The organism is Streptomyces sp. YS-3, assembly GCF_045257485.1.
GTDB lineage: Bacteria > Actinomycetota > Actinomycetes > Streptomycetales > Streptomycetaceae > Streptomyces.
In genome coordinates this window covers 1-46,250 of sequence record NZ_JBJHPC010000006.1, presented here as the reverse complement: position 1 = coordinate 46,250, position 46,250 = coordinate 1, and the positions used below count along the sequence as shown (strand labels likewise).

The 46,250-nt window shown below is 69.0% G+C and carries 46 protein-coding genes and 6 pseudogenes; 30 read left to right on the top strand and 22 right to left on the bottom strand.

Translation table 11 applies throughout. The features are described 5' to 3' along the window. Window positions 1-553 precede the first annotated feature (553 nt). Window positions 554-1,777: an acyl-CoA dehydrogenase family protein gene (locus ACJA3G_RS01470; RefSeq protein ID WP_406550990.1), complete on the top strand. Its 1,224-nt coding sequence runs from the start codon at window positions 554-556 to the stop codon at window positions 1,775-1,777. Between the two features lie 48 nt (window positions 1,778-1,825). Further along, the gene (locus tag ACJA3G_RS01465; RefSeq protein WP_406550993.1) at window positions 1,826-2,284 is read left to right on the top strand and encodes an RrF2 family transcriptional regulator; all 459 of its coding nucleotides are present in this window, start codon (window positions 1,826-1,828) and stop codon (window positions 2,282-2,284) included. 104 nt (window positions 2,285-2,388) lie between these two features. Here ACJA3G_RS01465 and ACJA3G_RS01460 read toward each other — a convergent pair. Both ACJA3G_RS01460 and ACJA3G_RS01455 read right to left on the bottom strand, forming a co-directional pair. After that, window positions 2,389-3,184 (bottom strand): annotated as a pseudogene (locus tag ACJA3G_RS01460) (aminoglycoside phosphotransferase family protein). A 67-nt stretch (window positions 3,185-3,251) separates the two neighbouring features. Beyond that, window positions 3,252-4,157: an MBL fold metallo-hydrolase gene (locus ACJA3G_RS01455; RefSeq protein ID WP_406550989.1), complete on the bottom strand. Its 906-nt coding sequence runs from the start codon at window positions 4,155-4,157 to the stop codon at window positions 3,252-3,254. 248 nt (window positions 4,158-4,405) lie between these two features. Between ACJA3G_RS01455 and ACJA3G_RS01450 the strand changes: the two genes are divergently transcribed. The 3 genes from ACJA3G_RS01450 (at window position 4,406) to ACJA3G_RS01440 (ending at window position 6,855) form a co-directional block, all read left to right on the top strand. Next, a complete protein-coding gene (locus ACJA3G_RS01450) occupies window positions 4,406-4,597 on the top strand; it encodes a hypothetical protein (protein WP_406550988.1) in 192 nt (63 codons plus the stop codon). 4 nt (window positions 4,598-4,601) lie between these two features. Continuing rightward, window positions 4,602-5,993, top strand: a complete 1,392-nt coding sequence (locus ACJA3G_RS01445; protein WP_406550987.1) for an amidase — start codon at window positions 4,602-4,604, stop codon at window positions 5,991-5,993. Between the two features lie 280 nt (window positions 5,994-6,273). Further along, complete coding sequence (locus ACJA3G_RS01440) at window positions 6,274-6,855, top strand: TetR/AcrR family transcriptional regulator (protein WP_406550986.1); 582 nt, start codon at window positions 6,274-6,276, stop codon at window positions 6,853-6,855. A gap of 376 nt (window positions 6,856-7,231) precedes the next feature. Here ACJA3G_RS01440 and ACJA3G_RS01435 read toward each other — a convergent pair. Further along, window positions 7,232-8,515 (bottom strand): annotated as a pseudogene (locus ACJA3G_RS01435) (IS701 family transposase). A gap of 31 nt (window positions 8,516-8,546) precedes the next feature. Here ACJA3G_RS01435 and ACJA3G_RS01430 point away from each other — a divergent pair. Both ACJA3G_RS01430 and ACJA3G_RS01425 read left to right on the top strand, forming a co-directional pair. Further along, on the top strand, window positions 8,547-8,870 hold the full coding sequence (locus tag ACJA3G_RS01430; protein WP_406550985.1) for a hypothetical protein: 324 nt from the start codon (window positions 8,547-8,549) through the stop codon (window positions 8,868-8,870). Between the two features lie 175 nt (window positions 8,871-9,045). Then, window positions 9,046-9,600, top strand: a complete 555-nt coding sequence (locus ACJA3G_RS01425) for a hypothetical protein (protein WP_406550984.1) — start codon at window positions 9,046-9,048, stop codon at window positions 9,598-9,600. Window positions 9,601-9,993: 393 nt separating this feature from the next. Here ACJA3G_RS01425 and ACJA3G_RS01420 read toward each other — a convergent pair whose 3' ends face one another. Then, window positions 9,994-10,215: a DUF3592 domain-containing protein gene (locus tag ACJA3G_RS01420; RefSeq protein ID WP_406550983.1), complete on the bottom strand. Its 222-nt coding sequence runs from the start codon at window positions 10,213-10,215 to the stop codon at window positions 9,994-9,996. Window positions 10,216-10,487: 272 nt separating this feature from the next. On the opposite strand from ACJA3G_RS01420, the pseudogene ACJA3G_RS01415 reads away from it, so the two are divergent. Both ACJA3G_RS01415 and ACJA3G_RS01410 read left to right on the top strand, forming a co-directional pair. After that, a pseudogene (locus ACJA3G_RS01415) lies at window positions 10,488-11,059 on the top strand (hypothetical protein); the annotation flags it as partial. A gap of 453 nt (window positions 11,060-11,512) precedes the next feature. After that, on the top strand, window positions 11,513-12,082 hold the full coding sequence (locus tag ACJA3G_RS01410) for a LuxR C-terminal-related transcriptional regulator (protein ID WP_406550982.1): 570 nt from the start codon (window positions 11,513-11,515) through the stop codon (window positions 12,080-12,082). 7 nt (window positions 12,083-12,089) lie between these two features. Here ACJA3G_RS01410 and ACJA3G_RS01405 read toward each other — a convergent pair whose 3' ends face one another. The 9 genes from ACJA3G_RS01405 to ACJA3G_RS01365 all read right to left on the bottom strand — a co-directional run bounded on the left by ACJA3G_RS01405 (window position 12,090) and on the right by ACJA3G_RS01365 (window position 23,091). After that, complete coding sequence (locus ACJA3G_RS01405; RefSeq protein WP_406550981.1) at window positions 12,090-13,007, bottom strand: UbiA family prenyltransferase; 918 nt, start codon at window positions 13,005-13,007, stop codon at window positions 12,090-12,092. Between the two features lie 100 nt (window positions 13,008-13,107). Next, window positions 13,108-14,076 carry a hypothetical protein gene (locus ACJA3G_RS01400; protein WP_406550980.1) on the bottom strand — a complete coding sequence of 323 codons (969 nt, stop codon included), beginning with the start codon at window positions 14,074-14,076 and terminating at the stop codon, window positions 13,108-13,110. Beyond that, a complete protein-coding gene (locus ACJA3G_RS01395) occupies window positions 14,055-15,416 on the bottom strand; it encodes an ATP-grasp domain-containing protein (protein WP_406550979.1) in 1,362 nt (453 codons plus the stop codon). The genes ACJA3G_RS01400 and ACJA3G_RS01395 overlap by 22 nt, the downstream gene beginning before the upstream one ends. 11 nt (window positions 15,417-15,427) lie before the next feature. Beyond that, on the bottom strand, window positions 15,428-16,912 hold the full coding sequence (locus ACJA3G_RS01390; RefSeq protein ID WP_406550978.1) for an FAD/NAD(P)-binding protein: 1,485 nt from the start codon (window positions 16,910-16,912) through the stop codon (window positions 15,428-15,430). Between the two features lie 56 nt (window positions 16,913-16,968). After that, entirely contained in the window at window positions 16,969-17,655 is a 687-nt protein-coding gene (locus ACJA3G_RS01385) for a thioesterase II family protein (protein WP_406550977.1), read from the bottom strand. A 20-nt stretch (window positions 17,656-17,675) separates the two neighbouring features. Further along, on the bottom strand, window positions 17,676-19,442 hold the full coding sequence (gene asnB, locus ACJA3G_RS01380) for an asparagine synthase (glutamine-hydrolyzing) (RefSeq protein ID WP_406550976.1): 1,767 nt from the start codon (window positions 19,440-19,442) through the stop codon (window positions 17,676-17,678). A gap of 5 nt (window positions 19,443-19,447) precedes the next feature. Further along, the gene (locus ACJA3G_RS01375; RefSeq protein WP_406550975.1) at window positions 19,448-21,181 is read right to left on the bottom strand and encodes a non-ribosomal peptide synthetase; all 1,734 of its coding nucleotides are present in this window, start codon (window positions 21,179-21,181) and stop codon (window positions 19,448-19,450) included. A 4-nt stretch (window positions 21,182-21,185) separates the two neighbouring features. Further along, window positions 21,186-22,034 carry a fumarylacetoacetate hydrolase family protein gene (locus tag ACJA3G_RS01370; RefSeq protein ID WP_406550974.1) on the bottom strand — a complete coding sequence of 283 codons (849 nt, stop codon included), beginning with the start codon at window positions 22,032-22,034 and terminating at the stop codon, window positions 21,186-21,188. Window positions 22,035-22,065: 31 nt separating this feature from the next. Continuing rightward, window positions 22,066-23,091, bottom strand: a complete 1,026-nt coding sequence (locus tag ACJA3G_RS01365) for a hypothetical protein (RefSeq protein ID WP_406550973.1) — start codon at window positions 23,089-23,091, stop codon at window positions 22,066-22,068. Window positions 23,092-23,338: 247 nt separating this feature from the next. Between ACJA3G_RS01365 and ACJA3G_RS01360 the strand changes: the two genes are divergently transcribed. The 8 genes and pseudogenes from ACJA3G_RS01360 to ACJA3G_RS01325 form a co-directional block, all read left to right on the top strand. Then, window positions 23,339-24,811, top strand: coding sequence for a PqqD family protein (locus ACJA3G_RS01360; protein ID WP_406550972.1), 1,473 nt, complete (start codon window positions 23,339-23,341; stop codon window positions 24,809-24,811). A 15-nt stretch (window positions 24,812-24,826) separates the two neighbouring features. Further along, on the top strand, window positions 24,827-25,801 hold the full coding sequence (locus ACJA3G_RS01355; RefSeq protein WP_406550971.1) for a DMT family transporter: 975 nt from the start codon (window positions 24,827-24,829) through the stop codon (window positions 25,799-25,801). Next, window positions 25,801-26,574, top strand: a complete 774-nt coding sequence (locus tag ACJA3G_RS01350) for an SDR family oxidoreductase (protein ID WP_406550970.1) — start codon at window positions 25,801-25,803, stop codon at window positions 26,572-26,574. Before ACJA3G_RS01355 ends, ACJA3G_RS01350 begins: the two co-directional genes overlap by 1 nt. A 42-nt stretch (window positions 26,575-26,616) precedes the next feature. Next, on the top strand, window positions 26,617-26,868 hold the full coding sequence (locus ACJA3G_RS01345) for an acyl carrier protein (RefSeq protein WP_406550969.1): 252 nt from the start codon (window positions 26,617-26,619) through the stop codon (window positions 26,866-26,868). An 18-nt stretch (window positions 26,869-26,886) separates the two neighbouring features. After that, complete coding sequence (locus tag ACJA3G_RS01340) at window positions 26,887-28,395, top strand: hypothetical protein (RefSeq protein ID WP_406550968.1); 1,509 nt, start codon at window positions 26,887-26,889, stop codon at window positions 28,393-28,395. Window positions 28,396-28,771: 376 nt separating this feature from the next. Beyond that, window positions 28,772-29,284 (top strand): hypothetical protein, encoded by a 513-nt coding sequence (locus ACJA3G_RS01335; protein ID WP_406550967.1) that lies wholly within the window; start codon window positions 28,772-28,774, stop codon window positions 29,282-29,284. A gap of 76 nt (window positions 29,285-29,360) precedes the next feature. Then, window positions 29,361-29,578 (top strand): annotated as a pseudogene (locus ACJA3G_RS01330) (transposase); the annotation flags it as partial. Beyond that, window positions 29,572-30,004 (top strand): annotated as a pseudogene (locus ACJA3G_RS01325) (transporter); the annotation flags it as partial. The pseudogenes ACJA3G_RS01330 and ACJA3G_RS01325, both read left to right, overlap by 7 nt. Window positions 30,005-30,470: 466 nt before the next feature. Here ACJA3G_RS01325 and ACJA3G_RS01320 read toward each other — a convergent pair. Further along, window positions 30,471-30,731, bottom strand: coding sequence for a hypothetical protein (locus ACJA3G_RS01320; RefSeq protein WP_406550966.1), 261 nt, complete (start codon window positions 30,729-30,731; stop codon window positions 30,471-30,473). Window positions 30,732-30,976: 245 nt separating this feature from the next. On the opposite strand from ACJA3G_RS01320, the gene ACJA3G_RS01315 reads away from it, so the two are divergent. The 3 genes and pseudogenes from ACJA3G_RS01315 (at window position 30,977) to ACJA3G_RS01305 (ending at window position 33,654) form a co-directional block, all read left to right on the top strand. Then, complete coding sequence (locus ACJA3G_RS01315; protein WP_406550965.1) at window positions 30,977-32,191, top strand: hypothetical protein; 1,215 nt, start codon at window positions 30,977-30,979, stop codon at window positions 32,189-32,191. A 672-nt stretch (window positions 32,192-32,863) separates the two neighbouring features. Next, window positions 32,864-33,022: pseudogene (locus ACJA3G_RS01310) on the top strand (IS256 family transposase); the annotation flags it as partial. 71 nt (window positions 33,023-33,093) lie between these two features. Beyond that, entirely contained in the window at window positions 33,094-33,654 is a 561-nt protein-coding gene (locus ACJA3G_RS01305) for a GNAT family N-acetyltransferase (RefSeq protein ID WP_406550964.1), read from the top strand. 69 nt (window positions 33,655-33,723) lie between these two features. On the opposite strand, the gene ACJA3G_RS01300 is transcribed toward ACJA3G_RS01305, so the two are convergent. From ACJA3G_RS01300 to ACJA3G_RS01290, 3 genes are all read right to left on the bottom strand, one after another. Then, window positions 33,724-34,002: a hypothetical protein gene (locus tag ACJA3G_RS01300; RefSeq protein WP_406550963.1), complete on the bottom strand. Its 279-nt coding sequence runs from the start codon at window positions 34,000-34,002 to the stop codon at window positions 33,724-33,726. A 23-nt stretch (window positions 34,003-34,025) separates the two neighbouring features. Then, window positions 34,026-34,433 carry a hypothetical protein gene (locus tag ACJA3G_RS01295; protein ID WP_406550962.1) on the bottom strand — a complete coding sequence of 136 codons (408 nt, stop codon included), beginning with the start codon at window positions 34,431-34,433 and terminating at the stop codon, window positions 34,026-34,028. Window positions 34,434-35,189: 756 nt separating this feature from the next. Continuing rightward, on the bottom strand, window positions 35,190-35,798 hold the full coding sequence (locus ACJA3G_RS01290; protein WP_406550961.1) for a TetR/AcrR family transcriptional regulator: 609 nt from the start codon (window positions 35,796-35,798) through the stop codon (window positions 35,190-35,192). A 93-nt stretch (window positions 35,799-35,891) separates the two neighbouring features. On the opposite strand from ACJA3G_RS01290, the gene ACJA3G_RS01285 reads away from it, so the two are divergent. The 6 genes from ACJA3G_RS01285 to ACJA3G_RS01260 all read left to right on the top strand — a co-directional run bounded on the left by ACJA3G_RS01285 (window position 35,892) and on the right by ACJA3G_RS01260 (window position 39,916). Further along, complete coding sequence (locus ACJA3G_RS01285; protein ID WP_406550960.1) at window positions 35,892-36,632, top strand: SDR family NAD(P)-dependent oxidoreductase; 741 nt, start codon at window positions 35,892-35,894, stop codon at window positions 36,630-36,632. Between the two features lie 154 nt (window positions 36,633-36,786). Further along, a complete protein-coding gene (locus tag ACJA3G_RS01280; protein ID WP_406550959.1) occupies window positions 36,787-37,179 on the top strand; it encodes an ester cyclase in 393 nt (130 codons plus the stop codon). A gap of 87 nt (window positions 37,180-37,266) precedes the next feature. Further along, window positions 37,267-37,953, top strand: a complete 687-nt coding sequence (locus ACJA3G_RS01275) for an SDR family NAD(P)-dependent oxidoreductase (protein ID WP_406550958.1) — start codon at window positions 37,267-37,269, stop codon at window positions 37,951-37,953. A 989-nt stretch (window positions 37,954-38,942) separates the two neighbouring features. Continuing rightward, window positions 38,943-39,401, top strand: a complete 459-nt coding sequence (locus tag ACJA3G_RS01270) for a hypothetical protein (RefSeq protein ID WP_406550957.1) — start codon at window positions 38,943-38,945, stop codon at window positions 39,399-39,401. A gap of 11 nt (window positions 39,402-39,412) precedes the next feature. Next, window positions 39,413-39,715 carry a hypothetical protein gene (locus ACJA3G_RS01265; RefSeq protein WP_406550956.1) on the top strand — a complete coding sequence of 101 codons (303 nt, stop codon included), beginning with the start codon at window positions 39,413-39,415 and terminating at the stop codon, window positions 39,713-39,715. A gap of 69 nt (window positions 39,716-39,784) precedes the next feature. Continuing rightward, the gene (locus ACJA3G_RS01260) at window positions 39,785-39,916 is read left to right on the top strand and encodes a hypothetical protein (protein ID WP_406550955.1); all 132 of its coding nucleotides are present in this window, start codon (window positions 39,785-39,787) and stop codon (window positions 39,914-39,916) included. A gap of 262 nt (window positions 39,917-40,178) precedes the next feature. Here the strand turns inward: ACJA3G_RS01260 and ACJA3G_RS01255 are convergent, their stop codons facing one another. After that, window positions 40,179-40,670 carry a GNAT family N-acetyltransferase gene (locus ACJA3G_RS01255; RefSeq protein ID WP_406550954.1) on the bottom strand — a complete coding sequence of 164 codons (492 nt, stop codon included), beginning with the start codon at window positions 40,668-40,670 and terminating at the stop codon, window positions 40,179-40,181. Window positions 40,671-41,782: 1,112 nt separating this feature from the next. On the opposite strand from ACJA3G_RS01255, the gene ACJA3G_RS01250 reads away from it, so the two are divergent. Beyond that, window positions 41,783-41,992, top strand: a complete 210-nt coding sequence (locus ACJA3G_RS01250) for a winged helix-turn-helix domain-containing protein (protein WP_406550953.1) — start codon at window positions 41,783-41,785, stop codon at window positions 41,990-41,992. Between the two features lie 137 nt (window positions 41,993-42,129). Here the strand turns inward: ACJA3G_RS01250 and ACJA3G_RS01245 are convergent, their stop codons facing one another. Beyond that, on the bottom strand, window positions 42,130-42,711 hold the full coding sequence (locus ACJA3G_RS01245; protein WP_406550952.1) for a TIGR03086 family metal-binding protein: 582 nt from the start codon (window positions 42,709-42,711) through the stop codon (window positions 42,130-42,132). Window positions 42,712-42,797: 86 nt separating this feature from the next. Here ACJA3G_RS01245 and ACJA3G_RS01240 point away from each other — a divergent pair, with 86 nt between their 5' ends. Then, window positions 42,798-43,409, top strand: a complete 612-nt coding sequence (locus tag ACJA3G_RS01240; RefSeq protein ID WP_406550951.1) for a TetR/AcrR family transcriptional regulator — start codon at window positions 42,798-42,800, stop codon at window positions 43,407-43,409. A 376-nt stretch (window positions 43,410-43,785) separates the two neighbouring features. Here the strand turns inward: ACJA3G_RS01240 and ACJA3G_RS01235 are convergent, their stop codons facing one another. Beyond that, entirely contained in the window at window positions 43,786-43,980 is a 195-nt protein-coding gene (locus ACJA3G_RS01235; RefSeq protein WP_406550992.1) for a CGNR zinc finger domain-containing protein, read from the bottom strand. 392 nt (window positions 43,981-44,372) lie between these two features. Between ACJA3G_RS01235 and ACJA3G_RS01230 the strand changes: the two genes are divergently transcribed. Next, complete coding sequence (locus ACJA3G_RS01230) at window positions 44,373-45,296, top strand: alpha/beta fold hydrolase (RefSeq protein ID WP_406550950.1); 924 nt, start codon at window positions 44,373-44,375, stop codon at window positions 45,294-45,296. Window positions 45,297-45,307: 11 nt separating this feature from the next. Here ACJA3G_RS01230 and ACJA3G_RS01225 read toward each other — a convergent pair whose 3' ends face one another. Next, window positions 45,308-45,541, bottom strand: a complete 234-nt coding sequence (locus tag ACJA3G_RS01225) for a helix-turn-helix domain-containing protein (RefSeq protein WP_406550991.1) — start codon at window positions 45,539-45,541, stop codon at window positions 45,308-45,310. On the opposite strand from ACJA3G_RS01225, the gene ACJA3G_RS01220 reads away from it, so the two are divergent. After that, complete coding sequence (locus ACJA3G_RS01220; RefSeq protein ID WP_406550994.1) at window positions 45,540-45,680, top strand: hypothetical protein; 141 nt, start codon at window positions 45,540-45,542, stop codon at window positions 45,678-45,680. The two genes, ACJA3G_RS01225 and ACJA3G_RS01220, sit on opposite strands and share 2 nt — an antisense overlap. Window positions 45,681-45,790: 110 nt before the next feature. Here the strand turns inward: ACJA3G_RS01220 and ACJA3G_RS01215 are convergent. Beyond that, window positions 45,791-46,250: potassium channel family protein (locus tag ACJA3G_RS01215; RefSeq protein ID WP_406550949.1), on the bottom strand; the 460-nt coding region annotated here is incomplete at its 5' end.

The following is a 46,250-nucleotide window of genomic DNA, read 5'->3' as shown; positions in this document are numbered from 1 at the left end:
GAGGGAGGGAATGCCTTGATGGGGAGCGACGCTCTCAGCCCGTCGCGCACATGTCACGTGCTACAAGGGGGGGTTTGGTGGCTCATGCCTGATTTGCGGCCTGCTACTTCACGGGATGGACAAGGCCCTGATACGCGCCGACATGGGGAGCACAGGAGTCCGCAACATGCTGGAAAGGACGTCCTGCGGTGTGTACGTCCGATGAGCGCGGACGCGCGGCGGACCCGTAGCAGGGGCTCCCGGTCGCTGGTGGACCCGATGTCCGGCCTCCCGCCCGTGTGAACTGGCCACGCAGGAAGGTGAATCGGCCGGGACGGATCACCATCCCTAGTATTCCTATCGAAGTACTAGGAAAACGTTGACGGTGGTCGAGGGGGCGAGTGAGGATGAGGAAGCCGGCGCGTCACCGCGTACCGCTGCACCTCTCACGCCGCCACGCCCGGCACCGCATCGTCCTCGGCCCCCTGGAGGAAGACGTCATGAGTCCAGCAGTGAGTGGTAGTTGCCGCCGTAGTCGAGGGCGCGGTCACCATCGTCCGAAGGGGGTGCGGGTATGACGGTGACAGCGGACGAAGTGATGGACACTGAAGCCGGGCAGGCCAACTGGTTGCACATCGCCGGTGAGTTGGCGGACGACCTGGCCACGGATGCGGTCGAACGCGAACAGCGCGGCGATCCGCCGTTCGACGAGGTCGCCCGGCTGCGCGAGTCGGGGTTACTGACCCTGTTGGCACCGGCTGAGCACGGGGGAGGCGGCGCGGATTGGCGTACGGCCTACGCGGTCGTCAGAACCGTCGCCGCGGCCGACGGGGCCATCGGCCACCTGCTCGGCAGTCACTACTTCCTGTCGTTCAGCGCCCGCTTCTTCGCCGGCCCCGCCCATGCAGCCCGCGTCGAGCGGGAGGCGACGGAGGCGGGATGGTGCTGGGGAGGGGGTATCGCCGCCCACGAGCCGCCGCTCATCCTTACCCCAAGAGAAGACGGGTACCTGCTGGACGGTTACCAGCGGTTCGCCACCGGTGTCGGGGTCGCCGACAGGCTGGTGGTCCGAGCCGCCAAGTACGGCACCGGCGAGCCGCTGGCCGTCCTCGTCGATCCCGCCCGCCCCGGCGTCGTGAGCGGCAGCAGCGGTGACACGTTCGGCCAGCGTCTGGCCGCCGGCGGTGCCGTGGAGTGCGACGCGGTGCCGATCGCGGCGGACGATGTGCTGGGCGCGCTCTCGCCGGACGAGGCCGTCCTGCCCCCCTTCGCCTCCCTGGCCGTGCCGACCGCACGTCTGGTGTCCACCCAGTACTGTCTGGGCGTCGCCGAGGGACTGCTGGCCGAGGTCCACGAGCACGGAAGGGCCGTGCGTTCACCTTGGCAACCCTTGTCGCCCCACCCCTGGCCGGGCAGCCCGCCACAGGATCCGTACGCGCTGACCGTCTACGGCGAACTCGCCGTCGTCGCGCGCGGAGCATCCGCGCTCGCCGCCCAGGCGGTGGATGCCCTGCTCTACGGCCTGGAGCGGTGGAACGACCTGGACGACGAGGAGTGTGCGGAGATCGCCGTCCTGGCGAGCGTGGCGCAGGCCGCCGCCTCCCGGGCGGCACAGGAGATCACCACCCGTGCTCTGGACGTCATCGGAGCCGACGCCGCCTCCGCGCGCCACGGCTTCGACCGCTTCTGGCGCAACGCCCGCACGCACACCCTTCGTGAGCCGGTCGCCCACACCCTGCGTGAGATCGGGGACTACTTCCTCAACGGCACGCACCCGTCCTTCGCCTTCCCCGCCTGACAGGGCAAACGCCGACGGGTGGAGAAGGCGATGAGGGATAATCGCGGCATGCGGATCTCGGCGCGGGCGGACTATGCGGTGCGGGCGGCGCTGGAACTGGCCGCGGCAGGGGACGGGGTCTCCCTCAAGGCCGAGGCGATCGCGACGGCGCAGGGCATTCCGCACAAATTCCTGGAGGGCATCCTCGGCGACCTGCGCCGGGGTGGCCTCGTCGTCAGCCGGCGGGGCGGCAACGGCGGCTACCGACTGGCCCGCCCGGCGGACGCGATCGCCATCGCGGATGTCATCCGCTTGGCGGACGGCCCCTTGGTGTCGGTACGGGGAGTGCGCCCGCCGGAACTCTCCTACGGCGGACCGGCGGAGTCACTGCTGCCACTGTGGATCGCCGTACGCGCCAACGTCCGCAAGATCCTCGGCGAGGTCACTCTGGCCCATGTGGCCGCGGCCGAACTGCCGGACGAGGTCGTGAACCTCGCGCAGGACCCAGAAGCCTGGACCAATCCCTGAGCGGCCTTTGGACACTTCGAGGCGCTGCGTCAACGGCGCCCGGCTGAACTGACTTTCCGGCGGGAAAGCATGCAGCTTTGTCTTTGCGGCTCCGGGTGGTCAGTTCAGCAGGCGGCCGTGAACATCTCGCGGTGCTCGACCAACCAGGTCCGTATGCGGTCCCAGCGTTCCCATTCACCGCGCTCGGCCGGCGCGTGGAGACAGACGGGGTCGCCGTCAGCCACGCGGCGGGCGACGAGGGCCCGGCAGACCCGGTGGCCTGCTCGATGACGCCGGTCAACTCGGCGCGGTCCTGCGGCGAGAGGCGGTGGCTGTCGGCAAGGATCCGCAGCCGCGCGGGCGCATCCAGCCCGGAAGGGTAGAACGGGGCTGCGGATGCGGGACCGACCAGGGGCACCCCGTAGCGGGCGGTCATGGCGACGTCCCACAGGGGACGGCCCGGTGCTGCCAGATCGAAATCGATCAGAGCAGCGGCACGGCCTTCGCGGAAGACGACGTTGTCCGTGCACACGTCGTTGTGGCACAGCATCGCTCCGCCCTCCGGGTCCGGGCAGGCCGCCTGGTCACTCGGCACGGGCGTCGCCCTCGACGGCCGTGCTGGTCTCATGAAGGCGCCGCAGCAGACTCCCCACCGATTCCAGGGCGGCCTTCGTCATCGCCCTGTCCGCGAACGGTGGCAGAGCCACGTCTCCGGGAATGAAGGTGGGTTGTTCACGGCCATCCTCAATGAGACCGACAGGGGGAGGGCCGGCGTCGAAGCTGTGCTCCTTCAGGGCAGGGAGGTACGCATGCACAGCGCGCTTCGTTGCGCGGCGCCGGGCGCTCCACCAGTGCCCCGCGGCGGAAGACCGCCCCTGCGTTCGCCATACCGCGGTCCAGCGCCTCGCCCTCAACCGTCATGGTGATCACGCCAGCGCCACACCAGGCCGACGCGTCGCACATCCGCGGCAGTTGGGATGCACGGGGGTTAGCGTGGCTCGGCGGGGACGGGGGAGAGCCGGTAGGTGTTCCCTTGGGTTATGACGTGGCCAGCGGTGGGCGGTGCGAAGTGTGTTCCCAGCAGAAGGGTGGTGGTGTCGGCCAGGGAGGCGAGCAGTTTGCGGCGCGAAGCGGTCGACTGTGCGGGGTCGATGTCGACGCAGGCACTGATGGTGGGCTGGGCGAGCTGGACCGGGTGGTGGAGGCAGTCGCCGGTGATGAGCGCCGTCTGGCCCCGGCTGGTCAGTTCGACGGCGAGATGGCCGGGGGTATGGCCCGGCGTGGGGATCAGGCGTAGGCCCGGGGCGATCTCGACGCCTCCCTCCGGAACGTCGATGAGGTCGAGCAGCCCGGCTTCCTCGACCGGGATCACGGAGTCACGGAACATCTGCTTGCGCGGCTCCTCCATGTCGTACGAGGCCCAGAACTCACGCTCGGTGCGGGAGGTGAGGTACCGGGCGTTGGAGAAGGTGGGCACCCACTCGCCGTTCGCCTCCCGGGTATTCCAGCCCACGTGGTCAGCGTGCAGATGCGTGAGGATCACCAGGTCGACGGAGTCCGGGGAGTAACCGGCCGCGGCAAGGCGTGCGGGGAAGTCCGTCTGCAGGTTGTGCCAGGCGGGATTGGCCCGCTCCTTGCCGTTTCCGATGCCGGTGTCGACCAGGACGCGCACGCCGCCCACGAAAAACGCGAAGCTGTGGCTGTCGAGGTGCAGGGTGCCTTCGTGGTCGGCGAAGTCGGGGCGCAGCCAATCGTGTTGGGAGATCACGTCCGTGGTGGCGCCGGGCAGCAGCCAGGGGCCGGTCGCGGGCGGCAACGGGATTTCGTCGATGCGGTGGACGGTGATGTCGCCCACGGTCCAGGAGGGCGTGGCGGTGGAGGGCGGGGTCTGCATGGTCGTGTCTCTCCTTGGGTGTCATCGCCGGCGGGACTGGGGCTGGTCGGCGTTGTGGTGGGAGGCGGCCCACGCGGCTTTGGCCGGGGAGTGCCTTCCGTACCGCCTCCTGTGCAGTGACGACCCCTTCGCTCTAAACGCAACTGATTTGCTTTAGGTGACTGTAGGCTCTACGGTCACCTAAAGCAAACCCTTAGCTTTTGCCTCTGTCGGGGCTTCCCGTCACCCACCCGTCAGGAGACAGACCCGTGTCCGCCGATGAACTCACTGCGCCCGAAGCGGCCCGCTGGGCCGCCCGCACCGGACTCCCGTTGACGGCCGACCGCCACGACGTGGTCGCGGCCACCCTTAACCACATCCATTCCGTCGTCGCTGTCCTGCGAGAGCTCGACTTCGGGGACGCCCCGCCCGCCTTCGCCTACCGTGTGGGAGAGGAGTAGCGCTGTGCAGCCGTACGAACTGTCTCTGACCGCAGCCGCCGAAGCGATCCGGGCACGTCAACTGTCCCCCGTCGAGCTGGTCGATTCTGTCCTCGGCCGCCTCGAGAAGGTGGAACCGCACCTTCATGCCTACGCCACCGTCACGGCTGAGCGAGCCCGCCGAGAAGCCCGCGCTGCCGCGAAGGATGCCGCGGCCGGCCGCCTCCGGAGTCCACTGCACGGCATTCCCATGGGGCTGAAGGACTTGATTGACGTTGCCGGCATGGTGACGTCAGCCGGCTCCAGGGTTCGCGCGGGCCACTGCGCGGAAGCCGACAGCACCGTCGCCGCCCGCCTGTCGACGGCCGGTGCGGTCCTGTTGGGCAAGACCCACACCCATGAATTCGCCTACGGTCTGATTACCCCTCAGACCCACAACGCCTGGAAACGTGATCGGATCGCGGGCGGCTCCAGCGGCGGGTCCGCCGTCGCTGTCGCCGCGGGCACCGCCACCTTCGGCCTGGGCACCGACACCGGCGGATCCATCCGCGTGCCTGCCGCGCTCAACGGGGCCGTCGGCCTCAAGCCGACCTACGGCCTCGTCCCCCGCACGGGCATTACGCCGCTGTCCTGGTCGCTGGACCATGTCGGCCCGATCACCCGGACGGTGGCGGACGCGGCCCTGGTTCTGTCCGTCCTCGCCGGTCACGACCCCCGCGATCCCGCCTCGCTGGCGGCGCCCGAGGCGGACTACCGGCCGGGGGCGGGGACGGATCTGGCCGGGCTGCGGGTCGGCGTGCCGCGTAATTACTACTTCGACCATGTCGACCCGGAGGTGGAAGCCGCGGTGCGGCGCGCCATCGACCAGCTGCAGGCCCTCGGCGCGCGGCTCGTCGAGGTGGAGATTCCGATGACGCGCTACATCCAGGCCACCCAGTGGGGCCTGATGGTGCCGGAGGCCACCGCCTACCACGAGCGGACCCTGCGCACGGCTCCCGAGCTCTACCAGGAGGACGTCCGCGTTCTCCTTGAGGCCGGTCACCTCATGCCCGCCGGAGACTACCTGCGCGCCCAGCGCGCCCGCACTCTGATGCGGCAGGCCTGGAGCCACTTGATGGACGACGTCGACGTCATCGCCGCCCCTACAGTTCCAGCCACCGCGGCGGCAGCCGGCGAGGAGCTGATCACCTGGCCCGACGGCACGGTCGAGAACGTCTCCGACGCCTACGTACGCCTCTCGGCCCCGGCCAACATCACTGGCATGCCGTCCCTGACCGTTCCGGTCGGCCTCGACGCGGCGGGTCTGCCGATAGGAATGCAACTGCTCGGCCGCCCCTTTGGGGAGGGCGTGCTGCTGCGGGTCGGTCACGCCTACGAGCAGACCCAACCGGCCCGCGAACTCGCGCCGATGGCCTGAGCAGGAGGACAGGCCCGTCGGAGCGATCCGCCGGGCCCCCTCTCCGGCTCCGGCCGACGTCACTCGGGGCCGCACCCTCACGACGGGCCGACGGAAGGTTGGTGAGGGCGAGAGCGCTGATGCAGTCCGTGTACTTGTGGTGGGCCGTACGCTGGCCCGGGATGCCGCCGGGATGCTGGGCGCGCGCGGTGCCGCGTGCCGTGTAGGCGTTCGAGGCGGCCGACGGCCACGATCTATGGCTGAGACGCTAGACGCAACAAATTTGCTTTAAGCTGGTGTCATGAGTCGCCAGATGGCGCGCCCCGGCGGGCGCAGCGCCCGAGTGCAGGCAGCGGTGCACGCCGCCGTCCGCGAACTCACCTCGGAGGTGGGTCGGGACGCCCTGACCGTACCGATGATTGCCCAGCGCGCGGGCGTAACGCCGTCGACCGTCTACCGTCGCTGGGGAGATCTACAGGAACTGATGTCGGACGTGGCGGTCGAGCGCCTGCGCCCCGACACGGAGCCCAAAGACCTGGGTGACCTGGCTTCCGACCTGACCGCCTGGGCCGAGCAGTTCTTCGACGAGATGGCTTCCCCCGCGGGCCGCGCCTACATTCGCGACGCCCTGCTCGGCGACCCGGACGGCAGCAACGCCGGCCGGTGCTCCACGTACGCCGCCGAGCAGATCGACGTCATCCTCACCCGCGCAGCCGAACGCAACGAGAACCCACCCGACACCGAAACGGTCATCGACCATGTCGTCGCCCCCCTGATGTACCGCATCCTCTTCCGCCCGGACGGGCTGGAGGCCTCCTACGCGCGCCGGCTCGTGGCAACCGCGTTGACTCCACCTCCCACGGGCTCACCGTCTACGGCATGACCGGCTCCGCCACCACAGAAGCCCCGGCTGTCTGTCCAGAACTGACTACGGCGTGTCACTCACGCGTGTCACTCACGCCCATGAGTGGTCTCGAAGGGGTCGTCGTGAAGTGGTCGTCCATGGTGTGTCGGCTGACGCCAGGAGGTCCCACCCGGCCAGGGCGAGGGGGCCGGGCCCGAGGAAAGCGCATGGCACTCGCGGCGCACATGCACCTGATCGATCGATCCGTAGGTCGGATCAGTTACGGGTGGCCGGTGAGCCGGCGATGGCGGTAAGCCGGAGTTTGGTCTCGTCCACTGTGGAGGTCTTGCTGCTTTCCGCTGGTGGGGACGGGGTAACGGGCGGTGGCAGGTGGTGCAGATACCGGTCCAGCACTTCAGGACGTCCTGGAGGGCATCGAGGACGTGGTAGAGGGTGAGGCCGGTGTGGGCGCTTTTGGGGAGAGCCGCTGTTCGGTGAGGAAGGCACGGGCGGCCGTCACGAGAGTGACGTGGTGGTGCCAGCCCGGCCAGGAGCGTCCCTCGCAGTGGTCCAGTCCCAGACCGTGTTTGAGTTCTCGGTAGTCGTGCTCGACGCGCCAGTGCAGCTTCGCCCAGCCCACCAGGTCCTCCAGCGGGGTGTCGGCAAGCAGGTTGGAGAACCAGCACTCGCTGGGCTCGTCGGCGTGGGCGGGCCATTCGGTCAGCAGCCACAACTCGGGCAGGACACCGTCCCACCAGCCCTGTTCTGCGGATGCCCGCTGCCGCAGCGGGCGGGCGATGGTGTTGCCGGCGGGGCGGATCCGCAGCGCTGCGAAGCACGAGCGCATCGGGCCGCGAGAGCCCTGACGCCAGGTGACCTCGGTGAACCCCTCGCGTCCCAGGCGGGTGGCGTGCGAGGCCACGGCGAGCGGGGCCTGGCGGTAGCGGGGCTGGGGCCAGCACCCGACAGGGCCTTTGCGAGCGGGGGCTTCGGCCTGCGCGTCGAAGGAGTGGGCGGTGACGTCGGAGCGGACGGACAGCGCATAGCCCAGGCCTCGGTCCTCCAGCGCGGCACGCAAGCTCGCGCTGGCCCCGTAAGCCGCGTCGGCGAGCACGACTCGGGGCGACAGACCCCAGGCGGCGAGGTCGTCGAAAATGTCCGGGGCGAGCAGCCACTTCTCGCGATGTCCCAGGCCAGGGGGCACTTTGCATGCTGTCCGGCGTGCGGCGTCCTCGGCCCACTCCTTCGGCAGGAACAGGCGCCACTGCAGGGGACAGGACGCCTCGCTGGTGACGGCGTGGACGCTCACCGCGACCTGGCAGTTGGCGCGCTTGCCCAGGACGCCGCAGTACTGCGGCGCCCCGCCGACCGACATCCGGCCGTCCTTGGGAAAGGACACGTCATCGATCACCCACGCCGTGGGGCGGATCAGTGCCGTCATGCGGTCGGCGACCTGCCGCCGGACCGGGGCCGGGGGCCCCAGGTGGACTGGTTGACGAACTGCTGCAGATTCTGTACGTCGCCGTCCGCCAGCCGGGAAGCCATCGCCTGGATGGACTTTCGGCGTCCGTCCAGCATCACGCCACGTCAGATAGCACTCACCCTTCACACGCTGGTCTTTCCGCGGCATCGACGCGAACACATCAGCCACGAACCTTGCCAACTTCACCTGAACACGCATCACTTCAAGTGCATCCACGGACGCACCGGCGCGTGCAGGGCTGAGCCGCATGACCAGTGAAGCCGATGAACTGTGTGAGCCGGCGACGCGTCTGGCAGTCGAGGCACGCTGGTACCTGGAACTTGACTGGTCCTGCCAGGGCCGCAGCGGCTCGATCCGCATCGACGATCCCGGCGCGCCGTTCGGGACGGCCATCGAGGGAGTGCCGCACTACTGGTACGGCAGGAACGACGTGGGCGCGCATGCCTGGTCCCGTACGCCGGATAGTCCCGTCGGCGAGCGGACCCGCACGTATCGGGGCGGCGGGCCGTTGCCGTCGTCACCGGGACGCCCCCGCTCCGGCGTGAGCATTTCCGGCAACAGATTGGCCTGAAATATCACGGCGCGGCATGGACGCCTCTGACTCCATGCCGCAGAATCTAGCTCGTGATCGGTCCGTGAAGATCGCGAACTTCATTTCCTTGGGACCTCGCCCTCCGGCAGGCGCCCTTCAGTGGCACATGTTGCGCTCGGCCGTTCTCCGATAATCAAGCGCTGCGCTGCGGCGGTTGACCACCGTGCTCAGTCTCCCCTCTTCAGATCGAGGTTTCATGCGCACTAGAATATTGGGCTGCCTGTTCGGCGTGGCCTCGATGACCGCTGTCGCGCTGATCGGCGCCCCCGGCGCTCAGGCCGCTCCGCCCACCGCCTCCCCCTCGGCCCACGCGGCCACCATCAGCGTGCCGGCCGGCGAGAGCAGTGCGACCATGACGGTGGGCGGCAGCACAGTGACCGTCACCAGGTCAGCACCCTCCGTCGCCGTACTCACCTGCACCGTCAGCCCCGGCAAGCCGTACCACGGCGCTGCCGGCGTGACATCCACGGTCTGGGCCTACTGCAACAGCAACGCGGCCACACTGTCGTTCGGGACGGCCCTGTACTTCTACGGATCCAACGTCAGTCAGAACAATGCGACCAAACACAACTGCACGTCGTGCTATGTCACCGTTACGGCGCCCTATCAGGCCGGCCAATGGAAATCGGGCGCGATTCTTGGATACTTCGACAGCAGTGGGAACGGGCAGTTCACCGATGAGGCGTACAGTGCAACGGCAAGTCTGTAAAAAGCCGTTGTCGTACCGATCATGGAGCTTGTTGATCGAACGGGAGTCGCGTTCGGGTGATCGCGGTGAGGGCGGCGTATGAAGGCAGGGCCTCCTGCACAGCTCGTGGATGTCGAAGCTTAAGCAGAGCTCGACGAGCGGTTCGGCTCAAAGCGGTCAGCCCGTCGGCGGTAGCCGTTGGTTCGAGCTGAGCTAAGGGGCGGGGTCGGCGCACGGTAAAACGACGGCGTCCACGGCCTGAGCGCCGATGTGTCACGGGATAGTCAGACGGTGCACAACTCGCCTTGGACGCAGTCGTTTTCCTCCCTCTCCCAGTGAGCGGGAGATGCAAGAGTTCCTGGAGCTGCACCCCTGCTTCCTCCCTGGTGCAACGGACAGCGTCGGCCCGGGAGGTCATCGGGGCGACCAGGTGCCGCCGCGGCCCATGACAGTGGCGGACCGTGCGGGGTTGTTGGGCCGGTACCGCACGGTGACGGTGTCCCCCTGTTCGAGGAGCACAGCGTCCTCCTCGAACTCGACGTACTGCCCGTCGAGGGTGGTGAAGGCATGGACGTGGTGCCAGGAGGTGTTGCCTTCGCTGCCTTCTGACGAGTATCCGCGGATGCAACGGCCCATTCGGTCTTGCTGCCAAGCCGGCTCGCCCTGCTCATGTGCCCGACGCAGCCGCTGCAAGTAGCCCGGATACGGGGCCCGCAGAGAGCAGATTCCGGCTGTCGTGCCAGCTGCATCGTTGGGGTGCCGCATTTCCCACTCGTTGCTGTGGTCCTTCGCCACGGAGTGCTCAGATGTGTCGGCGGTGACGAGGGCGTGGCCGCCGGCCCGGCCGATGCAGGGCACTGTCCGGGCCAACTCGGCCAGGACGGTGAACACTCCCCTTGGTGGCTTTGAGGCCCAAGAGGCCCCGGCCGCTCGAACCGGGCGAGACGCCTCCGCAGTTCGTGGTCTTCTCCTGGGACGGCGCCGGAGAAGTCGGGCAGCGGGCTCTTTCCGCGCCTTCTGGAACTCGCCCGCGAACACGGCGCCTCGATGACGTTCTTCCTCTCCGGCCTCTATCTCCTGCCGGAATCCGGTAAAGCGTGCTACCGCCCGCCCAACAACCCGGTCGGGGCCTCGGAAATCGGCTATCTGAACGACGCACATGTGCGTGAGACGCTTCGCTGTGTACGGGAGGCGTGGTGGGACGGGCACGAGATCGGGACGCATTTCAACGGCCATTTCTGCGGTGGCCCGGGATCGGTGGCCAACTGGTCGCCCGGCCAGTGGCGCAGCGAGATCGAACAGGCCGTCTCCTTCGTCACCGAGTGACGGACCAACACCGGCTGGCGCGACCTGGAACCGCTGCCCTTCGACTACCGCAAGGAGCTGATCGGCGGTCGCACCCCCTGTCTGCTCGGCCAGGACAACCTGCTGCCCACCGCCCCGGCAGCTCGGCTGGCGCTACGACGTCGCACACAAGGGGGACACCGTCCCTCCTGCTTGACGCGGTGCCAGTTCGTGTCCAATATGCGGGACTTGTCATTGTCACGAGCCTCACCTGCCCATTACGCTGCCCTCTGACCAGGGCTTATCCGAAGGATGAACCTGGTTCGGTAGCCCTTGGGTGATCCGAGTGGGCAAGGGGGCGGGTGCGTACAGCTACGCCCGGTTGCCCCCTGCTCGAGCGTAGTGATCAAGTGGAGGATGCATGAGTCTCGGCCCTCATTCGGCAAGTCGCCTCGCTGTCACCGCCCCGGAGCGCTCTGTCCGAGGGAGAGCCGCGGCGGACGGCGGTCACCGGAGGGCCGCGCAGGCGTTGCGGGCCGCCATACCTGAGGTGCTGGAGAGCTATCAGGCCGGCCTTCAACGTGTGGGGAGTGTGCTGGCCGAGCGGCCCGAGCTGTGGCGGTCGTGCCGGCGTCAAGCGGTGGCAATCATGGAGGACTGCATCGCCGCCCTGGAGAACGGATGCCTGCCCGAGACCGCGGAGGCGGAGGAGTACACCAGGCTGCTCGGCGCGAACCGGGCCCTGCAGAGGATTCCCGTGGCGGAGTCGGTGCGCGCCACCGAGGTGCTGTGGTCGGCCGTTCAGCCCGCCGTGCAGCTCGCCTCGATGTCCGCGCCGCCGCAGCAGCGGGTGGTGATCTGGCAGAAGGCGAACGCGGCGTTCAGGGCTGCGACGTCGGTGCGGCTCTACGCCGGAACCCAGGGATACGACGAGACGCGCGATCGCATCCTCCCGTCCGCCGATGCCCGCCTCCGCGAGCCGCAGCCGCGCACGGCTGCCGGGCCGGCGGGGGAGGGGAGCACCGACTGCCCGGACGAACTGACCACGCGGGAGCGGCAGGTCCTCGACGCGGTGGCCTGCGCTCTCACCAACCGGCAGATCGCCCGCAAGCTGGAGATCAGCGAGGGGACCGTGAAGCGGCACCTCCACAACATCTTCAACAAGCTCGGGGCGACATCCCGTATGGACGCCGTGCTGAAGGGCGCGGAGCGGGGATGACCCTGAGTCACCGGGCGGCCAGGAGCGTCACGAGCATGACCACGTTCGCGACGTACTGCGTGACCATGAACGCCCGGTAGGCGCCGCGCCGCGCGTACCGGGTGTGGTGCTCGGTGTGCCCCGTGCGAAGGCAGCGCACGATCACCCATCCGGCGCCGAGGGCCAGCGGGACGGTGCCCGGCAGGACTGCGGGCGTCCAGGTCCATGCGGCGGCGGGCGCGCCGAAGCCGACGACCGCGGCCCCCGCGACCGCCAGCCGCCGGGCGACGAGCGGGCCGCGGGTGGCGGCAAGGGTGCGCCGCCCGGCCTGCGCGTCGCCCTCGGCATCGCTGAAGTCCTTCACCACGGCACCGACCAGAGCCATCCATGCGGCCATGGCGCCGGCGAAAACGAGAGCGGGGGCATCGAGGCCGTTCCCGGCCGTGGCCGCGCCACCCGCATAGGACGTCCAGCCGAGGCCGAACACCACGAGCGCGCACGGCAGGCTCGCCCGCTTCGCCGCCAGGGGCGGTGCGGAGTACGCCCAGCCCAGTGCCAGGAAGACGAAGACCCAGCCAACCAGTCCGGGGACCGCGGCGGACAGCCCCAGGGCGAACACCGCCGCCGCGAGCACGATCGCGGCGGCCCGGCGCAGGGAGAGGTCGCCGCGGGCGATGGGGCGGTCGGACCCGTTGCGGCGGTCCTCCTCCACATCCATCACGCCGTTGAACAGGTACGCGAAGAAGCTCGCGCAGGACCAGGCGGACGCTCCGGCCAGCAGCCGCAGGAGGTCGATGTCGTCCCGGGCCGCGAAGACCGCTCCCGTCACGAACCGTAGGAGGAAGGCGAGCTGGACGGCCGGACGTGCTTCCGTCCAGCACAGGCGGGCCGTACGCACGGTGTGGTAGGTGCTCGACGGTTTGACCGAGCGGGGAACGTCAGGCATTTGGGTGAAAGCAACCATGGGCGGGAGCGTAGAAGGCCCCCCGGCGCTTCGGGGCCTTCTACAACCAACGTTGGATCAGTGACACAACCGCAAGGCGCTGTCATAAACCCCTGGTTGAGGCCGCGCCGTCGCCCTCCTTGGGCAGCTCGGGGGCCGTGACCACTCGGGTGCGGGGGAGGCGGTGTTCGACGCGGACCACGGCGGTCGCCACGAGGAGCAACAGGGCGACGGCGACCGTGCCCGGCACGGTCAGGGGATGGCCGAGGGCGCCCTGCACGAGGTAGGCGAGGCCCGGTTGGGTCGCGAGCAGGGCCATGGTGACCGGGGCCGCGGTGCGCTGGGCGCCGATCTGGAGGGCGTAGAGCGGGATGACCACGCCACCGAAGGCGACCAGGGCGGTGACCCCCCACTCCAGCCGCGGCGGCTCGGTGAGTTGGTCGCTGGTCAGGGCCAGGGCGGCGAGCACATAGGTCAGGTGGAAGCGGTGGGCCATCACGACGGACGGCGCGATTCCCCGTTTCCCGAGCCGACGGGAGAGCCGGGCGAGGACCGTGGCGCCGATCCCCGCGAGCAGCGCGAGGCAGGCGCCGACGGCGCTCGTGGCCGGGCCGGACTGCCAGGACGAGGTGTCCAGCAGAGAGGGCTGCACGGCTGCCGCGGTGAGCACGGAGGCGACGAACAGGCCCACCGAGCGGACCCAGGAGGCGGCCGGCCGGGTCTCTCCCGACAGGCGGGCCAGGGTGCTCGCGGCCAGGGGGCCGATGCCCGCCATCAGACTGGCTGCGAATGCCGCCGGTACCCACACCAGCGCCACATACAGGCCGAGGAAAGTCACCGCGCTGGCCACGTTGAGCACAGCGAACGACCGCCACACACCTGACGAGATTTCAGCAGACCCGCGGCCCCTCGTGCGGCTTGTGCGGCCGGCCGTCAAGAACAGCAGGGTGCAGCCGAGGAAGGCAAGCAGGGAGAAGCGAAGGCTGTCACCGCTGCTGATGCGGCCGGAGAGGAATGCCTCGGCGGCGGCCTGCATCAGTACCGAGAACGCTATGAGGGAGTGTGCGCGCACGGTCGGGCAACCGCCCCTTCGGGTCCGGGGGCATGGTGCGGGAGGGCAGGGGCGTCGGCCATCCGGTAGAAGGCGTCGTCGTCCTCCAGGTGGTGGACGAACTCCAGCGAGCTGCGCAGCAGGTCCTCGTCCTCGTGGACCAGGTAGGCGATGCCCGCGGCCCCGGTCGTCAGGGTCGGGTCGGGGATTGCGGCGCCGGTGGCGGGCAGCCGGTCGATGGAGTGGAAGCCGGGCAGGCGCCGCAGAGTGCGCGCACCCTCCACGGAGGCGAGCACCCCGTCGCGGAAGCCGCGCAGGAAGATCTTGGCGAGGGTGCGGCCCCCGCCGTAGGGGAGGTCGAAGCGGCGGGCGAACTCCTTGGGCCTCAGGAAACGTTCGGCGACCAGGTGCTGGTGGCTGTAGCCGAAGGCGGCGTGGTACGGGTCGGGGGTCAGGGAGGGCCCCATGACGCGGGAGTTGACCTCGACCAGTCGCGGTCCGGCGGCGGTGAGCATCACCTCGGTGTGGGCGGCGCCTTCCTTGATGCCCAGGGCGTCCAGACAGCGCAGGACGTAGTCGGTGAGTGTGCGCTCCCGCTCGTCGAGCTCCGGACGGGAGATGATGTGGCGCAGCACGGGGGCCCCGTCGCGGGTGTCGATGCGTTCCCGGTAGACCTCCGTGACCAGGTGGCGGCCGGCCATGCTGACGGTGTTGACGATGTACTGGGTGCCCGCCAAGTACTCCTGAACCAGCAGGTCGGTGTTGGTCTCTCCCATGAGGTTGGACCGCAGCAGCGTGGTCTCGACGGCGGCGTGTGCCTGGGCGCGGCCGGTGACCACGGTGCAGCCGTCGCTGCCCGCACTGTCCCGCGGCTTGATCACCAGCGGTGTGCCGGGAGCGGTGCCCCACGCGTCGAGCACCTTGTCGAGTTCGGCGACAGAGGCGATGGTCCGGGTGCGGGCGGCCGGAACGCCGGCGTCCTCCAGGGCGCGCACCATGAGCTCCTTGTCGCGGCGGGCGGCGGCCAATCGGTGCTCGTGGTGCGGGAGTTCCAGCACATGGGCGAGCGCGTTGGCGAACCGTACGCCCCGCTCGCTCGCGGCGATCACCGCGGCGACCGGATGGGCGCGCAGCAGCTCGGCCGCCTCCTGTACCGCGCCGGGGCCGTTCTGCGTCAGCAGGTGAGTGTGGGGGCCGGTGTCCAGGGCGTGTTCGGCGTGCAGGGCGGCCTCGTAGAGGTGAAGGACGCGGGCGCCCTCCTCGCGGAAGGCGGCGGCGAGCTCGCGGCCGGTGGAGACGGGGTCGACGAGTACGTACACGAGGATGCCTCTCGTAGCAGGGGGTCGGGTGGTGCTGTGCATGCCTGAAGGGGTCAGGCGGCGGCCAGTGTCCGCGCCACTACCTCCGCCTGAGCCGCCGCGGTCCATAGGTAGTTGACGATGGCGGTGCGGGCCCCGCCCGCGGCTCCCACCATCCAGATCCGCTCCGGTCCACCGTCGCCGGGCGGCGTGAGCCTCAGGTGGGCGTCGGTCGGCGGCGGAGCACAGTCGGCGGAGCAGGCGGCCGTACCGAAGGCGAGGAGGTCGGGCCCGTGGGTGCACACGGCGGGGGGCCGGTAGCCGGACGCCGCGACCACCTGGGTGTAGTGCTCGGCCCGCCCCTCGGGATGCCACCGGGCGTGCCAGCCGCCGCCGGGCGCGGGGGCGAGCACGGGGGTCCCCCGCCGTACCGTGAGGCGCCCGGCGAGCCCGTGCTGCGCCAGGCTTCGGGCGCTGGAGACGGGGATGGCCGAGATATGGCGGGCAATCAGGGGGCGGAAACGGGCGAGCAGGCGGTCCCGGTCGCGGTGCGGCCACCCCTGCGTCCAGTCGTTCAGGGCTTCGATGAGTTCGGCGATGACGGACTGCCAGGCGTTGGCACCCGCCTCGGTCTGCCGCAGTTCGGTGCCGAGCCGCTGGAGGGCTTCGGGCTCGGTGCCGAACTGCTTTCCCAGGGCTGGCGAGGGGCCCGGGGACGCCTGGCGCACGGCCCGGACCAGGAGTTTGGTGAGCGCGCGGTCGAAATCCGGAGACCGGTGGTCCAACGTACGCAGCCCGGCGAGCAGACCGGTGGGGCGGGCCGGGCGGCACAGGTGCTCGCGGACGGCGGGGAGCTCGCCCGAGGGGGAGCAGAGAGTGATCTGCCGCCGTGCCGTGCACAGCACGAGCGCGGCGTCGATCGCGGACAGTTTGGTGCCCAGGACCAACGGCCTGGCGTCCTCGGGCAGTGCACGCAGGCGGGCGGAGGGATAGGGACCGGGCAGGAGGTCGGGGTGGTCCGCGTGGTCGCGCAGCTGTTCCGGAACGCGTGGCTGGTCACCACCGACAGCCACCACCACGTCCGTGGCGTCCAGGGTGCTCCCGTCGTCGAGGGTGACGAGGTAGCCCTGCCCAGGCCGTACGGCGGACCGCACCGCCTCGACCCGGGCCGTCACCTGGCGCAGCGCGCATCCGCGGGCCGCCAGCGTACTTCGCATCTGGGCAAAACGCTCACGGCAGTACTGGCCCACCAGCGCCCGCGGGACGAAGTCGGCGCGGCTCACCGGCCACCCCCGCCCGGACAGATAGCGCAGGAGGTCGGACTGACCGGCCCGGTGCAGCGAGGTCACATCGACGGAGGTGTTGCAGCGCAGGCGCGGGTCGGTGGTGCCGAAAGCCAGGCCGAACCCGGCCGGCCGTGGGTCGACCACTGTCACCGCGTCGGGCCGGACGTCGGGGTGCCGTGCGAGCTGGTGGAGCACCGCGGTGGCGGAGGCTCCGCCACCGACGACCACCAGTCGTCCACCTGTGCCCGGGAGACGCTCATCGCGCCTGTTCACGGAACGTGGCTCCTCTCTCTTTTCTCTCCGGGAATCTCTTCGAGCGGGACCTGGTCTCACGCTCGGGCGGCGACGGCGCGGAGCCAATCGGCGAACGCGGGGGTGGTCAGCAGCCCGGAGTGGCCGCCGGGGAAGGCGCGCCGGACGCAGGGTCCGGCGGTGGCGCCGGACCATTCCCTCAGGCCCGCGTCGGAGGTGAGCGGGTCGGTCTCTCCCCGGGCGGCGAAGACCGGGCATCGCGGATACGGCTGCGGGGCGGCGCTGTAGTGCGCGAGCAGCCGCAGGTCCTGCATGGCGGTGTCCAGGACGACATCGCGCCATTCGTCGGACGGGTCCGGCAGCAGGCCGGGATCGATGCGTTCCAGATAGGCCGCGGCGGCCGACCGGTCCGAGCCCAGGTCCGGCGAGACGGCGAGCAGTCGCGGCGCGTCGGCACCGACGACCACCAGCGCGTGGACGAGGGTCCCGCGCCGCTCCAGCTCCGCCGCCGTGGCATGGGCGACGTACGCGCCGAAGCTGTGGCCGACCAGGACTGTCCGTCCTGCGGTCCGGCTCCCCACCTGGTCGGCGCATGCGTCGACCACCTCGGGAAACGTCGTCACCCTGCCGAAGTCACGGCCGAACCGGCCGGGATAGCGGGCGAGCCGGGCGCAGGCCCCCAGCTCGTCCAGCAGCGGTTTGAGCTCCCCGCCAAAGGATCCCGCCCCGGGTAGGACGAGGATGCCGGGATGTTCCGTGGTCACCGGTGGAAGTCCCCTCGTGGTCACAGGGTCAGACCCAGCTCGTCCATGATCAACGCGATGCTGATCGCGCTGATCCGGAAGTCCCACTTGTCGGTCTCGGCCGGCCGGTCCAGGCAGCCGGCGGCGAACAGGCCGGTGGCCTCGACCAGAGCCCGCCAGTCGTTCCAGGTGCGGGCGTCCGCGCTGGACTGCAGGTCGTAGGCGGTGAAGCCGTGCTTTCCGCGTTGCAGGACGGACTGCGGCACTCTGCCCTGGTAGGCCGATTTGAGGCACGCCTTGCCCTCGAAATCGGCCATCTTCCGGGCGTCCTCGACCCTCAGGGCGAGGTCGACGACGGAGTTGGCCAGGAACGGGTAGCGGCCCTCCACGGAGTGGCGCATGACCATCGCGTCCCCGTGGTCGCCGAGCAGGTGGCCGGACATCTGGACGTACACATCGGCGATGGAGCGCAGCTGCATCCGCGAGAGCTGCCGCACCTCGTCGTCGGCGAACGGGATGAGCCGCGAGCGCCAGAACTCATCGCCCACCAGGGCCTCGCGCGCCGAGGGCGCCAGGAAGCCTTCCCGTCGGCGGGCGACCTTGTCCCAGTCGACCTCCCACCCGAAGTCCGGCCGCCCCCATGCCTGTTCGTTCTCGGCGCGGGAGGTACGGCGGGAACGGGCCAGGCCGTCGAACGCGTAGGAGTCGTAGCCGAAGAACAACTCGTCCGCGCCCTCGCCGGACACCACGCCCTTGATTCCCGCATCCCGTACGCCGCCCGCGAGCATCATCGCGGCGACGTTGTAGGTTTCGCGCTGGGGGTAGCAGCAGTGCCGGACCATCTCCTCGAACCGGGCGGTGATGTCCTCGGGGCGGCACACGATCTGCTCGTGCTTGCTGCCGACGGCCTGGGCCACCTCGCGCTGGAACCGGCCCTCGTCGAGGCCCGGGTCGTCGAAGACCACCGAGAACGTGCGCACCGGCTGCGCCGAGAGGGCCGCCGCCTCCGTCACGATCGCGGTTGAGTCGAAGCCGCCGCTCAAGTAGGCGCCGATCTCCACATCCGCCTCGAGGCGGTCCCGGACGGACGCGCGCAGCGCCTCCCGCAACGCCGCGTCGGTGACGGGCTCGGACGCCTGCGTGAACTCGCCGTAGCGCCAGTAGCGCACCGTCCGGCTCCCGTCGCCGTCGAACCGGACAGCGCACCCCGGGGGCACCGCCCGTACTCCTTCGACCAGGGTGCGCGGGGCGACGATGTTGCCCAGGGAGAGGTACTGGTCGACCGCGCCCAGATCCACCTTTCGGGCCCGGTCGACACACCGCACCAGGGGCTTGAGCTCCGAGGAGAAGTGCACCTGGGAGTCGACCTCGGTGTAGTACATCGGGCAGATGCCGAAACGGTCGCGGGCGAGATGGAGGGCGTTCTCGGCGCGGTCCAGGACGACGGTGGCGAACTGCCCGTCGATCAGGCGCAGCCCCTCGACTCCGTACCGTGCGAAGAGCTCGGGGACGACGCAGACGTCGACGCCGTTGCCCCGCGCGCCGAGCCCCAGCCGGGCCCGCAGCGCACCGGCGTTGTAGATCTCGCCGTTGGTCATGGCGACGTAGCGGCCGCTGCGGTCCTCCGCGGGCTGCCAGCCGTCGGTGAGGCCGGTGAAGCCGAGGCGGCCGAGCTTCGCGCAGATCGACTCCGTGTTCAGCGAGTACGTCTCGTCCGGTCCGCGGTGCACCAGTTGGGCGTGCATGGCCGCGGTGAGGCCGCGGTCGATGACGCCGGACGGGGAGTAGGTCCCGCACACACCACACATGTCCTTCAGCCCTCCCTTTCCTGCACGCGGTCCATCAGCACCTTCAGGTTCTCGGCCCTGAGGACGTCACGGACGCCCGCGTCCATCCAGCCGAGCTCCTTCAGCTTGTTGACGAGAATGACCGTGGAGGCCGAGTCACCGCCCAGGTCGAAGAAGTTGTCCTCCGCGCCCGCGTCGGCCACGCCGGTCAGGCGCCGCACCAGGGCGAGGACCTGTTCCCGCGGCCGGGCGTCGCGCGCCGCCGCGCTCGCCCGCCTGCGGTCCGCGCGCAGGGCGTCCCGGTCGACCTTGCCGTTGCGGCTGTAGGGCAGGGCGTCGACCTGGTGCAGCACCGAGGGGACCTTGTACGGGTCGAGCACCGCCTCCAGGTGCGCACGCAGTGCGCGAGGGGTCGCCTCGCCTTGGTAGTGGCACACCAGGGCGTCAGCCACCGAGCTGTCGTCACCGTCGTACGCCTCGGCGTCGACCGCCGCCTCCACGACGGTGTCCAGCCGGCAGGCCGCGCTTTCGATCTCTCCGGGGTCGATCCGGTAACCGCGGACCTTCAGCTGACGGTCCAGCCGTTCGACGAAGTAGTACTGGCCGTCGCGGACCTCGACGATGTCGCCCGTGCGATAGACGCGCTGTGCCGGCACCCCGTCGTCGGCGAAACGGCGCAGGCCACGGGTGGTGAGGTAACCGATGGCCACACTCGGGCCGGTGATGACCAACTCACCCCGGGCGGGGCCGAAGCCGGTCGCGGGCTCGTCCTGCGCGCCGGGCAGCGGGACGATCTCCACGCCGCAGTCCCCCACCACCGTGCCCAGGGGTACGCCGCCGGTGCAGTCGTCGGGGTCCAGGGGCGCGCTCAGGAGGTTGCAGACGGTGCTCTCCGTGGTCCCGTAGGCGTTGTGGAAGTGCGCCCGCTCGGACCACTTGCGCACCACCGCGGGGCGGCAGGCCCCGCCGCCGTTGAGCACGTGCCGCAGGCTCATCGCCGCCGTCGGATCCGTCGCGGTCAGCGCGTACGGGGTGGTCTTCAGGTGGGTGATGCGGTACTTCTCCAGCGTCGACCGGAGGACCGTGCCAGGGCTGAGCTGTTCCTCGCCCAGCACCACCAGGCATGCGCCGGAGGTCAGCGTCCACAGGATCTCGGTGAGGCAGCCGTCGAAAGTCAGCCGGGCGAACTGGAGCGTGCGGGACTCCGGCCCCAGTTCCAGGGCGCGGACGTGGTCCGCGATCACCTTGGCCAACGGGTCGGCGCTGACCAGCACGCACTTGGGCTCACCGGTCGACCCCGAGGTGTGGATGGCGTAGCCGACCCGGTCCTCGGTCGGCGCGATCGGCGTGCCGACCGGCTCGGCGCGGTCCTCGGCGTCGGTGCGCCACCCCACGGGAGTGGGCACCAGCACGGGGGAGTCCGCCGCCGCGGAGGTCTCGGCGATCCACTCGACGGCAAGCGAGGAGACCTTGGCGTGGTTGGAGGAAGGGCTGTCGCGCGGGTCGAGGAAGACGAACGGGCGCTCTGCGCGCAGTGCGGCGGCCAGGGCGATGACGGAGGCCAGGGTACGCACGGCCTCGATGCCGATGAACTCGCCCGGTGCCGCCAGCGTTGCCAGCTCCTCGGCGAACTCACTCACCCGGCGGCCGAATTCGCGGTAGGTGACGGTGCCGTCCTCTGTCTGGACGGCCGGCCGGTCCGGGTGGTGCTCGACGGCCTGGAAGAGGGCGTCCTTGATGGAGAGGTGCTGTACGGTCACGGTCTCAGCCCTTCACCGAGTGGGAGAGGGTGCCGACGCCTTCGACGACGGCGCTGATCGAGTCACCCGGTTCGATCACGGCCGCCCCCGGGGTGCCGGTGCAGATGACGGTGCCGGGCGTGAGGGTGCGTCCGGCGGTGAAGTACTCGACCAGGTAGGCGAGGTCGTACTTCATCTCCGCCACGGGCGCGGACGCGACGATCTGCCCATTGCGTACCGTGGAGACCCGCGTCGACCGCAGCGCCTCGTCGTCGAACTCGTCGAGCGTGACCAGCTGGGGGCCCACGCTGCAGAACGTGTCGAAGCCCTTCGCCCACGGGATGTACCGCGGGTTCTCGCGGATGACGTCCTCCGCGGTCAGGTCCAGCACGGCCGTGACGCCCGCGATCACCGACCGCCACCGCTCGCGGGACACGTTCTTGCACTCCGTGCCGATGACGAGCCCGAGTTCCGCCTCGGCGGTCACCCGGCTGCTGTGGGTGGGAAGTCCGATCTCTCCGCCGTTGTCCATGAGGCAGCCCCGCGGCCGCAGGTACGAACCGGGGCCGGAGACGGGCTGCTGGGCGCTGAGGTCCTGGGAGTGGCCCAGGTAGTTCAGGCCCGCGCCCCAGATGTCGCCGGTGTCGGAAATGGTGGCGGCGTCCTCCAGGCGGACCTCGACCGGCCGGGCCTCCGTCGCCCGCTCGATGAGCTCGGCGAGTTCCCGCCGCTGCACGGTGCCCAGCAGGTCGCCGAGGCGTGCCGGCAGCTGTCGGCCCGCGGCGGCCTCAAGGGCGGAGAGCTCCATCCAGCGGTCACCGTGGGCCACTACCGTCCGTGGGCCGTCCTCGGTGTTGATGCGTGCCAATCGCATGGCGTTCCTCTCGAATGGTGTCGGTGACGCTTCAGGCCGCGACCGTCTGGCGGCACAGCTGCTGCGCGGCGGCCCGCAGATCGCTCTTCTCGGCGCTGTACCGCGCCAGGCCGGCGGCGGTCTCCATCAGCGGGGCCGGTTCGACGGACTTTTCTTCACAAAGCTGGTCGATGAACGGGAAGAATCCGGAGTGGATTCCGATGACGCCGCCGAGGACCTGCATATTGCGGTCCTCAGGAAGGAGTTCGAGACTGGTGCGGCAGAAGTGCGCGAGCTGGGCCAGTTCCTTGTAGTCGAAACGGTCCTCGCCGAGGAGGCGCATGATTCCGGCGAGCGACTCGGTCTCCGCGTTCCCCGCGCCACGCCCGATACCGTCGAGCGTGCCGTCGGCGATGGCCGCGCCCGCTTCGTAGGCGGCGATGCTGTTCGCGTTCGCCATCCCCAGGTTGTCGTGCCCGTGGAATCCGACGACGGGGCAGATCTCCTTGGCGACATTCACGTACCGGCGCACGTCGGCAGGCATCATCGAGCCGCAGGAGTCGACCACGTAGACACCGGCCACATCGGGTATGCCGCGCAGGAGTTCGGGCAGATCGTGTGCGGGGGTGCTGCTGGTCTTCATCAGGTTGAGATAGACCTCGCCGCATATCTCGGTGGCTCGCTCGATGTAGTCGAGGTGGTTGCGGACCTTGTCGGGCTCCACACCGATCCGTACGAACGACATGCCTTCCTTGCACAGGTCGGTGAGCGTCTCGAGCCGGCTGAAACCGGGCTGGGCGAACATCCCCCAGGGCGTGGTGGGCAGCTCCTCTCCGACGATCTCGCACCATCGCGGGAGATCGATGTTGCTCGCCCTGATCCCGGACCGCTCCGCCTCGAATCCGAGACCGTGTCCGACTTCCACCTTGGTGATGGGTGTGGCCTCGAGCTGACGGAGCAACTTCCGTACGAATGTCTCATCGAGCTGGAAGTCCACTGCGTAGGAACCGTCCCGCAGCGTCGCATCGAGGATCTCGACCCTTGGTACCGGGAACTGCGGGGCGCGGTGTTCCTGCATCTTCGTCCTCCTGAAGGCTGGGAATGGGTCCGCTGGGTCACCGCGGATCTGTTCCGACCTTGCATCAGGTGGCGCCGCCCCGGGGCGGCATGCGCCCAAGGATGAGGGGAGGTGCCGCGCGGCCTACACCTTTCGTTGCATTGCGGGGTCCGGAGCCACTCAACCCCCCTCTTCACGCTCTACGGTCCAGGTGTCGAATTCACCGCCCCGCAAGGGGATTCCGCAACGAGAACCCCCAGGAGGACAGATGCGCGCAGCAGTGCTGGCGAACCTCAGGGGCGCACTGCCGGAGAAGGACGTTCCGGCCATCGAGGAGTGCGTCACCGAACTGCACGAAGCCCTTCCGCACAAGGACGACCTCACGCGGAACACCGTCATGGTCGCCTACGGCGGCGGAAAGGACAGCGCGTACGCGGTGGCGTTCGTGCGTGCGGTCCACCTGGCCCTCGCCGAGCGCCACGGGGCCACCTTCACCCTGCGGGTGGTCACCATGCGGCACGGCGGCATGCCGTATCAGGTGATGCTCAACATCGACCGCACCTACCAGGCGCTGGGCCTGTACGAGGACCCGGACGTGGAGCTGCTGCTGATCGAGCGTGACCGCGTGGTCCCCTTCGACCGGGACCGGAGCATGCCGCACCGCCTGGTGGCCTTCAACCGGACCGACATGCTGATGTCCGGCCACCGCAGCTACGGCGACGGCCGGGCCACCTTCTGCAACGCCTGCAACCTGAACGTCGCCAGCTCGTTCGGTGTGGCCGCCCGCCACGGCGCGGGCGTGGACCTGATCATCACCGGTGACTCACCGCAGGAGCAGCGCGACTACGCCCTGTGGATACGTCAGTTGGCCCGCGGCGCGGGGCAGAAGCCCGCCGACAGCAAGAAGCGGTTCCAGGGGACGCTGGAGACCCTCGACGGACTGGCGCAGGCGTACTTCCAGGAGATCCACGGCGGCAACGCCGAGCGGATCGCGGAGCGGGGCGTGACCTCCGACGTCCCCGCGACGCTGGAGTTCTTCTCCATCTACGACTACACCAGCTACGCCTCGGGCGCGCACTGGCGCCTGCTGACGGACTTCCTCGGCTTCGTCTTCGACGAGATCGCGTTCAACTTCACCGAGTCCGACTGCGCCAACCCGGCACTCATGGCGCACCTGCGGGGCCTGCGCACCGAGCGCGCCTACGGGCGCAGCTACGGCGAAGGCATCGCCCAGTACGTGGACTTCGCCCTGGAACTGATGCGCAAGAAGCACTTCCCCGAGCATCTCGTCGAGGAGATCGCGGGACGCTACCGCACCGAGGCCGGCGTCGAGCGGATGCGCGAGGCCGCCACCCGTTACGCCGAGGACGCCTTCGGGGTCGACACCGAGCAGCTGGTCTGCATGGTCTATTCGCCCTTCGCCGGCCGCGCGGCGAACCTGCACGACTACCTGGCCGGGGAGTTTCCCGAGCTGCTGCCCGAGGAGGACCGCATCCGCGCGTTGCTGGCGGGCAAGGAGTCCCACGAGGGGCTCGCCGCGCGCCTGGAGCGACTGAGCGGGCTGAGCCTGACCGACCTCCGCGCGCTCCACGACGGCCCGCTGTGGTCGCCGTTCGCCGACAAGGGTACGCAGCCGGGTGTTCTGCCTCTGGTCATGGACAGCGACCCGCACAAGAAGATCATAAGCGTGCGGCGCGGTACCGACGGGGACAAGATCCTGGACCGGGTCGCCGGCCGCTAGACGCTGGGGGAAGCGATGACATCCGATGTGACGCGTCCGGCTGCGGCGGCCCCCGCCGCGGCTCCCTATCTGAATCTGCTCGTGACGATGGTCATGTTCGGCAGCGCGTTCGCCAGCTCCAAAGAGGTCGTCGGCGCGATGCCGCACCAGATGGCCGCAGCGCTCCGGTTCGGCGGCGGAGGGGTGCTGCTGATCGTGTTGGCCGCCGTGCTGCGCGGCCGGAGCGCCCCCATCGGGCGCTCCGCCGCCGTCCGCGCGGGGCTGGTCGGCCTGCTCGGCGTGTCGGCCTACAACTTCTTCTTCTTCTGGGGGCTTTCCCTGGCTCCCGCACTCGACGGCAGCATCATCGTGCCCGTGCTGAGCCCCATCCTGACCACCGCCACGCTGCTGGCGCTGCGTCGTGAGAAGGCGTCGTGGGCGCGTGTCGCGGGCCTGCTCATCGGCCTGGCCGGCGCGGTGGTCTTCCTGCTCGGGGCCGGCGGGGACACCTCTGGTAAGCGGCTCCTGGGCGACCTCGTCTTCGTCGCCGGGGCGGCCTGCTGGGCGGCGTACAGCATCCTGTCGAAGTCGCTGCTCGCGGGCCTGCCCCCGCTTCGGACGACGGCCTGGGGGACCGCCGTCGGCGGGCTGGGACTTGTGGTGCTCGCGGCGCCGACGGCGGACGACGTGGCCTGGTCCTCGGTGCCCGGCCCGGCCTGGGCGAACGTCGTCTTCCTCGCGGTGGGACCCACCGCGATCGCCTACCTCTTCTACTACCGCGGGCTGCGCGACGTCAGCCCATCCGCGGCCACGGTCATGATGTTCACGGTGCCGGTGTTCGGCACGTTCTTCTCGACGGTCTTCCTGGATGAGTCGTTCACCGGAGTGCAGCTGAGCGGCACGGTGGTCATGCTCGCCGGGGCCTTGCTGGCCGTCCTGGGCAACACCCTGGTCGAGCGGACGGCGCAGCCGCGGCTGTCGCCGGGCGCGCAGGTCGACGAGGTGTCCTGATGGATCTCGGACTCAGGGGCCGTACCGCCCTCGTCTGCTCGTCCACACAGGGCATCGGCGGGGCGATCGCCTCGGCCCTCGCCGCGGAGGGCGCCAAGACCGTCGTCACCGGCCGACGCGGCGCGAGGGCGCAAGAGATCGCCGCACGCCTCCCGCAGGCCATCGGCGTCGAAACCGACCTGCTGGCCCCGCACGGCCCGGAAGAACTCTTCCGGGCCACCGTCGACGCCTTCGGCCCGCCCGACGTCCTCGTACTGAACGGCCCGGGACCACGGCCGGGCCAGGCGGCCGACGTCACCGTCGAGGACGTCGGGGCGGCGATCGAGGCGACCGTGCTGCCGCACATCCGGCTGATCTCGTTGGCCCTTCCGGCCATGCGGGCGCGCGGCTGGGGCCGCATCCTCGCCGTGGGTTCCAGCGGGGTCGCCGCTCCGCTGGCCAACCTCGCCCTGTCCAATCTGGGCCGGGCAGGGCTCGCCGGGTACCTCAAGACCCTGGCCGCCGAGGTCGCCGCGGACGGCGTGACGGTCAACCTCCTGCTGCCGGGGCGGATCAGAACCGACCGCACCGCGGCCGTCGACGCCGCCAACGCCGAGCGCACGCACCGCACCGTGGCGGACGTGGAACGCGAATCGGTCGCCGCGATCCCCGCCGGCCGCTACGGCCACCCCGCCGAGTTCGCCGCTGCCGCCGCGTTCCTGTGCAGCGCCCCGGCGTCGTACGTGACCGGAGTCGCCCTGCGCTGTGACGGCGGCCTCGTCCGCACCCTGTGACAACCCCCCGCCCATCTCCCCACTGTCGAAGGAAGCACCGCCATGCCCACCATCGCCCGAGCCGACGTCACCGCCGCGCTCGCCGAGATCATCAGCGAGATCACCGACGTCCCCGTCGGCGACATCCGCGAAGAAAGCTCCTTCGCCGACGACTTGGGCACCGACTCCCTGTCGATGCTCGAGATCGCCGTCGCCGCCGAGGAGCGCTTCGCCGTCATGATCGCGGACGACCGGGTGAAGACCTTCACCACGGTCGGCGACGCGGTCGACCACATCGCCGCGCACCGCGCCTGACCCCCTGCGGAGAGCATCGTGAACCGCCTTGTACTGCCCCTGCCCGACCCCCGGGCACCACTGACGGCGTTGCGCTGCCGGGGCCTGGCCGGACTCCTCGACCGGATAGCCGCACTGGACGGCCACACGCCCGCCACCACCGGTCCGGCCGATCCGGTGGCCGCTCTCGCCCGCATCGTCACCGCGGCTGGACTGACCGGCCCTGACGAGCCGTTGGACGGGGACGAGCTGCGCTATTTGCCCACTCCGGCGGCTCGTGAGCGCGTCGGCTCCGAGCAGGACGGAGCGTGGCCGCAGTCGACGAGATCCCGCCACCGCAGGGCCCTGCGCCGCACGCCCGGCGCGCTGTTCACGTTTCCCCTCGAAGACCCCGAGACGGCCGGGGACGCGCTGACGATCTTCACCACCGACTGGTCGCCGACCCCGGCAGGCTGCGCCGTGGCCGTACATCGAGGGCACCCACTGAGCGCCGGGCTCCCGGTCGGGCGCACGTCCGCCTTCACAGGCCGCTATTGCCGCCATCCGCTGACCGGCGACCTGCTGCCGGTGTGGACCGCGAGCTGGGTTGCCCCGGAGTTCGGCACCGGGGCCGTCCTGGTCAACCCCGGGCACGACGCAACCGACCTGGTCTTCGCCCGCGAGGTCGGCCTGCCCGTCCGCTTCGCGCTGGCCCCGGCCGACGGGGAGGAGGGACCGGAGCACTGGCCGTCGCCTCCCGTCACCGGAGGCGGGCGCGCCATCAGGACCGGCGCCACCGACGGGCTGGACGCGGCCGAGGCCCAGGCGGAGTACCTGCGGACGGCCATGGCCCTAGGTCTGGCCGACAAGCACACGGACGTCGGTGCAGGATCGTTCGCCGTGGCCGCCTTCGTCCCCGAGGGCCCCCACACGGTCCAGTGGGACCGCGAGCGGCGCACCGTGTCGCACGCAGGCCATGGCATCCCCGTACGGGTCAGCCCCTCCGCGGTCCTGGCCGTCGTCGACCCGACGGCGCGCCAGGCGGAACTATGCGTCGTCGCCCCTTCCTCGACAGTCGAGTCCGAGCTGCTCGCCCTGCGCCTGCTGCTCGCCGAACCGCACCTGGGCCCACTGCCACAACAGGCCCCCGATGTCGTCCTGGTGGGCCCGGTCGCGGGTAAGGGGGACGGTCTCACGCCGGATGTCCTCGAACTCGCCGTCCTGGTCGGTGCCGACCCCCAAGAGACACTGTCGCTCAAACCACAACAGACCGAAACGGCACAGCGATTCCTGCGCACCCATACCGAACTCCTGGCGTCGCCGCAGGAGACGCCCGGTGATGCCGACAACGGAACCCTCCAGGCTGCCGCCCAGATCAAGTCAGCGCTCCGGCAACGGAACGTCAAGCAGGCGTTTACGCACCTGTACCGCCTGCAGAAGTCCCTGGCAAAGAGCCAGGCGCCGCTCAGCGGTGCCCTCACCGTGTACGAAACGCTCGCCCACGCCCTCGCCGGCCTGCCCGGCCGCCCTACCGACGCGCAGCTCGGCCGGACGTGGCAGCTCGTCTGAGAACCACCTTGCGCCCGCAGCGGTGTGACGGTGACCACGGACACCCTTCGGGCGCTGCGTAGGCTTGTGCAGTCGTCGCGGTCGGACCCAGGAGGGCCGGTGAAGCTCTCCTGCAATCCTGGCGGCGCGTCGGAGAAGTCGGCGAGTGGTCAGCATGAGTCCGGTGAAACCTGGGGAACGCTGCCCGGACATACGACTCGTTGGACGTCTGCGCAGGTCAGGGGCATAATGCCGGTCCCTCAGGTCAGTAAAAGGTCAGCATGCGTCGCAGTCGTGTCTCCGCTTGCTGACCTTCCGCCCTCTGCGCAGCGACTGTGCATGGCCCCTCGCTCCCGCTCGGAAGGTTCGACACGTCGCCCGACAGCTTGCCCGCGGCATGGGCTCCTTCTCCAAGGAACGCGACTGCGCCAAGCCCACCCGCTGCCCGCACCCCTACACGATTCGCTTCAGGGACGCGCTCGGCAAGCAGCGCGAGGAGGCCGGGTACGACACGCAAGATGACGCGATCGAGCGCCTTATGGAGATCTATAAAGAGAAGAAGAGCACGGCGCCATCCGTCGCCGAGGCTCGCCGCGAGCTGGGCCAGCAGACGGTCGAGGAATACGCGAAGCAGTGGCGACCCCGACAGGGCAAGATGACGGAGTACTCCACCGGCGAGCACGTCGACAGCTCGATTAATGTGCACATCGTTCCCCGCCTCGGATCGCGAAAGCTCAACTCGGTCACGCCGATCGTCGTCGAGCGATTCCTGGGCGAGCTGGAGACCGACAGGGTCGGTCGCGGAAATCAGGTGAACATGTTCCGGACCCTGAAGGCCATCTTGCGAGACGCTTATGGCAAGCCGCATCCTAAATGCCGGCCTTTGGGAAGCAGCGTGACACTCGTCTAAGAGAGCATCTGATCTAGGTAGTTGGTGTTCTGGGATGGTTTTGTGACTGGTGTCGTTGGTGGTCGTTGGATGAGGCGTGAGTGTTCGTAGTCCGTACCGAAGTGACGTGTCCGACACCCGTTGGGCTTGATTGAACCGGTCTTCAACGACTGGCGGGCGAGACGGACCGGCCCCGGAACGGCAGCCCGGGTGCATGACCTGCGAGAGATCGTCAACGCAATCCTCTACCTCAACCGCACCGGCATCCCGTGGGAGTACCTGCCGCAAGACTTCCCGCCCTACAAGACCGTCTATTCGGCAGCGATCACTTCGCCCTGGAGACCGTAGCCTCCGTCACGGGGCACTCGGCACCGGCCCAGCGGGTGCGCCGGCGCGTGCCTGGGGCGCTGCCGGTCCGGCAACAGAGCGGTGCGATGGCCGGGCTCGCCCAGGCGGTCGACGAGGTCCTGGTCGGCCTCGGTGACGGCGTCACCCGGGTACAGCGCAAGCAGTACCCGCGCCCACCGACGGCTGCGGAACTTCGCCAGCGTCTGCGCGCCGCAGCAGACCAAGCTCCTCGTCTACCCCAAGGCCGACCCGAAGGGCGTCGACCTCGTGCCAGGCTTCATCCGAGACGTGACGGGGCTCGGTCATCACGGCACCGGCGACCTGGAACTGCAGCTGAGTACGGAGCGGGACCTGGAGCGGGCTGGAGACCTTCTTCCCGCAACAGGTCTCTAGGCTGCCGCGTAGCTGAGGCGGAAGAGGATCAACGGTTGTTGGGGCCGTACCCTGTGGTGCACCAGGCGAAGCGGCTACGGCCGGGGGCTCGCTGGCCGCCCCATATGCCTCTATGGCGTCGCGTCCGGCGAACCCCTCTCGGCGTCGGCTAGGAACGCGGTGAACAAGCCAGGCGTCAGAGCCTCGGTGGCGGCCGCGACTACGTCCGGCCGCCCGAAGGCGGCAGCGTGAGGCAGATGGTGTGAGGGCAGGGTAGTTGACCCAGTTCGTCCAGGTAGGGCTCGGTGCTGTAGCCAGGGGCCAGGGCGCTGAGCTTGTCCGCCAGCGCCGAAAGCGCGGCTCCCTCCGTACTCCCCAGATTCCGGCGGGACGCCTCATCTGCCCGGGCTGCGTCAAAGAAGAAGTTCGCCCACGTGACGCCAGTCCGTCGGGTGAATGGCCGTGGCCACGGTCCACGCCACCGCGATCACTTGTCCAGCCCCAGGCGACGACGGGCGCGGTGGGCGGTGGACAGAGCGCGGTCCATCTCGGTCTGAGCGGGCCAGCCGTCCTCCGGGTGTGCGCAGCGGTTGCGTACCAGCCGCAGGTGTTCGAGGTCGCAAAGGGCGAGGCCCGTGTGCCGGACCAGATACGTGACGCACCGCTCCGGGCGGGCTTGACGCTGCAGGACCCCCCAGGCGTACAGGAGTTCATGAAGTCCCTGGGGCGAGTGAAAAGTGAGGGTCACGGCAGCTCCGGACACAACGAGGCCGAGGCACGAACGGGGCCTGGCCGATCGGGTGGGTTGCCTTGAGTTCAAGGTCCGGGGCCGGGATTCGCCGCTGGTCCGATGGTCATTGAAGGTCTTTGAAGGGTGTTGAAGGGAAGTGAAGCCCATTGGTGTGATGCCGCCACCGCTCCGGGCAGCCCGGTCTAGGCTGCGCTGCACCGGTCGCCCGGAAAGAGGCGGGGGAGTGCGGGAGGGGTGCGGGCATGGTCGACAGCGAGAGCACGACGGCGCAGGGTGACGCGGCACAGGAGCTCACGCGGTACATGTTCGAGTTACGGTTGTCGCACGGATCACCGAGCTACGAGAAAATCATCAAGCAGATCCGTGGGATTGACGCGTCTTCCTCACTGTCCCTGGGCACCTTGTCGAACCTCTTCAGGGGCAACCATGGGCTGCCGCGCCGCGAGACCGCCGAGGCCGTCGCTCGGGCGCTCGGCGGCAGGGAGGCCGCGTCCGAAGCACTGCGGCTGTGGGACGAGGCCCGCCGGCAGCGCGACGAGGCCGCGGCAGCCGAGCGCACGGTGAGAGAGGAAGCTCCAGGCGACGCGGCGCCGGCCGGGCGTCCCGTCACCGGACGGCGCCCGCTCGTCCTCTGGGCATTGTCCACCGCCGCCGTGGCCGCCTTGCTGGCCGCGGGCGGCGTGTGGCTCCTGGCGGATGACCAGGCGCCGGCCGGGGCGACCGGCAGCCGCACGGGCATCTCGTCAACGGGGTCCGCCACATCCCGGAACGGACGACCCGCACCCCTGTCGTCAGCAGCCGGTGCGTCGCCGAACGAGCCGGTCTGGACGGGCAGGTCGCCCTTGGCCGTGCGCGCCGCATGGTCCGACGGCGAGTGCCCGACGATCTGGTACGACGGCCCGCCGGAGCGGTACTTCACCGCGTGGAAGAACCACACGAAGGACGCGACGGAGACGGAGCTGGTCAGTGACCAGTACAGTCCGCCGGTGGACATGACGGTGCAGGGCCGCACCGAGGAGTCGGTGCTTCTCACGGACATGGAGGTCACGGTCCTGCGCAGCGTTCCCCCGCCGACCCGCGGAGTCGTCATCAACACCGCATTCGGCTGCGGTGCGGCGCAGCTCCAGCGGTCGTTCACCGCGGACTTCGCTCGCCGGCCGGTGAAGGTGACCCCGGACGCCGGCCAGGACAACAACGGCAAGGCGATCCCGCCGGTGCGCTTCCCCTTCAAGGTCAGCCTCAGCGACCCCGAGGACTTCCTCGTCAACGCGAAGAACGTCACAGGCGACTGCGCGTTCGCGATCGTCCTGCACTGGGTCGCCGACGGCAAGGCCGGCACCACGACCCTGGACAACGGCGGCAAGGGATTCCGTCTCATCAAGACGAGCTCGCTGCCGGCCTACCGATTCAACGGGGACATGGAACGGCCCGCCCTCGAACGCGACCCGTCCTCCTGACGAAGTCCCGCGCGCGTCTCCCGCCACGCGCCTGTGTCTGATGCCGACATGATAGGTGGGTTTCCTCCCTTCGATGGATTGCGCCACGGTGGAAGACAGCGTGGTGGTGCGGTACAGCCGCAACGAGGGCCGTCCGCCGTATGGGCTAATCGAGGACGAAATGAGTGCGGAAGAAGAGACGGAGGCCGAACTCTGGCACGTGATCACAGAGGGTCGCCGATGACCAGGAATCCAGCTCGGTGACACAGGATGCGACTTCACCCCGAACTGTTGGTGGCCTCGCTCTGGCGGCCGGTGCTCTCCGCGCGCGGAGGCGAGCCTCCGAGGAGGGCCGTGTGGGCGGCGATAGAGCGAGTGGTGTGGTGGGGTTAGGTCTCCAAGCTCGGGGTCCGGGGAAACCCGAGCTGCAACTGCGCACGGAGCGGGACCTGGAACGTGCCCACGGCCTTCTCCGCCTCAGTTACAACACGGCGTAGAGCTTTCTCGCTGGATCGCTGGATCGCTGGATCGCTGGCGGAGTGAGGATGTGGGCGGTCGTCGTGATGCGACGCCGACCTCTTGGGCCACGTCTATCTGTACAAACTCCCCGAGAAACTCAGCCGGGTGGCGAAGCCGCCCGAGCGGATAGCAGGATGCGACAGGTGGGCCTCCTCCGGACCAAGGTCACCCGCGGGGCCGGCCGCCGCCCTGGCCATGGTCTTCAAACTCGTAGAGTCCGCCCAGCAACGATGGCGGGCCGTGAACGCACCCCACCTCGTCGCCCTCGTCCGTGCCGGAGCCCGCTTCGAACGCGGCCACCTCGTCGAACGCCCCGAGGCTCACGCTGCATGAAACGGACCCCCTCACCCGCCCACGGCAAATATCCGGTGGCGGGCCCAGCCACCGGTAGTGAAGATCGCGGCATGCATGTTTTCCTGGAAACCGAACAGCTCGTGCTGCGTCCGTTCACCGACGCCGACGCGGACGACCTGTTCGCACTGGACAACGATCCCGACGTCATGCGCTTCATCAACGGCGGTCGGCCAACAAGCCGAGAGGCGATCCATGCGCAGACCCTGCCGCGGCTCCTCCACGACTATCCGCGCTTCGGTACCCGTGGCTACTGGGCCGCGGAGGAAAAGGCCACCGGGACCTTCCTGGGCTGGTTCGAGTTCCGTCCCCTTGACGATCGCAGCTCCTCCGTGGTGGAGCTCGGCTACCGGCTGAACAAGGCTGCCTGGGGCAAGGGCTATGCCACGGAGGGATCTCGGGCCCTGATCAGCAAAGGGTTCACCGACCTCGGAGTGGAGCGGGTCACCGCGAACACGATGGCGGTAAACACGCGATCCCGGCGTGTGATGGAGAAGGCGGGCCTGTCATTCCTCCGGGACTTCACCGGGGACTGGCCGGAGGCAATCGCAGGATCCGAGCACGGCGAAGTCGAGTACGACCTCGCCCGGGCCGACTGGGAGCAGCGTCAGTAGCCGTCAGACATACAACCGGAGCCCGCGGCTCCGTTCCATAAAAGCTCCCAGGTGATCCACAACTCTTGACTATTGCTCGGGGGTCAGGCGATCGACTGCGAGCATGGTTCGTGCCTGCAGCCAGCCGTGGTCGCGTTCGTCTTCAGGATGTGTCAGGTGTGGGAGCAGGCGCTGCTCGACGCGGATACGTTGTTCGACGCCCGTGGCGAGGTGGCCGCTCGCGTGCAGGATCTCTGTGGGCAGACGCCAGTCTCCTGCAGTATTGATCCTGTAGCGGCTCAGGGGGTGCTGACTGCGTCGCTCGGCGGCGTCGGCCGGATGCCTTCCGAGATCTTGATACAGGTTCATAAGTTGTTCGAACGCGCGATCTCTCAGGGCGCTGGCAGGGCTGCAGCAAGGATGGACAGTGCGCGAACGGCCTCGGAGCGTCGCTCGGCGATGCTTTTGCGGTCTTCGGTCCACAACAGCAGGTGCGCTGCGACGCGTTCGCGCAAGAGTCTGATTGGCTCGCCTGTGCTCACGCTGCTTTGGCCGTCGGAGCATGCTGTGAGGTATGCCGCGCACCGCCGCGCTGTGGTTCCCATGGCATAGAAGGGGCGGACAGTGCCGACCGGTTCGGCCAGCACGGTGCCGGCCAGTTCCCGCGCGGTCTCGGCGACAGACGGGTCGTCCACCTGCCAGTCGGCCAGGAGCGCCGTGGCCCCGCGGTGCCCCTGCTGCGCCCGTTCGTGTACCGCGGGCACAAGCGTTGGCAGGTGCACATGGAGGCTCGCTCGCACGCAGTCCCTCAGCGTCCTTTATGTCCCAAGCTTCCATGCGTTCAGCAGGGCTTGTGAGGCCTGGTCGGCTACAGGAAGTTTGGCCTTGATGCAGGCGCCTCGATAGGCCACCATCTGCTCATCGAAGAGCCCGAGACGTTCGGCTTTCTGGGGATTCACTCGACCAACAGGGGCAGCACCTGTTGCGCTGATGCTGTCGGTAGTCGCTCATTGAGCGCAGCAAGTGCTCCCAGAGCCAGCACGACGATCCTTCAGGCGGCCTCGCTGTGCCTGCCGACCGCCTTGCTGCCGCCGCAGAACCTCAGCCAAATCCTCAACGCGGAAATCTTCGGGGTACCGGGCGGAAGCGTCATCACCTGGCCGACGTCGGTGATCGACCGAGCTTTGGTCGACGAGCTGCGACCGGGGGGTGAGGACACCGTACTGGGATACGTGTACCGGTAGATCAGCGAACGAACCGGCGCCCCGGCGGTGCGGTCCCTGCTGACAGAGAGTTTCCGCGCCCTCGCGGCATACACCGCCGCGCCGGAACAGCCTCTCGCCCCACCTGCGGGAACTCGGTCCCCGGGGCGCCCATCAGGTAGCCCGCATCGTCCGGCAGATGATCGTCGCCGCCCAAGAGCAGGCAGGCATCAGCCCCGGAGTCGTTGGGTCTGCGGTTGGTGTCTCAGGGAATCCGTCCGGGACGGGTAGTTGAGGGTACAAGTGGCAGTCGTCCTCCATGGGTGGCCCAGAAGCACTCGCCGGGCGAGAAGTTCAGGAGGGTGGCCAGTTGCGCAGGGCGGCGTCGGCTATCTCCTGGAGTTCGTCGCGGCCGACTCCGCTGGCGGCTTGTACGGCGATGCCATAGGCGAAGGTGGTGAGGTAGCGGGCCAGTAGTCCCGGATCGGTCTCGGGGGGCAGGTCGCCGTCGTCGACAGCTCGCTGGAACCGTTCTCGGATGCAGGAGTAGCCGTTGCTGCGCCAGGTGACGAGGAGGTCGCGGACTTCCTGCCCGGAGCTGCTGGTGGTCAGGGCGCCCTGGACGCCCAGGCACCCATGGGGATGGGCCGGGCGGGTGGTGGTTCGAAGGGTGCCGGCCAGGATCGCGGTGGCGACGCCGAGGGCGGTCGGCTCCTCCAGGGCCCGGGGCAAGTATGCGCTGGGGCCTTCGGTGTAGCGCTCCAGGGCCTTGCGGAACAGCTCTTCCTTGTTGCCGAAGGCTGCGTACATGCTGGTGGTGGAGATGCCCATCGCGTCGGTCAGGTTGGCCAGACTGGCTCCCTCATAGCCGTGCTCCCAGAAGACCAGCATGGCGCGCTCGAGAGCTTGGTCGGCGTCGAAGCCTCGTGGTCGGCCGATGGGGCCTTTCTGTTTGGTTTCCACTCCCGCAGTCTACCTCTTCCGCATCGACCGATGCGGAAGTGTTAGGGTCGACTTCTGCAGCGAACGCTGCAGAAGTCTGGGGAGGTTGTCACCATGGGATTACTTGAGGGGAAGACCGCCCTGGTCATTGGGGGCAGCACCGGGATCGGCCTGGCGAGCGCCGTCCGGCTGGCGGCCGAGGGAGCCCACGTGTTCATCACCGGCCGACGCAAGACCGAACTCGACGCGGCTACCGAATTGATCGGTTCAGCGGCTACCGCGGTGACCGGCGACATCTCGAACCTGGCCGACCTGGACCGGCTCTACGAGACGGTCCGCAGCCGGGAACGGGGCCTGGACATCCTGTTCGCGAACGCCTCCGTCGCCTCCCTCGTGCCCCTTGAGCAGGTCACCGAGGAGCACTTCGACACCCTCTTCGGTATCAACGTCCGAGGCCTGCTGTTCACTGTCCAGAAGGCGCTGCCCCTGCTCAACGACGGCGCTTCGGTCATCGTGAACGGCTCCACCAACGTGGACGTCGGCGATGAGGCGCTCGGCGTGTACGCGGCGACCAAAGCCGCCACCCGATCGTTCTCCCGGACCTGGGCCAACGAACTCAAGGGTCGCGGCATCCGGGTCAACACCATCACGCCCGGCCCGACCGATACTCCCGCGCTGTCGGGGCTCACCCCCGCGCCGGAGCGGTTCAAGCAGCGACTGGCGTCGCGTGTGCCGCTGGGCCGGCTCGGGCGCCCGGAGGAGATTGCCGCCGCAGTGGCCTTCCTCGCCTCCGAACAAAGCAGCTTCATCACCGGTTCGAGTCTGTACGTCGACGGCGGCTTGAACCAGATCTGAGAGGCGAGCCACCCATGACCTGATCAACAGTGGCTCGGTTCGGCGGACGCCTTCCTCGGCGATGCACGGCACGGCGATGCCGTGCGGGCGTCGCGTCTGCTCTGCCTCCGGTCGCGGCTGCGATCCGGAGCTACCCCACAGAAGGGTCACCTTCATGTCCGACAGCGATCTGCGCGCGTTCTACCTGCGCTATATCGAGGCCCTCAACACCCACAAGTTCGATGGTATGGACGAGTTCATCAACGACCGGACCACCCTGAACGGTGAGCCGGCCACCCGGGACACCCTCATCGCGGTTCAGAAGGCTGACGTGGACGCCGTTCCGGACCTTCGCTGGGAACTCAAGGAACTGCTCCTCGACGGTGACCGCCTGGCTGCGCGTCTTATCAACACGGGTACCCCGGTGAAGGAATGGCTTGGTGTGGCTCCCACCGGCGCCTCGTTCGCGATCGTCGAGTACGCCATCTACCAGGTCCGCAACGGACGGTTCATACATATGACCGCCCTGCACGACGCCGGCGAACTTCTCCGGCAGCTGACCGGCTGACCCACGGAAATCAGCGCCAACACAGCAAAGAACCCTTCGGACAACAGCAACGGCCCTACTGGGGCCCCATACCCTGCGAGGACACGCATGACCATCACATTGATCACTGGGGCCAATAAGGGCATCGGCTTCGAGACAGCCAGACAGCTCTCGGCGTTGGGCCACGTTGTCTACATCGGTGCGCGTGACGTCGAGCGAGGTGAGAAGGCCGCGGCGGCGCTTGGCGCACGATTCGTGCAACTCGACGTGACCGACGACGCATCGGTGAGCAGCGCGCTGGCGACGATCGACTCGGCCGCGGGCCGGCTCGACGTCCTGGTGAACAACGCAGGTGTCTTGGGAAACGGAGCAACCGACGGTCCCACGGCTCTCCGGGCCTTTGATACCAACGCGGTGGGAATCGTGCGCGTCACGGAGGCGGCGCTTCCCCTGCTGCGTAGGTCCTCGAACCCGACCGTGGTCACCGTCTCGAGCAGTGCCGGGTCCTTCTGGGCAGTGACCAATCCGGACCGGCCGGAGTTCAACTTGCCGTTGGCCCTTTACTCTGCGTCCAAGTCCGCAGCCACCATGCTCACGGTCCAGTACGCCAAGTCCCAGCCGGGCATCAAGTTCAATGCAGTCGAGCCCGGCACCACCGCGACCGACCTGACCGCGGCATTTGGAATCGGAAGGGCACCGGAGGAGAGCGCTAGGGTCGTCGTGCGTCTCGCGACTCTGGGCGCGGACGGTCCGACAGGAACTTTCCAAGACGAAAACGGGGAAGTGCCCTGGTAGCCCTGTGGGAATGGTGGGGAGCCCGCCTTGGCTGTCCCCCCAACCATTCCCGCAAGCCCTCTCGCCGCACATACATCCGCCCTCACGTCGCAGCCTCCGTCCCTCTCTGGCCTTTTGTCTCCATCCGAACCCGGTCAACGTCGTGTGGGACGCGGCGGGCCGGCTCGCCTTCGAGTCGCTGCAGAACCGGCGGCAGCGGCGCGGTGCCCGGGCGGCTGGCGAGTGACCGGCCCACTTCGTTACTGGAGTACGCGCAGGTTCCTGGGGGGATTCTGAGTGCGATCAATCGCGTCTTAGCAGGCCGGAGACCTGCGTTCGACATGTCCCTCTGTAGCTGGATTTTCCGTAGAAACTTGCAGAATCTGCGAGTGGCACCCGTGATCTGCGTGATCGTGGATGAATCCGGAACCCGTCGCGAGACGGCGGTGCCAAGGCCGGCTGCGCGGGCTGGCATCGCGGTGAGCACCGCCCGGCGGGCCGGTGTGCTCGCTGCTCCCGCGACGGCCTGCCCGTGCATCCCAAGGAGAGTCTGTGCCGGGGGTGTCTGGCGTTCGTGCGGAACGTGCGTCAGGCGCCCGCATGCTTCACCCAGCTCACCTTCGCCGGACCGCTTGCCCACCAACTGGTGGGCAAGACAACGCTGCCGCCCTTGGCGCCAGTCGTGGAGCACGACGGTCACGCCGCCTCGCTGCCCGCCTTCGATCCCGTGACCTCGGCGCAGACGATGCTGCTGAGCGTCCCTCGCGACTGGAGAGCCGTTCACTCCGTGCCCCACGGCATGATGCCGCCGCTCAGCGCGGAAGCGGGAGCACTGCTGGAGCAGTTCACGGTCTGTCTTCCCGCCACTGCTGGCGGGCAGCACATCCACGCCAACTCCATCCGGCTGCTGCACCGCCTGCTGGCTTACACCGGCATGGCGCAACCCATCGCCGAGCGGGACGTGCGGACGCTCGCGGCCCTGGGGCCAAAAGGTCTCCCTGCACCGGATCGTGTTCTTTTTGCACGAGCGCGGCCTGCTCGAACCCGACCACCAACGCACGACAGCCGCCGCCCCCTCGCTGGCCCGCCTGGACGGGGCCCGCACGGACGCCCGGCACCGCCAGGCCATCGAAGACAAGCTCGGGCGGCTTCCCGACACCATCGCCGGCCAGGTGCGGACGTGGGTTGCCGTCCGCCGTGGGGAAGGCCGCCGACCCCACCCGCCCGCCGACTACACGCGCATCCGGCGCGATCTGAACGTCGTTTTTCCGGTCCTGTCCCTGTGGAGCCAGGACGGGCTGGATCTGCGGCAGATCACCACTGCGCACGTGACGTCCGCCCTCAGCGACCGGCGGGGACACCGGGCCCGCGGCGTCCACCACGTCCTTCTCAGCATCTTCCGCGCCCTCAAACAAGAACGCGTCTGCTCCTGCGTGGACAGCCGCACACGGTCTACCTCGACACACTGACCCGCCGCCTGGTGGACGACTGGCTCCACRAGCGGCAGCAGCAGTGGCCCGCCTCCACCAATCCGCACCTACTGGTGACAACGCACTCAGCGCACCACCCCGCCCTCCCACCCGTCAGCTACTGCGCCCTGCGCCGCGCATTCGACCGCACCGGAATCACCCCCCGCCAGATGTGGAGCGACCGAGTGCTGGACGAGGCCCGCCAGACCGCCGACCCCGTACACCTGGTGCAGCTGTTCGGCATCCATCCCGGCACCGCTGTCCGCTACGTCCAGGCAGCCCACCCCGACAAGGCACTGCCCCCGATCCGCTGACCGCAAATCGTTGGAGCGTGCGACACTCATCCGTCCTCCACGCTCCGGGCGTGGAGGACATCGGCGACCGTGGCCGACGATGAGGCCGGCCAGGCGCTCAAGCTGCAGCAGGGCACCCCACCCGACGGTCAATACCAGGAACCGCCCGTGGCCGGCGGTGCTGCGACCGCTCCGTCCCACGTGCAGGCAGTGCTGCAGTGATCAGGCCTGGATGAAGGTTGAGAGGTCCCGTTCCAGCCCTGCCTTCGTCTTGGCACCGGTGATCTTCACGTCCCCTGAACCCGCACCTCTACCTCCACCACCCACGAAATTGACCCGATCCGGCACCGGGAACCGCTACACCGCGCGGACGGAACCCTCATGACGACGCGGGCGGCCGGACGAACATCGTCTGTGGGCCATCAGCCTGACGCTTCTTCCTCGGGCGTGGGGCCCGGTCAGACTCGCAGCAGACCAGCAGTGGTCACGAGTCCAGGTCGTGATACATGACATGCAGGCCGACCGCACCCAGCGTGGGATGCCGGAACGCGCCGGGGACGGTGCCGATCATGGCGAAACCGAGACGCTCGTACAGCCTGATTGCCGGCGCGTTGGAGGCCGCAACGGCGTTGAACTGCACGCCGGCGAATTCACGGCTTCGCGCCAAGTCCAGAAGGTACTCGCCCAACGCCTGGCCGACACCCCGACCGCGTGCTTCTGGAGCGACCATAAAGTTGCCGCTGGCGATGTGCGCACCCGGGCCCGGACGATTGGGGTACATGTTGGAGGTACCGAGTATGCGCTGATCCTCCACCGCCACTACGACGTGCCCTGGCGGCGGTGCCACCCACAAGTCATGGGCTTGCGCCTCGTTTTGCAGCGGGTCGTAGCAGAAGGTGTCTCCCTTGCGGATGATCTGCTCGATGATCGGCCAGACCTGCGGCCAATCCCGTTCCTCGAACGTTCGGATTTCCATCTGCGTGAGACTAACCAGCAGTGAGCAGCACTCCCACAGATTATTTCCGGCGGCCGCGCCGAAGCTTCTTCGACCGCACATCGTCTGGTAGCGACCGCACGTTGAAGGACAGCGCTCAGGTCGGAACCGGCACGCACGGCGGCACCGAGACAGACAGCCAAGCGGCGCCTCGATGACACGTGGCCCAGGATGGATGCCCACGTCGAACTGGGCACTCCTTCCGGCACCGTGAGAAAACGGACGCGCGGGTTCGCGCGCTGACCCGTTGGAGAATCCAGGAACCCGTCTGCTTCCGTGTTCGATCTGCTGCGGCCGTCCGGGACGGACACGACCCGATGACCGTACGGGCGGCGCAGGTCTGTGCCCGAGTCCGTGTTCGCCGCCGGCCGGCTGTCGGCCCCGTGATTGCTGTGCCCGTCGACCATTGCCCCGGGAACCGTGCGCGAGTGACTGAGGTGGGTGTCGGTCGGGATGGAGGGCGGGGTCTTCCAGCGGCCGGACGAGACAGGATGATTTGTCAGCGTCCTGGCGACGCCTTCCTCAGTGTGCACGAACTCCCAACGTTTCACCTGCGCACCGGAGTTGTCCATGACCGTCAGTCGGGGGCCTCGGTCGCCCAGTCCCATCCGATGAACACGAGGCAGGTGCTCCTACGCCATTCGCGGAGCACCTGCCCGGCGGTGAGGACGTCTGCCGGAAGCCCATTACTGACCTTGGCGTTACAGCGTCTGGGCCTTTGTCGGGCCTGTCGACAGGGGCCCGTCGCGGCTGGTAGCCCGGAAGTACGCGGTATCCGGAGGGGGGCGGGCCCACCGCCGAGCAGCGCAAGCACCGCGAAGAGGTACGCAAGCGGGCTGCTGACCTTTTCGACGAGGACGTAAAAGTCCCGTACATCGCACCGAGTTACAGGTGAGTGAAAGTCGGTCTACCAGTGGCGCCGTGCCTGGGAGTACGGCGGGCGGGAAGCGCTGCGTTCCCAGGGACCCCCGGGCTACGGCTGCTGGCTCCGCCCCGACCTGCAGGCCGAGCTCGCCATCTGGCTGGAAGAAGGGCCGGGCACGCACGGCTGGACGGATGACCAGGTGTGGACGGCCCCAAGGGTGCGCACGCTGATGGGGCGGAAGTTTCACATCTCATACAGCGTCTGCGGAGTGACCCGGCTGCTGCACCGGACGGGCTCCAGCGTGCAGATGCCGGCTCTGCCCGCTGCCGAACGCGACGAAAAGGCGATCCCTCCATGGCGGGAGGTGACCTGGCGGGAGGTAAAACCCTCCGGGCGGCGACCGGCGCGTTCGTCTGCTTCGAGGACGAAGCGGGCGTGACCGGCCCGCCGCCCGGCGGAGTCCGGCCGGGGCGCCCAGCGGGCCACGAGCCTGCTGACGAGGCAGCGCCCGTGGCCGTTCTCGGCGTGCGGATGATCCACCGAGCCGTCAAGCGAGGACGACGCCGCAGGCGCTCATCAGCGCAGCTGAACGGGGGGCACCCAACCGGGGTCGCGGCCGGTGAAAGCGATCAGCCGGTCCAGAGGTGGTGCGCTTGCGTCGATGGCGATCTCGGGGCCGAAGGGCATACCCGGGCCACGGTATTCCGGCTGGATCACGCCTTCGAGCACGGTGAGGGCATGCTGGCAGGTTTGCGGGTCCGGGTTCCATGATTGCCCGGTCGCACGGGCCAGGTCCCAGCCGTGGCCGAGCGTTTCGATCAATAGCAGGTCTATGACTGCGGAGCCCGGATAGGCGCCCCCCAGCTGCGGAACCTGCACGGTAGCTGTCGCGAGGCCGTCGGCCAGGGCCGATCGGATCGTGGTGGTGAGGTGCGCGATCACGGCGCTCGGATGGTCGGGGCCCTGGTACGCGGACGGGTCGGGCCGGTCGCTGCCGGACGGGTCAGTGAAGGCAGCGTCGAAGTAGGTGAGCCAGCCCAGCAGGTGGCGGCGCAATGTGCTCACGTCGAAGTCGTCACACGGTGTGGGGAGCTTGTCCTGCTCAGGAGTGATGCCGGGGAACTGGTGAGCAAGGTGTTCGAGTACCGGAAAGATCATGGGAACCACTCTCTCTGATAGGTCGCTATATCGAGTGTAGCTGCCTATCAGCGGCTGATGATCGGGCAGGGTCTACAGTCATAGGGGTGGTGACACAAGAGGCCGGACGACGGGCCGAGTACGCGGCTGCGACCCGTCAAGCGATCCTGATGGCGGCGCGGGCCCTGTTCGTCGAACGGGGCTATTTCGACACCCGGGTGCAGGACATCGCCCACGCGGCGCGGGTAGCGGCGCCCACCGTCTACGCGGCGGTCGGAGGCAAGAGCGGTTTGCTACGCACACTGATCGAGGACGGGGTGCGCGCCGCGGAGGCCGGCGGCATCTACGAGCGGATCGCTGCGCAAACCGACCCCGGCGCGCTGCTGCGCATGCTCGTGGAGGGCACCCGAAGCGAGTTCGAGCTCTGGTCGCCGATCATGCGTCAGGCGATCGCCGCCGCGCCCCAGGATGCCGGGGTCCGGCAGGCCGTCGGCACGGCGCACGACAGCCTGCGCCGCGGATTGCGGGCCACTGCGGCCCGGCTCGGAGAACTGGGCGCACTGCGCGCCGGAGTCACCGTCGACGACGCTGCGGATGTGCTCTGGTACTTCCTCGGCAACGCCTCCTACTTCACCCTGACCGACGACTGCCGATGGCCGCTCGACCGCTCCGCCGACTGGCTGCACCGATGCCTCACCGCCGCGCTGCTCGCCTCGTAAGGAAGCGGCCGGCCAGGACCGCAGCTGTCGTGGGAAGGCGGGCGGCACGACGTGCAGCCGCCGGGAACGGCCGACGCCTCGGCCGCAGACCTCCGTCGACGCGTCTCGGCTGACCACCGGCGTCGAAATCCCCGACGGCCCGCTGCGCCCTTCCACCAGGGCGACGCCCAGTCACACGGGCGCCACGCCGAGGAACGGCAGACAGGCGTAGTTGTCACTCGGCTCTTGGCGGTGGGCTGCGGTACCGGGCCGCATGGACTGGCCGCACGGCCGGATTGCCTCGTTTGCCTGCTGCTCCCACTCGGCTGCATCAGCGAGCTCCTCCACTCGCCCATGGGCCAACCGTCGGCAGGCGCAGTGCACGGCCTGCGGCGCGCTATGGCCGTGTCCGCTGCCTCTGAGCATGTGCGCGCGCCTTCATGCGGTTCCCGCACGTCGCCATGGAGCACCACCGTGCGGTGCCGGGGCGGCTGCGGTCGATGAGGAACAGATGACACTCGGCGTTAGAACATGGCCGCAGCCTGCCGGGTAGCTGGCGTGTGACGTCTGACCACGCGAGGACGATGTTCACGGCTAGGCGCTTGTCTCGATCCGCTCGTACCTCCCAGTCGACACCGTCGCTGGTGACGAGCGGCACCTGCGAGACGTCTTCGAGCAGACGCTGGAGTACGTCATGAGCGCTCCCGTCATCCTCACCGCGCAGCAGCGCCTGTAGCGCATCCCGGACTGCCCGGACCTGAGCGAGCTCGCGTACGGTCCCGCTCCCGCCCAGCGTGCGCAGCCGCGCTCGACCTTCGAGCGCGACAAGCTCGTCGGTATTTCGGCCGTCCACCACAGGTGTGCTGTTGAGGACGGCGAGCAGTACGTCCTCCGGACTCTGCACAGTTACCTTCCACTTGACCGATCGATTGGGGCATGCTTCGCTGAGCTAACTAACCACTAAGACGCAGTTTAGGAGTTAGCGTGGTTGCTGTCCACCACCGCACTGTCGAGGTCGACGACCTCACCGTCTTCTACCGCGAGTCAGGCGCAGCGAACGCACCGGTGCTCCTGCTCCTCCATGGGTACCCCACCAGCTCGCACATGTTCCGGCACCTTTTGCCGGCCCTCGCCGACAGGTTCCGGGTCATAGCCCCGGACCACATCGGCTTCGGGCGCTCGTCGGCACCCACCACCAGCCAGTTCAGCTACACCTTCGACTCGTTGGCAGCAGTGACCCGGGGCTTCCTGAGCCGGCTCGGCATCACGCAGTACACCGTGTACGTGCAGGACTACGGCGCTCCCGTCGCGTGGCGGCTCGCTCTCGCCGATCCAGACGCCGTCACGGGCGTCATCAGCCAGAACGGCAACGCCTACGAAGAGGGCTTCGTCCCCAGCTTCTGGAAACCCATCTGGGATTACGCGGCGGATCGTAGCCCGCAGAACGAGGCTGCGCTGCGACCGGCGCTCGAGAGGGAGGCCGTCGAATGGCAGTACAAGCACGGAGTCCCCGACGACTCACTCATCGACCCGGACGCGTGGGAGCATGATCTAACTCTTCTCGCCCGCCCGGGCGTCGATGCCGCGCAGCTGGCTCTGTTCGCCGACTACGCGAGCAACCGCTCGCTGTACCCCGATGTGCAGGCGTGGCTGCGTAGCAGCGGGGTGCCTGTCCTCGCCGTGTGGGGCCGTAATGACGAGATCTTCGCAGCTGCTGGCGCGGAGGCCTTCCGTCGCGACTCGCCGCACGCCGAGGTGAGGCTCCTCGACGGGGGGCACTTCCTGCTCGAGTCCCATCTCGACCAAGTGGCAGACACGATTCGCGGGTGGGCCGCTCGCAGCAGCCTCCCGCCCGGTCCTGCGCAAAGCGCGGCAACGACCGAGCACATGTTCCGGGCAGGACAGTGATGCCGTCGGCCTCAGAGGCGGCGGCCGGCCGCACGGGGCTCCAGTGCTCTGCTTGCACGCACTTGTGCACGGTAAGCACCGGGGGAAGATCCGCGATCGCGTGCGAAGGCGCGGGTGAAAGACGGCACGGATCGGTAGCCCACCTGCGCCGAGATGTCCTCCACGGTCTCTGCGGTGTCGCGGAGGCGGATCGCCGCGAGGTCCATCCGCCATTGAGCGAGGTACCTCGCGGGGCTTCGAGCCATGCTCGACTGGAACCGCATGCTGAACAAGTACACCGGCTCCATGATGAGCCATGACCGGTACGCCGACGGGGAGCTCATCCGCCAGTACTTCAGTGGCAGGCAGGACGGAACAGGTACGTACACCCTGACCGGGGTGTGACGCCCCCACCTCGTGAGCCCAGCCCCGCACGTGAACCCCCAACCTCCCGGGCCCGTGGCGGGGCTTGCCCCTCAGCAGGTCTGCCTCCTGCGGCTGCGTCCCGTCGGCGGTCACGGCTCCTCCTCCGGGTACTTGGGGGCCTCGCCCCGGCGGCGCAGCCCGACGCGGACCGCGCCGAAGAGGACCTTGGCCAACACGCCCACCACGATCAGATCCGCGAGCATCTGCACGGTGGTCAGCGCACGGCTGGTGCCGGTGGTGGGCGCGATGTCGCCGAAGCCGACGGTCGCGAACACCGTGACCGTGAAGTACAGCGCGTCGGTCCGGCTCAGCGGCTCCGAGAACGACGACGGCCGGTTGTCGGCGAGCAGGAAGTACGTCGCGGAGAACAGCACGAGGAAGAGCGGCACCGCGGTGGCCAGCGCCTCGATCGCTCGCAGCCGCGGATACTCCGCATGGGTGATGGCGGCGATCTGCCAGGCCGTGAGACAGCCGAAGAGCGCCAGCCCCAGCACGAGCATCACGGCGGTGCCGACGCCCACTCCTCGGTCCAGCGGGGCCGAGTAGTAC

Bases quoted from the DNA above. Each gene is read 5' to 3' on its own strand.
- ACJA3G_RS01365 (WP_406550973.1), bottom strand. From the start codon at position 23,091: ATGCAGGAACACCGCGCCCCGCAGTTCCCGGTACCAAGGGTCGAGATC.
- ACJA3G_RS01245 (WP_406550952.1), bottom strand. From the start codon at position 42,711: ATGATCTTTCCGGTACTCGAACACCTTGCTCACCAGTTCCCCGGCATC.
- ACJA3G_RS01405 (WP_406550981.1), bottom strand. From the start codon at position 13,007: ATGCCTGACGTTCCCCGCTCGGTCAAACCGTCGAGCACCTACCACACC.
- ACJA3G_RS01410 (WP_406550982.1), top strand. From the start codon at position 11,513: ATGGAGGACTGCATCGCCGCCCTGGAGAACGGATGCCTGCCCGAGACC.
- ACJA3G_RS01280 (WP_406550959.1), top strand. From the start codon at position 36,787: ATGTCCGACAGCGATCTGCGCGCGTTCTACCTGCGCTATATCGAGGCC.
- ACJA3G_RS01305 (WP_406550964.1), top strand. From the start codon at position 33,094: ATGCATGTTTTCCTGGAAACCGAACAGCTCGTGCTGCGTCCGTTCACC.
- ACJA3G_RS01250 (WP_406550953.1), top strand. From the start codon at position 41,783: ATGGGGCGGAAGTTTCACATCTCATACAGCGTCTGCGGAGTGACCCGG.
- ACJA3G_RS01395 (WP_406550979.1), bottom strand. From the start codon at position 15,416: ATGCACAGCACCACCCGACCCCCTGCTACGAGAGGCATCCTCGTGTAC.
- ACJA3G_RS01350 (WP_406550970.1), top strand. From the start codon at position 25,801: ATGGATCTCGGACTCAGGGGCCGTACCGCCCTCGTCTGCTCGTCCACA.
- ACJA3G_RS01470 (WP_406550990.1), top strand. From the start codon at position 554: ATGACGGTGACAGCGGACGAAGTGATGGACACTGAAGCCGGGCAGGCC.
- ACJA3G_RS01440 (WP_406550986.1), top strand. From the start codon at position 6,274: ATGAGTCGCCAGATGGCGCGCCCCGGCGGGCGCAGCGCCCGAGTGCAG.
- ACJA3G_RS01455 (WP_406550989.1), bottom strand. From the start codon at position 4,157: ATGCAGACCCCGCCCTCCACCGCCACGCCCTCCTGGACCGTGGGCGAC.
- ACJA3G_RS01465 (WP_406550993.1), top strand. From the start codon at position 1,826: ATGCGGATCTCGGCGCGGGCGGACTATGCGGTGCGGGCGGCGCTGGAA.
- ACJA3G_RS01355 (WP_406550971.1), top strand. From the start codon at position 24,827: ATGACATCCGATGTGACGCGTCCGGCTGCGGCGGCCCCCGCCGCGGCT.
- ACJA3G_RS01220 (WP_406550994.1), top strand. From the start codon at position 45,540: ATGCTCGACTGGAACCGCATGCTGAACAAGTACACCGGCTCCATGATG.
- ACJA3G_RS01315 (WP_406550965.1), top strand. From the start codon at position 30,977: ATGGTCGACAGCGAGAGCACGACGGCGCAGGGTGACGCGGCACAGGAG.
- ACJA3G_RS01360 (WP_406550972.1), top strand. From the start codon at position 23,339: ATGCGCGCAGCAGTGCTGGCGAACCTCAGGGGCGCACTGCCGGAGAAG.
- ACJA3G_RS01300 (WP_406550963.1), bottom strand. From the start codon at position 34,002: ATGAACCTGTATCAAGATCTCGGAAGGCATCCGGCCGACGCCGCCGAG.
- ACJA3G_RS01420 (WP_406550983.1), bottom strand. From the start codon at position 10,215: ATGGGCCGTTGCATCCGCGGATACTCGTCAGAAGGCAGCGAAGGCAAC.
- ACJA3G_RS01225 (WP_406550991.1), bottom strand. From the start codon at position 45,541: ATGGCTCGAAGCCCCGCGAGGTACCTCGCTCAATGGCGGATGGACCTC.
- ACJA3G_RS01285 (WP_406550960.1), top strand. From the start codon at position 35,892: ATGGGATTACTTGAGGGGAAGACCGCCCTGGTCATTGGGGGCAGCACC.
- ACJA3G_RS01335 (WP_406550967.1), top strand. From the start codon at position 28,772: ATGGGCTCCTTCTCCAAGGAACGCGACTGCGCCAAGCCCACCCGCTGC.
- asnB (WP_406550976.1), bottom strand. From the start codon at position 19,442: ATGTGTGGTGTGTGCGGGACCTACTCCCCGTCCGGCGTCATCGACCGC.
- ACJA3G_RS01255 (WP_406550954.1), bottom strand. From the start codon at position 40,670: ATGGAAATCCGAACGTTCGAGGAACGGGATTGGCCGCAGGTCTGGCCG.
- ACJA3G_RS01275 (WP_406550958.1), top strand. From the start codon at position 37,267: ATGACCATCACATTGATCACTGGGGCCAATAAGGGCATCGGCTTCGAG.
- ACJA3G_RS01345 (WP_406550969.1), top strand. From the start codon at position 26,617: ATGCCCACCATCGCCCGAGCCGACGTCACCGCCGCGCTCGCCGAGATC.
- ACJA3G_RS01430 (WP_406550985.1), top strand. From the start codon at position 8,547: ATGACCAGTGAAGCCGATGAACTGTGTGAGCCGGCGACGCGTCTGGCA.
- ACJA3G_RS01370 (WP_406550974.1), bottom strand. From the start codon at position 22,034: ATGCGATTGGCACGCATCAACACCGAGGACGGCCCACGGACGGTAGTG.